We start from the raw sequence: 42,794 nt of genomic DNA, 5'->3' as shown, positions 1-42,794 counted from the left end.
ACGCCTGATGGTGACACTTGTGGCATTGGTACAGATCTCTTGATTTGAGCTCGCAAAATTTCGAACCGCCGCAATTCGGACAACTAAAACCATGCGGCCATCTAAGTCTGAATAATGAGTCTTGGCACTTATCTTCGGTCCCATATTCGGACAGGAATTCGTGAATACTCTTTCCTTTTTGAAATTGGATCATATTTTTTGCCATGCTACACCTCCATCATATCTGGATAATCTTTCACATGCCTTAAGATAAGCATGGCGGAGTAAAAATGGTAATCAAAAAATTTAATATTGCTGGCCCCGCAAAAAGTCAGATTCCCTTCATTCCGGCGGGGGCTGTCCTTGTAAAAACCGGGAGCCGGAATCCAGAAGTAACTGAAATGCAAAGATGCCGGATCAAGTCCTACATAACGCCGATGCCTTTTGGTGACTTGTGGCTTTGTCAATATTGAAAAATCTAAGTAATGATCTCCATGTGTTCCGATTGACTGCCCTGCTTTTGTTGTTATCTTAGAGTAAACAAGGCGCAGCAGACATGGAGGTGGCTTATGTATACAAACGAACAGGTTTGTCAGAAAATAAGAGAAGTTTTTCCAAATATTGGCGAATGCGGTAAAGACCTGGATGTCCACTATGTAAAGGAACTTAAAGCCTGGGAAATTGACTTTGAAAGAAACGGGCATCATGTGAGGACTTTTCTTGATCCTGATGATGCGGAAAGATGTCTTGATAAAAATGAGTGCATAGGACTTGGCTTTCAGGTTGGCCAGTTTTAGGTTCATTTGAAATAATTAGAATTAAACATGATAATAACCGCACCCTCTAAGGTTTATGAGAACCAATCTGGGCGCGGTTTTTTTATGCCGCTGATGTTGATTTTTTTGTTTGCAGTCGGTCTCTCATAAATAAATTATTTTGCATTAATTCTTTTTGAGGTCTTTTTAATATAAGGAAAAGTCATGAAAGCAAACAGGCTCATAAATCAAAAAAGTCCTTATCTGCAACAGCACGCAACTAATCCCGTTGATTGGTATCCCTGGGGCGAAGAGGCCTTTAATAAGGCTCGTGGGGAAAATAAGCCTGTTTTTCTTTCCATCGGCTATTCCGCATGCCACTGGTGCCATGTAATGGAACATGAGAGTTTTGATGATGAAGCAACGTCAGAAATACTGAATAAGGTCTTTGTCTGTATAAAGGTGGACAGGGAAGAGCATCCTGCAGTTGATGAAATGTTTATGACCGCCTGTAATATGATTTCCGGAAGCGGGGGCTGGCCCCTTTCAATTTTTTTGACACCTGACATGCTTCCTTTTTTTGCCGCAACATATATTCCAAGGGAGTCTGCGTTTGGCAGGACAGGCCTCAAGGAAATTGCAGGCCGGGTTCATAATCTTTGGAGTACAAACAGAAAAGCTGTTCTTGAGTCCGCTTATTCTGTCAGGGAAGCCCTTGCAAATTTTTACAGGATTTATCAAAGAGATCCTTTAAGTCCCGAAGATTTTTTTCAGGCAGATAAAAAATTCAAATCAAGATATGACAGAGAAAATGGCGGTTTTATGCCGCATCCAAAATTTCCCATGCCACACACTCTAATTTATCTGATGAGAAGATCCAGACTGACGGGAGAAAATGAACTTCTTGAGATGGCAACAAATACTCTCAGAAAAATGCGCTTTGGAGGTATATGGGATCACGTGGGGTTAGGATTTCATAGATATTCCACTGATACAAAATGGTTTTTGCCGCATTTTGAAAAGATGCTGTATGATCAGGCCTTAAGCGCATGCGCCTATCTTGAGGCCTATGATATTACAAAGGATAGATTCTTTTTAAAAACTGCCTGTGAAATACTTGATTATGTTCTGACTGACCTGACTTCTCCTGACGGAGGATTTTACTCTGCCCAGGACGCTGACAGTGAGGGCGAAGAGGGATTGTTTTATACATGGGAGTATAAGGAGCTTGAAAAGATTCTGGATGATAAGGATCTGATATTTCTTGAAACCTGGTTTGGGGTTTCTGCTCGTGGAAACTATAAGGATGAGGCTACAGGGAAAAATGCAGGAAGAAATATTCTGGCCATAAGTAGTTCAGAAAACGAGTCAGAAGTCTTTTTACCCGGATTTGATTCAATTAGAAAAATTTTATACGAGGCGAGGCAAAAAAGAACCATGCCTCTGCTCGATAAAAAAATACTTGTCTCATGGAATGGTCTTGCGATAATGGCCTTTGCGCTTGGATTCAGACATACAGGCAATCAGGTTTATATCGATGCCGCAGAAAAAGCTGCGGGCTTTATTAAAAATAGCATGAGGGCTTGTGACGGTCGGCTTTTCCGTGGAGGAATGGAAATCTATGATTTGATCCCTCCTGTTTCCCAGGATTATTCTCATTTGATTACCGGGCTTCTTCATCTTGCAGATGTTTCGGAAAAAAACGAATATGTTAAATGGGCTTCAGAATTACAGGAAATAATGATTGCCGATTTTTTTGATTCAGACTCCGGGGTTTTCAGGATGGCAGATAAAAAAGGGGTTTTGTGCGTGAATCCTTTTGACATGAATGATTCTGCGATACCTTCCTCAAATTCCGCAGCATTTTATAATTTGAGGGTGCTTTCAGATAAGGTGGGCCGGCCTGACTGGAAAAAAATATCTGAAAGACTTGAAAAAAATATTGCAGGCAGTGCCATAAAATGGCCTGATGGCTTCAGCTGGTTCTTTGCTTGTCATGAAAGTTTGACAAAGTCTTAAACAGTCCGGTTTCAGCTTAAACTACATCCGGATCAAGTTCGGCATGATGCCGTTGCCTTTTTTTAGTTTTTGCGAGTCCATAAATTTGAATTGATGATGCGCAAGGAATGCCCCTTCAAATACGATTATGTGTAGCGGGCTTGATAGCGCTTTTTTGGTGATTTTGAAATCGGCTGTCAAATGGATTTTAAGATTTTATACGAAGATGAAAATTATATAGGAATTTATAAGCCAAACAGTATTCCTGTACACCGCAGTTCCTTTCACAGGACAGGCCTTTTTTTGCTCCAGGAGCTAAGAAACCAGACAGGGAAAAAACTATATCCTGTTCACAGGCTCGATCAGGCCGCATCCGGCGTGATGATGTTTGCTTTTTCTCCCGTAGCTGCCTCAGGTTTTTGCTCTCTTCTCAAGGAAAGATCTGTTAAAAAAAAGTACTTCATAATGGTAAGGGGATTTGTTCCTGAATCAGGCGTAATTGACAGTCCCTTATCAGATTCGTCTGGCAGGCAGAAAGATGCGGTTACATATTTCAAGAGAATTGCGACAAAAGAGATTGATATTCCCACAGGGCGGTACAGTACTTCAAGATATTCCCTTGTGGATGTAAATATTGGTACGGGACGTAGGCATCAGATAAGACGGCATTTTTCAAGAATATCCCATCCTGTCATTGGGGATTCGACCCATGGTGATATTCGTCACAATAACAGGGTTTTTGATCTTTCAGGATTAAGAAGACTGATGCTGTTTTCATGGCTTTGCTTTTTCAAGTGTCCTGTTTCCGGGAAAGATATCAAGGTCATTTCAAAACCTGATGACGATATTATGGGTTTTTATTCTGTTCTTGGTTGGGATGTTGCTCTAAAAGTGGCTATGGAAGCTTATGATTAGAATTCTTCTTAAAGCCGATTTGTTGCTTCAGGACTGGCCACGATTTTTGCTGAAGAAATGCAATTGTCTGATCTTAACGGTCAATTATTTTGAATTCTTGGGATGTTGTTATTCTTTATCAAGATGTCTTTGAGGTTAGAATTTTAAAATCTAAGTATAATAGCTCTTTTTGATGTTCTTATGCAAGATAAATATTTGTTTTTAAACAAATATATTAAACTTTTACTATCTTTTGCGTTGCACTAAGGTGTTCTCCCGATCATCCCGGGTATCAGGTCGGGTGAAAATCCTGTCCCCCCATAAAATGAATCCCCAGACCTATGGACAACAATCCGTCCGGTAAGATACATTACTTCATAAAGATTGTATGACTTCAGAAGACTTCGCCTTCCCCAAAACCAAAAAAACAGGAGTGTTTAAAATGGAAAAAAATTACCGCATTTATTCAGATTCAGACGCCCCTTCAAAAAACAGCAAAAGTGAAAAAAAAGAAGTAATGGAAGCAGTTGATCATTCGCATAATAATTCAGGCTATCATATGGCAGGCACCAAAGATGCCATGACTTCTAACAAAGCTTATTCAATGTATTGATTCTTTTCATCCGAATGACATATCAGCGTTAATCTACTTTAGCGCAATGCAGCCACAGCATAAAAATGTTATTTGGAATATGGAACAGAGCAAATCTTTCCTGACTTGTTTTATGATCTGATCTCTCTATTTATCCCCTTGGTCCCTGCTGTTTTGTTATAACGGCAGGGATTTCTTTTTTTTATTTTTTTCAAAAAGTATAATTTCTAAAGAATTCAGTATATTTGTATCCAGGCGTCAGGGCTTGACCTATGGCACACCTTGAGTTATATTGCACGATTCCTGAACAGGGGCGTCTTGCAGTATGATTTTTTTGGGGGCTGCATTGGCAATCGGGATAATTGATGTCGTAATCCGCACCCAGGGGGTGGATTAAGGTTTTTTAGAAAGGGAGCATACTACCATGGACGAAACCGCCAAGCTCATTATTGACGGGGTATCTTATGACCTGCCTGTGCTTACCGGTACAGAAGGTGACAAGGCCATTGATATCAGAAAGCTTCTCAGCTCAACCGGATATATCACCTATGATCCGGGCTTCGGTAATACAGGAAGCTGTGCAAGTTCCATTACATATATGGATGGTGAGCGCGGAATTTTAAGATACAGAGGGATTCCTGTCGAGCAGCTGGCTGAATACGCAACATTTGTGGAAATTGCGTATCTTCTTATAAATGGGCATTTGCCAACCCAGGATGAGCTTAACAGAACTCGAATGATTCTGAATGATACGTCCATGATTCATGAGTCCATGCATGTTTTTTTTCAGGCCTTTCCAAGGGGTTCGCACCCGATGAATATTCTTTCATCAATGGTTAATGCCCTAAGAGGATTTTATCCTGAACTTTATGATCATGATGATCCTGCTAACCCTGAGTACACATATTTGAGTCTTGTTTCAAAAGTCAGGACTCTTGCGGCCATGTCCTACAAGATTTCAAAAGGCGACAAGGTTATTTATCCTAGACATGATCTTTCATATTGCGCCAATTTTTTAAATATGATGTTCGACAGCCCTGTAAAGCCTTATATAATTGATGAAGATATCGTAAAGGCGCTCAACGTATTCTGGATTCTTCATGCTGATCATGAACAGAACTGTTCCACCGCAGCTGTGAGAGTTGTCGGAAGCGGAAAGGTTAATCTCTACTCCGCAATTTCCGCAGGAGTTTCAGCTCTTTGGGGGCCTCTGCATGGAGGCGCGAATCAGGCTGTAATTGAAATGCTCACAGATATACATGAAAATGGAATTCCTTTGGAAACCATTATAGCAAAGGCAAAAAGCAAGAAAGATCCTTTCAGGCTTATGGGCTTTGGTCACAGGGTTTACAAAACCTACGACCCACGGGCAAAAATAATGAAGCGCATGGCCGATAAGATTCTTTCAAAATTCAGAAGAGAGGATCCTTTACTCGATATTGCCAAGAGACTTGAAGAGATAGCTATTACTGATCCTTATTTTGTTGATCATAATCTTTATCCAAATGTTGATTTTTACAGCGGCATAGTATTGAGGGCAATGGGAATTCCCACAAACATGTTCACGGTAATGTTTGCAATAGGGAGACTTCCCGGCTGGATTTCCCAGTGGAGAGAGAGTATTAACGATCCTCACTGGAGAATAAGCAGGCCACGCCAGATTTATACTGGAGAACAGCAAAGAAATTATGTTCCCACAAGTCAGAGAATATAAATACTGAAATATAAAACCCGGCTTTACGCCGGGTTTTTTTATCCATGTCTGATTCTTGTTCCCATTTAGCTGATAATTGACGCCGAGAATCGAGCATAGCCATCTATAGAATGACGAGACGATTTCTTTCCTATTAAATTTTCTTTGTGAAAAGTAATATTCCGTCCATTTACGAATTTTAAAATTTTAATGAACAATCAAAACTGATCTTGCTTAGCCCTGCATTTTTAGGGAATGAATTTCTGATAATTGCGGATTGCATTTCTTCGGAAATCTGTAAAATTCAAGAAGGAGAACCTTATGTTGATGCCTCTGCCTGAAAGGATGTCCTGGAGAAATCCTCCGATAGTTACAATCATTCTTATCATAATCAATATCTCCATATTTTTAGTTTTTCAGCTTAAGGATACTGAATCTTATTTAAAAGCATCCGAGTTTTACAATGAATCAGGTCTTGTTAAGATCGAGCTAAGGGCTTACGCAAAATGGGCCAAAATCAACAGAAACTACGACAGCATCTATCTTGATATTCCTGATAATACGGAAATAAGCGAAACTGTGGGGGATTACCTCTACAGCAAGATGAAGGATGATGACGAGTTTTTAAAAAAGCTCGAAGACCGCACTGCTTTATCTGCCGATGATGATGATTATGAAAAATGGAGGGAATTGAGGCAGAAGTTTGAGGCTATGAGGTCAGAAGCTGTTTTTTATTCTTTCGGCTTTATTCCTGGTGAGAAGAAACCCATAACTTTTTTGACCCACATGTTCCTTCATGGCGGAGTTTCTCATCTTGTCGGAAATATGATTTTCCTCTGGATCATTGGAATACTTCTTGAAGCTGGGACAGGGAATCTGACCTTTCTGCTTTTATATATTTTGGGCGGATTTGCTTCCGTGATTGGCTTTTCGTTCTTTTCAGAAGGAAGCATGACACCCCTTGTAGGTGCTTCAGGGGCTATTTCTGCAATAATGGGCGCTTTCACTGTTATTTATAGAATGAAACCTGTGCGGGTTTTTATAAATCTCGGAGTTTATATTGATACTGTCAAACTTCCTGCAATAATCTTTCTGCCATTCTGGCTCGGTAATGAAATATATTCATATTATTCTAACACTGGTTCGCCCGTAGCATATATGGCCCATGCCTCAGGTCTTGCGGCAGGTGCGGTGCTGGGTTTTGCCGCAAGAAGAGCCGGATTTGTAAGGCTTGATGTAATTGATGAGGATAAAGAGCCTGAAAAGGATCCTTGCTCGGATCTTCTTGTGAAAGCCATGAATCATATGGCCAGGCTTGAGATTGACTTTGCCGTGCAGTCTCTTCAGAAGATCCTTGAAATTAATCCTGAGCATGAAGAAGCCGCAAAAAAAATATTCGAAATTGAAAAAAGCAGGAGGGATGCTGAGAAACTTCACGCTGCTGCAGGGATGTATATCAGGATCATGGTAAAAAAATTGGCCGATGCTGGAAGAATTGTCGAGGTTTATGACGCCTATGTCTCCATAGTCCAGAGACCGAGACTTGACCCTGAATTATATGCTGAAATTGCTCTCCGCATGGCCATATCCGGAAAATATGACAAGGCTCTCGGACTTGCTCTTGGGGTTTCAAAACTACCTGCGGATAGCAAGTCAAGGGTTCCTTCCTTGATGCTCAAGATTGTATTTGTTTTTGAAAAGGCTGGGTTGTCAGATAAACGCAACCAGTGTCTGGAGACAATAATCAGTTCATATCCTGATTCCCAGGCGGCAAGGGACGCAAAAGGGCTGATAATGTGATTCAGAGCAACTCAGGATTGTTTTCGCAAGGCCGCTTTTTTGAAGGCTATGTTCCCCTTAGATGTTGAAAAGCGAAATAATAATCCTTTTTGGAGTTATGAATCTTGGGGAACTTTTAGTAAAAAAGTTCCTTAAGTCCCCTCAAAAGCTTTATGCTTTTATTATGATCAGACGCAAATTCCCTAAAATTGTGCACGCACTGTCTAATTACCTGAAAGTTTTTGCGGAGCTTTTTTCAAAAAGCGACCCGCCGGAGGCCATTTTTTATTAAAAGTATTAGTTAGTTATTGGAATGATAAAATATTCCACACTTAACGGGAAAAGAGCCTTTTTGAAAAGCAGGTCCACAAAAAAATATGATTTCTCGGAGCTGCTTCTTTCATTACTTTATTCTTAAACTCCATTTATATGAGCCAGGTATTTTTTAGCTCTTTCTGAAGTTTCGTGGTCAGGAAAACGTACAAGAAGTTCTTTGAGCATTGATACGGATTTTTCCTTTTGAAGCAGCCCGTCGTGGAGTACCTGGGATACTCTGAAATAAGCATGGGGGGCAGCTGGGTCGTCAGGATGAAGTCTGATGATCCTTTCAAATATTTTGGCGGCCATCTCAGATTTACCTGTTTCGGTTAGCCATCCTCCAATTTTTAAAAGTGCCTTGGGGCTGGCAGGAAAGCTTGAATCAGCCTTGATGCTTTGCGAGAATACCTCCATCCCTTTTTTTCTGTCATTCTTATCTGTCAGAATATCCAGATAGGAAATTGCATGTCTCGAAATTTCAGACTGATCAGCGCCGGTCATTTTAAGGAGTTCGTAATAGAAACCGGATATTTCGTTATCCTGGATATTCCGTGTATCCAAGCATTCCCTGATTTCACTGAGAGCATCAGAGAAATTGCCCTCCCTCAGACATAACTCTATTCTTTTCTTCAGCTCTGAATTGGGATCGTTTACTGCTGGCTGAACAGCTGACTGTGTTGATTTTGCAATCTGCTGTCTTGTTTTAGCAGAAGTTATTTCAGCCATTTTTTCCTGATCAATGTCATAACCTATTTCTTTGTTGTATTGGAGCATTACATAACCCATGAGGTGATACATGACTATCACGTAGTAAGAACCTGAAAAGGTTTCGAAAAAAGATACTGACCAGTCTGGGAAAACGCCTCTTATATTGTAGGAAATGAAAGCCGGTGCTCCTATGAGAATCGATAAAAAGAAGAGCATTATGAAATAGCCGCCACCAATCTTTATAATCAGTCCTCCAAAATAAATCGGATTTATCGCCTTGAGAAGGCTTCCGGTCGCTGCAATCAGAATAATCATGGCTGGGAATGCTATTACACTGACCGCTGCAACGAGAAGAAACAGGATTGGCCCTTTACTTGCCGCAAATATGCTGGCCCCGAATAGAATCAGATATAGCATGGTCTGATTGATAAGGGGTTTCATGTCTGAGGCAAGATCGTCAAATCTGAATCCAGGAGGTTTTGTATCGCCCATGGCTGTCTGCTGAAGAACATCAAAGCTGTATTTCACCATGATGGCAGCAAGCAGGATTTTCATATATATAGCCACAAAAGGGATATAAGCCAGAATCAGCTGTCCAATGGAAACGCATATTATGAGAATTAGAGGTATGGCACTGAATGGATAGAGGAAAAATCTGTGCATTTTTGTCCAGAAAGGTTCGACAATCGCTGTATGGCCGGTTGGAAGGGCAGGTATGATGCATTTAGGGCAAAGATGTATCATTTCTTTGGAGAAGTTGCTTTTTTCTCTTTTAAGAATGCATTCGCTGCAGAAATTACTTTCGCATTTACCGCATTCCCATGAAGCAGGGACACCAGGATGAATAGAACAGTTAGACATTTAAGATCTCCGATATTGGAATAATTTTAAATAAAATCAGTATATTCAGGTTGGTTGCTAAGAAATAAATAAGCTATGTTCCCGTTAAGTGTGGAATACTTTATTATTCCAATAACTAATTAATACTTTTAATAAAAAGCCGGCCTCCGGCGGGTCGCTTTTTGAAAAAAGCTCCGCAAAAACTTTCAGATAATTAGACAAGTAAACACAACTTTAGGGCATTTGCGTCTGATCATAATAAAAACATAAATTTTTTGAGGGGACTTAAGGAACTTTTTACAAAAAGATCCCCAAGAACCAGAATTACAAAAAGGCTTATTCTTTAGCTTTTCAACATCTAAGAGGAACATAGCCAATAATTATGGATAAAAATACTAATTATTTTTACTTAAGATATTAAAGTGTATTCTTGTTATCTATGTTTTTTCAGTAATAAAAACTCCAACAAGCACAAGCATAGCACCAGCTATGAATGAAATGGTTATCTGCTCGTTTGAGTAAAAATAAGCTATAATGCTTGTCATTGGCGGAATAGAATAAAGATATATGCCAGCTTCATTCGAATTCATGCTTTCAAGTGCCTTGAAGTATAAAAACGTAGCTGCGAAAGAGCAAGTAATTCCTAAAAATAAAATCGAAATCCATGCATTAATTGCAATATTTGAGAAACTGAATCCGGCCCTTATGACCTCTCCAGCTCCGAATGGAATCATTGCGATAGCCCCTGTTATGGTTACTGCGGCGGTCATGTTGACGGCTCCGCCCATTTTTTCAGATGTTTCCTTGCCGAAAACAGTGAAAACGCCCCACATAACTATACTTAAAAAAACAAGCGAATCTCCGATGATCGAGTTGATGGCAAAGTTTTTCAAAACACCGAAGCCCATTACTGTGATAACACCGCAAAAAGCAATAATGATGCCTGTTATTTTGCCTGTTGATAGCTTTTCTTTAAAGAAAATCAGAGAAATGAGTGCAATGGATATGGGGGCTGTGACTGCGTATAATGAAGCATTTGAAGCAGTGGTGTATGCTATTCCTATTGTCTGGGTTCCGTAATGAAGAACAGTGCCAGAGAGGCTTAGGAGAAAAAGCTTCACTCCTCCTTTTCTGATCATTTCGTATATATTTTTTTTTGCGTACGTTGCCCAGGCAAGAAAGCAGAACGCAGACACGATGAGTCTAAGTGTTACAACCGTGAGTGGCGGTGTTGATTCAAGAGCTGCCTTTGAAGCTATGAAGGAAAGCGCCCACAAAAAGCAAGCCAGAATAAGTGAAGCCCTTGACGCTAAATCACTGCCGCAGAAAACCAGAATTTTTTCTTTCATTGTCTTGTGCCAATCTAAAAACAATATATACTTTCGGCAAATGTTGACCGGCATAATTCTGAACATATCTTGAAAGATAAGATGATGCCCGTCAGCAGGCCTTTTCCGGGCCAGAATATATGCACAGACAGATTCTTATTACAAGGTTCAATATTAGAGAAATGATTTCGGGTTTTAATTATATAAATGTTGCAGTTCCACTTCCTGTCCAGGGAGCATTCACTTATTCGGTGCCTGAAAATCTGAAAGCCTCGGTTAAGGTGGGGGTAAGGGTTCTTGTTCCTTTCGGGCACAGAACTCTTACCGGCTATGTTATGGGAGCGTCTGGAGATTCACTCCGTAATTCACCAGTAAATTCGTCAGGCAATGAAATAAAGGAAATAATTGACGTAATAGACGATAATCCTGTGTTTCCTTTTGAAATGGCATCTTTTTTTGAATGGATTTCATCTTATTATGTTCATCCAATTGGCGAAGTAATAGAAACTGCTCTTCCAAAGGGTATAAACATGGAAGATCATGCTGTGGTTTCCCTTGCATGCTCATACTGCGGTGATCTTAATCCGGCAGAGCAGAATCTTGTATCTATTATTGGAGATTCACGGCTGCATAAAAAGAAGCTTCTTTCTCAAAAAGATGTGACCCAGGCTCTTCTTCTTTCCATGCAGAGAAAAGGCATAATCGAAGTATCAAGGCAACTTGCAAAAGCAAGAACCGGTCACAGGATGCAGAAGTTTATTTCTGTTTTCGAGTCTTTTCCTTTAGAAGCTGTTTCCGGACTTACCAAGACCCAGTTAAAAACATTGGAAGCATTAAAAGAAAAAGGTGAAATAAGCCTGGCAGCAGCCCGGCATTTGGAAAACATATCAGAATCAGCTTTGAAAGTTCTCAGGCAGAAAGGTTTGATTAATATAATTGAAAAACCTGAATACAGAGATCCATTTGGTGATCCTGTGTCGCCTGATTCCCCTCCTGATCTTAACGCCGAGCAGATAAACGCGCTGAATCAGATTGTTTCATCCACAGGCAATGGGTTTAAGGTATATCTTCTGAAAGGAGTCACCGGCAGCGGCAAGACCGAAGTTTATATGAATGCCGTTATGGATGTTCTGAAAAAGGGCGGCAGCGCCATTGTTCTTGTACCTGAGATAGCTCTTATTTCCCAGACAGAAAGAAGATTCAGAGCCAGATTTGGAGATAATATTGCGGTTCTTCATAGCGGACTTTCAGAAGGCGAAAGATTTGATCAGTGGACCAGAATAAGAAATGGCGAAGTCAAGGTGGTTATTGGAGCAAGGTCTGCCATTTTTGCCCCCCTTGTCTGTCCATCCCTGATAATTGTGGATGAAGAGCATGATGATTCCTATAAGCAGGATACTGGACTCAGGTATAATGCCAGAGATCTTGCGGTTGTGAGGGGAAGAATGCACGGCGCCTGCGTTGTTCTTGGCTCTGCCACTCCGTCTTTACAGACGATGTTTAATGTAAAATCCCGCAGATTCGGTCTTCTGGAAATTAATAGTAGAGTCAATGACATGCCTATGCCCAAGGTCAGGATGGTAGATCTCAGGGCATTTGGGAAAAATGACCCCAGGGCGGTGATTTCCCAGGTTCTTGAAGACGCAATCAAAGAGACTCTTACGAGGGGAGAACAGGTTCTGCTTTTTATCAACAGGCGAGGCCATTCTCCGTTTCTAATGTGCGAGGCATGCGGAGAGGCTGTAAAGTGCAGAAACTGTGATATTTCATTGACCTTTCATCAGAAAAGCAGGGCCTTCAAATGTCATTTATGCGGTTTTGTGAAATCATCTGTTTCAAGGTGTGAGTCCTGTGGATCTTCCAGGATCAGACAGCTTGGTACCGGCGCTGAAAAAATAGAGGAAATAATCAGAAAGCTTTTTCCTGATGCAAGGGTCGAGAGGATGGATCAGGACACCACAAGAGCAAAAGGATCTGTCCTTAAGATCCTGAAGCGCTTAAGGGAGCGCGAGACAGATATACTTGTCGGAACCCAGATGGTAGTCAAAGGCCATGATTTCCCGGGTATAACCTTGGTTGGAATAATCTGCGCCGATCTTTCACTGAATTTTCCTGATTTCAGGGCAGGGGAGCGCACGTTTCAGATTCTTTCCCAGGTAGCAGGAAGAGCAGGCAGGGGCGATATTCCTGGAAAGGTTATCATGCAGACCTATAATCCAGTGCATTATGCGATATCGGTCGCAAGGGATCAGGACTATGACTCATTTTACAGACAGGAAAGTTCTTTCAGGAAATCCCTGGATTATCCGCCATACACAAGAATTGCCCAGATAAGAATATGGTCTGCTGATGAAGGCGTTGCAGAAAAGCAGGCGTCTCTTGCCGGGGAGAGGTGTGTTTTTTTACAGGCAGAAAAAGAGGAATTCAGGAATACTATATCAATATTGGGGCCTGTTGAAGCATCACTATACAGAATGGGTGGTAATTACAGATGGCAGATACTGGTCAAGGCCAAAACTCCGTCCAGCCTTAATTCATTCATTAAATGCATTTCAAGCGATGCAGTGTTTGCCAAAGCTCATTCAGGCGCTAAAATGGCCGTGGATATTGATCCTTATTTTATGATGTGACTCCAGTTTGTAAATATTGATGGCTTCGCAAAAAATCCAACTTCTACAACAATCAAACTTGACGAGGTCGCAAAAAGTCAAAAAAAGTGTCATGCCGGACTTGATACGGCATCCAGTAATTTCAAATAGTTCTGGATTCCGGCCTGCGCCGGAATGACGAGAATCGGACTTTTGCGAGTCCATCAACCTTGTCATTTGGAAGCTTCTTCTTACTATTCCATTTTGCATTCAAGATGATACAAAGGCGGCGAGGAGGAAGCCCCGGAGGCGTGTGGTGTTTGTACGCCTTTGAGCTGACAACGCAGCCAACCCGATCCATTCTTTGAGGTAGCGCTTTGAATGAGAATTGGAGTTAAGTGCCTTTTATGAGATTCATAAGTTCCTCTGAGCTCATTTTGCCCGTCGCCTCTGCACCTTCAAGTATGCTTTCAGCAAGGTTCCTTTTGTGTTTGTGAAGCGCCATTATCTTTTCCTCTATACTGCCGGACATGACGAGCCTGTAGATTGTCACAGGCTGTTTCTGGCCCATTCTGTGCGCCCTCGCCGAAGCCTGGTCTTCTACCGCCGGATTCCACCACGGATCAAGGTGGATAACGTAGTTTGCCGCAGTCAGGTTAAGCCCGGTACCTCCGGCCTTCAGACTTATAAGAAAAAAATCAGCCTCGCCGGCCTGGAAAGAGGCCACGCTGGCATTCCTTTGTTTTGGGGGCGTTGAACCGTCCAGATAAAGATATTTTATTCCTTTGTTGTCGAGGGCTTTTTTCACAATCGAAAGAAAGCTTGTGAACTGACTGAAAATGAGGGCTTTATGCCTGTTCTCGAGAAGCTCTTCAACTATCTCCATGAAAGTATCTGTTTTAGCGCCTTCAATTCCGCATCCAGGGACAGCGAGTTCAGGATGGCAGCTTGCAAGTCTTAATTTTGTGATACCTGCAAGAATCTGGAGGTATTTCTGCCCGGCAGGCTTGCCTTCATCTTTTTCAATCTCTTCGAGTATATCCCTGCGCAGGGATTCATAAAATGCAGTCTGTTTAATATCTGGTTCGACCTTTATTGCTATTTCTGTTTTTTCAGGCAGATCATCCAGGACGTCTGTTCTGAGGCGTCTGAGTATGAATGGTCTTATCAGCTGTTTGAGCCTGTTATGGGCGATCTTGCTTTTTTCCCTTTCAATGGGTGCAGCATATCTTTCATTGAAACTTTCCTTAGAGCCGAGGAGGCCTGGATTAATAAAAGAAAAAAGGGTGTGGAGTTCATCCAGGCTGTTTTCCACAGGAGTTCCCGTAGTTATCAGCCTGAAATCAGCCTTTAACTTGAGTGCTGTCTGGGTTCTTTTGGCTGTTTCGTTTTTGATTGCCTGGGCTTCGTCAAGAACAACCACATTCCAGCTGATATTTTCGAAGATCTTTTCTCCCTGCTGCATCAGGCCGTAGCTGACAATGAGAATATCCATGGGCCCGAGGTCCTTCAGCATTTTTTCCCTGTCTGATCCTCCGAAAATAATAGGGTTGAGTGTCGGTGCGAATTTTAGTGTTTCAGATATCCAGTTTCCGCATACGGATGTGGGAGCCACAACCAAAGAGGGGCCTTCTGCCGCCGTTCTTAAAAGAAGGGCAAGGGTCTGGACTGTTTTGCCAAGGCCCATGTCATCCGCAAGGCAGGCCCCTGTTCCAAGTGCTGCAAGACGGCAGAGCCAGGTATATCCTTCAGCCTGATAAGGCCTCAGTTCTGCCTGAAGAGTCGAAGGTATCAAAGGCTCAAGGCCCATGGCCTCATCAATTTTTTTCTGGTATTTATCCCAGGCCTTATCTGTTTTTGCCCCTTTCATGTCAGACAGAATATCGCGAAGTATTACAGCCGCGCCTTTAGCCATCTTCAGACCTGATTTAGTCTGTTGAGACGCGCTTTCCATTGCCAGAAGTTTTTTGTGCAGGGATTTTGAAAGGGCCAGAAATTCGTTTTCACCGATTTTTATGAAGCGGGACTCCGTGGACAGATTCTCAAGGATTTTTTTGATTTCTATGACAGTTCCGTCGTCTGTTTTTACTGATCCGTCAATCTCAAACCAGTCAACGCCTGATGAAACCTTGAGATTCATTCTGTCAGTGTCTATGCTTGCTTTTATGCCGAGACTTTTGCCTTCTGGCCAGGCAACGGCAGCCAATCCTTTTTCAGCTACTTCTTTAAGTTCAGAGACAAGTTCAAGAATGTCATCAATATCTTCCGAATACCAGTGAAACGACTTTGATGCCTGTTCAAGCGAAGGGCATTTATCTATTACTGATTTTGCCCTTGCTTTTTCCTCCTTGAGATTTCTTATGGCCTGGACTTTTTTGCCTTCAAGTTCGGTCATAATGATCTCGCCGCCCTGGCCGGGTTTGAATGAGGGGCCGTTATCACCAAGCGGCTGAATAACAATGTCAGCCCTTATTCCTGCTCCTGCCGGGTAAAGAAGAACACTCGGGCCTGGATCAGTATCAACAGTATAAACATTTGAGTCTATTGCAGCCAGATCACTCTGGATTTCAAGGAATGGACTGGCTGGCGCAAGGATTTCCCTGACTGTTTCCTCAGCTTTGATGGGAGCTGAGAATCCTTTTTTACCTATGACCTTTGCAATTTTTATGAGTTCATCCGAAAAAATGTAAACCCTTATTCTGGATGGCGGCTCTTTCAGCAGAATAATCCTGTAATCATCCGGGAAAGGACTGATGCTCACTTTAATTCCGTCTTTGTTTTTCTTTACAGAGAGTCCGGGCTTGCCTTTGCATATTTCCACCCTTGAAAGAGATCCGTCCCCGTTTTTTTCAAAGACAAGCGGATGTCCTTCAAGAATCGAAACAGCCTTTTCAATTTTCAGCTCAAGTTCATAGCCTTTATAGTAGTCATAGGCCAGTTCGGCAGCGTCAATAGCCCTTGCATCCTGGTCAGTAAGAAAATAATCCTTTTCATTTTTGAGTCTTTTTATAGATGCTTTTTTACCTGAAGACCATACTCCTTTGGCGTTTAGTTTCTGTTCCATGGGGTAGATCTTTCCTTCATTTAAATCCACAACCCAGACGAGTCTTTTTTCCGAAGATGCTTTTCTGTCCTCGGAAATCGCCAGCATTTTTTTTATTGTTTCAAGTGTGGAGAGCCATTTTTCCTTTGTTGTCAAAAGAAGTGAAATAAATGGTTTGGCATGGTTTTCACCCGGTTTCCTTTTATTATTCAGGTTGAGCTTTTCAAGAAAAAAGTCCAGTTCCGAACTCAGCCATGGTGATCCTGATTTACTGGCTTTTTTTTGCACCTCAAGGCATGGAGTGCCTATACTGTCCGGCGGATCTCCAAATACGATGGTGAATGAAAGGGCAAGGAACAGAAACGAGAGAGAAGACAGATTTTTAAAATTATGAAGATCGTAAGAGCTTATGTTTATATAAGCTTCCCTGTCGACTGAAAGGCTCTTGACCAGCCATGCATTATAAAGAAAATTGCTTGATTTCAGAACCTCGGGCCCAATTTCGGGATTCTTCTGAATAAAGTTAAACCAGGATTTAATTGTCTTGTCGTCTTCTGATATATGACCGGCTAAAATCATTAAAAGGTATATCTGGCCGCATAAGCCCGGTATTATCCAGCTTTTTTTTCTTGTTGCCTTTTTGGCAAGGGAAATGTTTTCCTGGAGGTATTTTATTGCTTCTTCTTTTTTTCCTGAGATGAGCATGTCAAGACCGTAAAGGGCATAGTAGTCGTTAAGCCTGCTCAGGCCATATCCTTCAAGCGCTGGTATATCTATTTCCCCCTGGGTATAAAGCTGATCCATGGCCAGCAGGTATATTCTGCGGGATAGTTTTGGGCTGTCAGGGTCGGCAATTATGTATTTTGATGTGAAGTAATCACGGATGTTGTCTGGTATGGGCCCGGAGTCAATAAATCTGCTTGCCATCAGTCCCTCTGATATGTCGGCGGACATGGCTAACGGCATTTTCTCTATCCATTCCGATCTGAACGGGTTCATGCAGATGCTTTTAATGACGGGAAGAAAAAGACCAGCTTCTTCCAGCACCTTTTTTATCCTGAAGTATTCTTCCTGGTCTCCACCTAAAATAGCAAGTCTCAGATATCTTGACATTTTGTTGGCAGCTGTAACAGAGGGGTATCTCGCTTCATATCGCAAATAAAAATCGATATCTGTTTCCTTTAAAGCAGAGAGGGCGAGCGTTCTGGCGTCATCGTCGTTTACAAGGTTCTTTACAATGAAATCTGCCACATCTTGCTTCATGACAAAGGAAGAGTCAATCAGCCCGGCATTGATCAGCCTGTCGCAAATTGGTGTTATTCTTGCCGCCGAGGAGAGATTTTTTTCTTCGGAAGTTTTTCCGAATTCGAGCATGATCTGGGCAATCCTTTTTTTGTTGAGACTGCCCCCCACAACTGCTATCGCTTTTAGAACAGTTTTGTCTATGTCTTTAAGAGCCTCGAATTTTTCTTTGATTTTTTCTGAGTTCATTCATCTGTTTCCAATCGGTATCGTAATCCTTGATGGCTTTATATAAAGTCCAGCTTCTGCGCTTAAGCCGCATCTTTTGTCATCTTTGTCCGCCTCATTTCCAAAAAGATTTGCGCCTTGAATCTGGAAATTGCCAGCTTTTTGCTATTTTATCATCATCAGGCAGCGCCATATTCTGCAAGAGCCGGTGAAGGTTAGCAGAGCAAAAAAGCCTGTCAATACCAATGATGAGCAGAATGTTTCATGTGAGTTTTTTTTACTTGCTGCGGGCCTTTTGTGAAGGGCTATCCTTAAGAAAACTTATTTTCACTGATATATCAAAATGGGATCAATTTGCTTTAATATCTTTTATTTATGCATCAAAGGAAATTAAGCTTTCAAAGTCGCTTCTTGACAATTATGGCTTTGATAATTAGATAAACCTGAATCTGAAAAATTACAGATTCTTCAAATTCCTCTATCAAAAGAGTTCCATTGTTCAAAAAATGAAACCCACTTTAGGAGCAAAAACTGAAATGATCGAAGTCAAAAACCTCTCCAGGCATTTTGGCCATATTGCGGCTGTTGAAAATGTCTCATTCACGGTTCAGAAAGGGGACGTGCTCGGTTTTTTAGGGCCGAACGGAGCCGGAAAGTCAACGACCATGAGAATGATCACGGGCTATATTCCCCCGACTTCAGGGACTGCCATAATAGGCGGTTTCGACATTTGCGAAGAGCCTCTGAAGGCAAGGGAGAAAATAGGGTATCTCTCTGAAACCGTACCTGTTTACCATGATATGTCCGTGACAGGTTTTCTTAAATTCTGCGGCGAAATACGGGGTTTTTACGGTAAGGAAAATAAGAAAAAAGTTTCAGAGATCATTGAAAAATGCTTTTTGAAAGAGGTCGTTAATCAGAATATCGGCACTCTTTCCAAGGGTTACAGGCAGAGGGTCTGCTTTGCCCAGAGCATCATCCACGACCCTGAGTATCTTATTCTTGATGAACCAACAGACGGTCTTGATCCGAATCAGAAGCACGTTGTCCGTCAGATGATCAGGGAAATGAGCGGCACCAAGGCCATAATTCTTTCAACGCATATTCTTGAGGAAATGGATGCGGTCTGCAACAGGGCTGTCCTCATATCCAAGGGCAGGATCGTGGTTGATGAAACACCTGACGAGCTTCGCTCAAGATCAGTTCTTCATAATTCGATTACTATGGAAATTGAGGCATCAGATGTTGAAAAAGCTATGGGTGCCATGGAAAAAATTGAAGGTGTCAAGGAAGTCCAGATTCTTGAGAGAATGCCTGATTCCACAACTGTGAGGGTGCATCCCTCGGACAGATCGAAATCAATATCTGTCGATGTCAGTCACGCAATGGCGCATATGGGCGTGTCTCTTCTATCATTTCATGTAGAGCATGGAAGATTGAATGAAGTTTTCAGACAACTCACTTCTAACTGATCGAAATAATGAGGATTCATCAGACAATGAACAGAGGCTTAAGGCATATAAAATCTATTTTCATGAGGGAATTGACCGGATATTTTGGTTCAGCCCTTGCTTATGTTTTTTTAGTTATTTTTCTGGTTCTTCTCGGTTTTTTCACCTTTTATGTCAGCGGCTTTTTTGAAAACGGCCAGGCTGATCTGAGTGCTTTCTTTTCATGGCATCCATGGCTATACATGCTGCTCGCACCGGCCATAACCATGAGACTCTGGGCTGATGAAAGAAAACAGGGAACGCTTGAACTTCTCATGACATTTCCTATAACTCCTTTTGAGGCAATCATGGGGAAGTTTCTTGCGGCCTGGATTTTTGTAGGCATAGCACTTTTTCTGACATTTCCGATCGTGATTACGGTCGCTTATCTCGGATCTCCTGATTCAGGCGCAATTTTCTGCGGTTATGCAGGAAGTTTTTTAATGGCAGGCGCTTTCCTCAGCATCGGTCTAATGAGCTCATCGCTTACAAGAAGTCCTGTGGTTAGCTTTCTTGTTTCAACCTTTATCTGCCTCTTTTTTAACCTTGCCGGTTATCCTCCGGTAACACAGGCAATGAAGAGCATTACCCCTGATGTTATGGTGAATTTCGTGTCAGGTCTGAGTATGCTTACCCATGTGGCATCTATAAGCAGAGGCGTGATCTCGTTTTTTGATCTATCCTATTTTCTTTCTGTCATGGGTTTCATGCTTTTTATCAACTCTGTGTCTCTTGAGAACAGGCAGACCCTGTAATTTCAGGTAAAAGGAGATTTAATATGAGTTCAAAAGGGAATAATACCGGAAAAAGTCAGGGCATGCCGCTTCTGACAGGATTTGCCGGAATAGTGATAGTGTTTCTGATACTGATTTTTGCAAATGTCTTGATTGCAAAAATGAACATCCGCTGGGACGCAACAGGCGAAAAGCTTTACTCACTCTCTTCGGCAACCAAAGGGATTGCTTCAAAGCTAAAAAATCCAGTTACGATCAAGTTTTTTTATTCCGAGGATAATATAAATATCCCGGCAAACATCAAAGCATATGCAAAAAGGGTCAGGGATTTTCTGGGCGAATATGAAAATGCTGGCTCTGGCAAGATAATTCTTGAAACGATTAATCCAGTATACGACTCCGAAGAAGAAGATCTTGCCCAGAAATATGGTGTTAAAGGGCTGAGTCTTCCGACAGGCGAAAAGGTCTATTTTGGACTCGTGGCTCTATCTGCGGATCAGGAAGAAGTAATACAGTATCTTGATCCTACCCGTGAAGCTCAGCTCGAATATGATATCACAAGGGCCATAACCAGGGTTCAGAATCCTTCCAAGGAAAAGATCGGAATAATAACAGGGCTTCCTGTGATGGGCATGTCCATTGGAAATCCAATGCAGGCTGGAATGTCCAAACCGTGGGTTTTTGTTAATGAGCTAAAGAAAACCTATGATATCAGCCAGATCGGGAATGAAGAAGAGAAGATTCCTGCGGACATCAAGCTTCTGATGCTCATCAATCCTGATTCCATTTCAGACAAAATGCTCAAGGCCATTGACGGATATGTCGCGTCGGGCGGGAACATAATAGCTTTGTCAGATCCTGTGAATATTTCAGGGGAAGTAAATCCAATGGCAGGCCCAAAAGGCATGGACCGCAATTTTGAAAAACTCCTGGCTTCCTGGGGCGTTGAAATTGACAGCCAGAAAATAATCGCTGATTTCTTTTATCCGACCCAGCTTTATTCCCAGAGAAATCCAGGCTCTGTTGAGTCAAACCCGACATGGATTTCCGCCCAGAAAGCTCTCTTTGACCAGAATGACACAATTACGGGCAGGCTGGAAAATATGCTTTTTCCGATTGCTGGTGCGATTAAATTAAAAGAGGTAAAGGGCTTAAAAGCAACTCCTCTGATAAAAAGCAGCAAATCATCAGCTCTTGTTGAAAGCTTTAAGGCTCAGCTTGGCGGTGAACTTGGAGCCGATTTCAAACCAACCGGCGAAGTATATAATATTGCCGTTAAAATAAGCGGGAAATTTCCTTCTCTCTTTAATGAAACGCCTGCGGGAGGTGATGCTGCCAAGGCTGATTCAGAGGCCAAGACTTCAACTGTTATAGTGGTATCCGACGCAGACTTCATTTATGATGCGTACTATGTGGAAAAACAGAATTTTCTTGGATTTGAAATGGCCCAGGTTTTCAATGATAACCTGAATTTCTTCCTGAATTCCACAGAGCTTTTAACAGGCAATCCCGAACTTGCCCAGATAAGGGCCGGCGGTACATTCAGCAGGCCGTTTACAAAGGTAAGGGACATGGAGCTTAAAGCTCGCGAGAAGTGGTATGCCCAGGAAGTTATTCTTGAAAAAAGGGCAGAGGAAACAAATCAGAAGCTTCAGGCACTTAACAGCAAAAAGAGTGAAAATCAGACTTTTGTTCTAAACCCCGAGCAGGAAGCCGAAATAAAGAGATTCCAGGAAGAAAAGAGGAAGATCAATAAAGAACTCAAATCTGTAAGAAGAAATCTTAAATCAGACATTGAGTCTCTTGGTAATGTAATAAAGCTTGTAAATATTTTCCTTATGCCTCTTCTGATAATTATAGCAGGGGTTGTCTTCGCGATCCGCAGAAGGCAGAATGCCTGATAAACTGGCTGGTGTGTATTGATTTAGGGAAGGGCTTTTTTGCTCTTCCCGTCCACTCCCATGGTGAGATGTAATAAAAATAATAAATTAGGATGGGAACTATGAAATATAAAAGAATAGTGGTGCTTGCTTCGGTGTGCGCGGTTCTTGGCCTCGGAGTCTATTTCTCTGGCCAGAAAAACTCGTCGGTATCAGGCGGGAAAAATGAAAATCCTGGCATTGAAGATCCTTCTAAAATAGCCGGTATCAAAATAAAATCCAAGGATTCAGAAGCTAATCTTGTGCTAAAGGACGGAGCCTGGAAAGTTTTGGAAAAACAGGATTTCCCTGCGGATTTCAATGCTGCAAAAGAAGTCGTATCCCAGTTCCAGGAAATGAAAATTGACAGATCCTTTAATGCGGATGAAGAAACACTCAAAAGAATCGGGCTTGCTCCTGAGTCAGGTGGAGAGGTCAAAACATCATCAGTTGTTTTTTCAGATTCCCAAAACAAGCCCATCACCGAATATCTGATTGGCAGTGCACGAAAAGGCGGTGGTCAGTATTTCATGAAAAAGGATTCAAACTCTGTTTTTCTCAGTCTCAAGGAAATATCAGGAACAGGGAAGTCTCCGAAGGATCTCATGAACAGGCAGGTCATAAATGCTGACAAATCAAAAATAGTGAAAATCTTCTGTGAAAAAAGCGGTCAGATAATTTATACGCTGGAAAAACAGAAAGATTCGGATCAGTTTTCCCTGACTGAAAAAGAAGAAGGCAAGGAGATAGAAACTTCAAAAATTGTCGGGCTTGTGGGCTTTATTTCTCCATTCATGATAGAGGATCTGGCTGCCGAGAAAAGAATGGCGGCGGCAAATGCAGGAGTGCTTGTTTTTGAGTTGAAGGACGGCTCAACCTGTAAAGTCATCCCTGCTGAGAAAAAGGATGGGGATGCGGATTCTGTTATGGTTAATATCGAAGTTTCAAAGAAGGATGGTGATATTGGTCTGCAAAAGGGCCTTGATTTGGAAAAATATACATTTACAATTCCAAAATGGAAACAGGATGTAATTGTAACTGATAAAGCAGGTTTTTATAAACAGGCTCCCGTAAAACCTGCCGGTGAAGCAGCCAAGGAAGGCCCGGTCAAGGTTGATCAGCCTGTTCCAGCAGCCATTGAGGATGCTTTGAAATCTGAGGGAAAGACCAAGCCTGTTGAAAAAGAGAATAAATAAAAGAGAATGTCTGCTCAGAAGTAGCTGGGGCTTTATAGATTTATATGAATAACGATTTTTAGGATAATGGGGGACTTCACAAAGTCCCCCTTTTGTTTGATATTGAATTTCTATTTCCAGGACAGACTTTAACGGGGATAAAAAATACTTGGTTTTGAATATTATCCGCTTTTACGCGCTATTCTATCCATGGCTGCTTTAAGGCTGAATCTGAGCCTTTCCAGAACATCCGCCAGCTTACCTATCTCGTCTATGCTATCCACCTTGATTTTCTTTTCCATATTCCCGTCTGCAAGCTTGGATGCAGCATCCGTGATTTCACTGATGGGTTTTAGCGCCCTGTTTACTGAAAAGAACACGGCGAGAAATGCAGCCAGAAGAATGATTGACATGGTTATTATGGAGGAAATTATGATCTGATTTTTTTCCATATTTATTCTTTCGAGTGAAAGCCCTATTCTGAAAGCCCCCCAGTGCCTTCCCTTGACAAAGACAGGGCTTGAAACATCCCAAGCCTTTTCACCCGTATCCCTCTTGTATTCCTGGAGAAAGCCGAATTCCTTGTTTTGGGCCGCCGCTATTCCTACTGGGTCGTTGAATATTCGTTTTGTTCTGTTATCTTTGAGGTCTTTCTGTTTGTCATTTGACGGCGCGGCGTTGTATTTTGTGTTGTGTGTCGGAAGATATCCGTTGACATCCACAGCAACTGCGAACAGTACACTTTCATCCTTAAGGAACTCGTCTTCTACGCCAAGTATGGATTTATCGAGATAGAAATCATATTTGCTATGATATTTTGGAGGATCAAACCCTGGTATTTGCTCATATTCAGTATCAAACGCCTCTTTTACGCCGAACACTCCATTGTCGACGGCTTCTTCAATTACTCGGCCGATCATTTTTGCGCCCACAAGGGATTCCACACGTCCTTTTTCAAGTAGCTGTTTCTCAAGCTTTTTGCTCTGCTGAATTATTATGAAGGTTGAACCTGCTGCAAGAACAATCAAAAGCAACAGATTCACGTAAAGAGCTACTTTTACGGCTATTCTTTCTCTTATGAATTTGATCATGGCTGGCCTCCTTTGATATTTGTTTAAATGTTGGCCTGACTGCTTACGGCTGGTATCCGATTCTTATTGCTCCCCAGTGCTGTTTATGAATAAAAACAGGTACTGAAACATCAATGATATTCTCTCCAGTGTCCTGGCTGTATTGCTGAACAAGAACGGCCTCTTTGTTTCTGGCTGCTTCAAGTCCGGTTCTGTCGTTAAACAGTCTTTTTGTCCTGTTTTTAGCCGCATCTACTTCAGGGTTTCCGGTGAGCGGCTGGTTGAATTTTGAATTGTGGGTCGGGACATATCCGTTTCTGTCAACTGAAATTACATAAATGATTTTCGGATCTTTATTAAGATAATCGTCTATTATGCGCTGAATTACCTGATCACATAATGCATCATACTGGGTGTGATATTTCTGGGGAGAAGTATCTGGTATGGGAATGTAGAATGTGTCGAAAAGCTGCCCTGTTGTAAGTTTGCCTGATGATACGAGAAGCTCGAACTGTGTTATTACCTCTGCCCGGCATTCCTCGGCCAAGGCTTTGATTTTTTGATCATAATCCCCAGGTGAGGCCGCCTGGGCAGTGACGATGGAAAAAAACAGCACGCATGTAATTATAAGCAGGCTTGGTCTCCCGGGATACTTTTTTTTGATGGTTTGCATGGGTCACTCCTTATTGTTGAAATTTCGCTTTTCATTCATCTCGATAATGAATCTGGTGATGTCTTTTATCAGCGAGGATGTAAATGTGGATGCCAATTGAAAACAGGAGCCTGCCCCCCCCCAAAAAAAAAAATTGCCTTTTTGCCAAAGCTTAATAAGGCTGGATCAGTTTTTTAATCGAATCCTGATTTATGACCGCATAAAACCTGTTCTTTGACTTTGAATTAAGCACATAATAGCTTGAAATTACAATATTTACTGCATTGCTGTATAAAAGCGCTTTTTTTTACCCCGCTGATTTCGGATACTTCCGTCAAATCAAGTGCTGTGGGCATGATAATGTTCTCTGATTGGTTTCAGGTGAGGATCAATCATAGCCTTGTATATAACAATTTTTTCCGGATCATTGATTTCTTCGAATAAAAGACAGGCAAGTTTGTCAATTGAAAAGCTGTCCTGCTCCCTGGAATCTTTTATCCATGTCTGAAGGGTGTCATTGAATACAATGGAAGCCATCGGTCCCATGACTTTGTTCAGCATTTTTTCCATGGCGCAGAGGGTCTGCGTTACAGGTTCCGCTTTGATTGCCGTTTCAATTGACAGTTGATTGCCTGATTTTGGGGGACTCCTGTCTGAATGCGCTGGATGGGCAACTATTTTTGTCCCGTCATTTTTTGAGATATGCGCTTTCAGAGATTTTACGTTTTCCGATATGGTCAATCCTAAAAGATCCGTGTTGACCTCTTCATCATGAATAATGATCAGGAAAATTTTTTCTGTGATCATGGTAATAATGAAATTCATTTCATTGAATTTCAGGGAGATCTTCTCCACGTTGCCATATGATTCCATTCCGCCTGTATACATTTTGGCCAGGATTTTTGCCACGCTGCCAATGCTTTGCTTAGCTTTTTCATGTGAAATCTTCTGTGAAATGATCCCTTTCTGCGTACTGTAAAAGCAGGCCCCTGAAACCCCCGGAATGCATTCAATGTCTTCAAGTACTCGGTTCATAATGTTCCTTAGAGCTTAATGATTCTTGGAAAAGAATAAAAGAAATTGTTGTTGCTATATTGGCAAGAGTAATTAAAAAACTGCCGTTCAGTAAAAAAATCTAAATTTTAGAGGCAACCTTAAAATATTGAGGGCAGATCGCAAGATTCCATTTGGAGTTCAGCATTCAGGGTCTTTGTGAAAATATATGGTCAGTAATTTACCTGAAATGAATTTTGATGGTCTCGCAAAAACTTAAAAAAGGCAACGGCGTCATACGGGACTTGATCCGCCATCCATTATTTTTAGACACTTCTGGATTCCGGCCTGAGCAGGAATGACGGAAATTGAAATCTTGATTAAGCGTGGTTTTTTATATTGAATTAGTGCGACTATATATTAAATAAAAAAACCAGTCAAATACAGTTTGCTGATAAATTTTGACGAGATCGCAACAAACCCAACTTGATCCGGTATCCAGCGTTTTTATATACTACTGGATTCCGGTCTGCGCCGGAATGACGGTAATCGGGCTTTTTGCGACTTTGTTATTATGATAAAAAATCAGTAAATATCTTTTTTGTTGTTTTCTTGCAGATGTTTTTAATTTTGCATTACGGCAGGTTACAATAATCCCTTTTCTTGCCTATAATTGTTCAAAGTGCTACATGAAATAAGGATTTGCTTATTATGCAGGCACTGGACTCGGCGCTTTTTGGTCCCTTAATGCAGTGAATCCATAAGTTTTGCTCTGTTTTTTAATCTTCAATCATGATTCTGAAAGAAAAAGCCATTAAATTATGACATCTGATTCTGTCCGTATACTTGTTGTCGATGATGAACTTGGCATGAGGGAATTTCTTGATTTTATCCTTTCAAAAAAAGGGTATAGAGTCTCGCTCGCCGAGAGTGGAAAGTCGGCAAAGAAGTTTCTTAAAAATGAAATGTATGATCTTGTGCTCTGTGACATCAAGCTTGGGGATATGACAGGAATCGATGTGCTTAAGGAAGCAAAATCCATAAATTCACATCTTCCTGTTGTAATGATTTCTGCCTTTGCAAGTGCAGAGACTGCTGTTGAGGCTATGAATTCCGGTGCATACGACTATCTTCCCAAACCGTTTGATAATAAAGAACTCCTCTCGTCCATAGAAAAAGCCCTCAAACTCAGAACTCCTGACCTTGAAAAAAGAGCCATTGAGGATGAAAGTAAACAGAATCTTCATTTTGGATCAATTGTTGGTAACTGTCCTGAAATGATGAGGATTTATGATGTAATCAGAGAGATTGCTCCAACCAGAACAAATGTCCTGATCTCAGGCGAAAGCGGAACAGGCAAGGAAAAGATTGCGGAGTCAATTCATAGTTTAAGCGGCAGGCAGGAAAAACCATTTGTTGTTATAAATTGCGGCGGAATCCCTGAAAATCTCATGGAAAGTGAGTTTTTCGGATACAAGAGAGGCGCTTTTACAGGAGCAAGCTCTGACAAAAAAGGTCTTCTTGAATCAGCAAACGGAGGCACTGTCTTTCTTGATGAAATAGGCGAACTTCCTCTGTCTCTTCAGGTAAAGCTTCTGAGGGCTGTTCAGGAGAGAAAATTCAAGGCTGTTGGCAGCACTGAAGATATAAAGGTTGATATAAGATTTGTTGCAGCCACTAACAAGAGTCTTGAAAAGGAAGTCATTGAGGGCAAGTTCAGGGAGGATCTTTACTACCGCCTTAATGTAATTGAAATCAAGATGCCGCCTCTGAGGGAAAGAAAATCGGATATTAAGGCTCTTGCCCAGCATTTTTTAGAGAAATATTCAAAGGAAATGGGCAAGGAAATAAGAAAACTGTCTTCTTATGCACTTGATCTCCTTTGTAAATATGATTTCCCAGGGAATATAAGGGAGCTTGAAAATATAATTGAAAGAAGCGTCGCTCTTTCCGCCACAAATATAATTCTTCCTGAGAGTCTTTCCCTGTCCCTTCACAAAAGAAGAAGATGGATAGAAGGAACCGGTGCAGGGAGACGTTACGACCTTAACGATGTTGAGAAAGGCGTTGAGATAGATAGGATTCTTGCAGAGATTGAGGAAGAATATGTTAAAAGAGCCATGGCCGCCTCAAACGGAAACAAGACAAAAGCGGCCGAACTTCTTGGGATCAACCTAAGGTCTCTCAGGTACAGATTAAGTAAGTTCGGTGAAGATGCTGGCTCTGATGAATGACGGTATTTTAAGTTGAACATAAACTCATAGATATGGGTATAATGATAAAATTTTCTTGCAAACAAAAAGCAGACGCCTTCTTTTTTATATTGGTACTTCTGCTTTACATTACCTTTTTTCAGTCAGTTTTTGCCTCAGAGCCTGAACGGGATCAGTCATCTTTATCAGTCCCTTCAAAATTGATCATAGCAGGTGATTCTGATTACGCGCCCATGGAATTTCTCGCAAACGATGGCAAGGCGCGGGGGATATTTGTCGATATATGGCGGCTTTGGTCATCAAAGACAGGAATTCCCATAGAATACAGATGCATGTCCATGAAGGACGCAGCTTCCCTTGTCCAGTCAGGTAAGGCCGATGTACTTTCGGGCGTTCTTTATACAGATGAAAGGGCCGCAGAATACGTATTCACCAAACCGTATTTTAGTCTGAATACCAGTATCTTTTTTCACAAAAGCGTTTATGGCGTAAAAGAATTAAAAGATCTGGCAGGTTTCAGGGTCGGTTTTGTGAAGGGTGATGATTTCGCACAGTATCTTTCGGATAATTCCCCGTCTCTGATTACCGTCATGTTTGACTCATATGAAGGCATGATCAGGGCTGCCGTATCCGGAGAGATAAGGGCATTTGTCTGTGACCTGCCTGTCGGTCTTTATTTCCTCTCAAAATTGGATGGTGACAATAATTTTAGGTTTTCAAAGGAGCCTGTTTATAAGAGTTCCGTAATGGCAGCGGTGAGAAAAGACAAAGCAGGATTGGCCTATTTAATTGAAAAGGGATTTTCCCAGATATCGGACAAGGAAATCCAGTCCATTGTAAACAGGTGGACCGGCGGGGATGCTTCATCTTTTTATTACTGGAGATATATTGCAGCCATTGCCGTGATTCTGGTTATTATGGCTTTGCTGGCTTATTTATTGACCATCCAGGTCAGGGGCAGAATAAGGAAGGCTGTTAAGACATTTGAGCTTAGAAATAAGGAGTTATGCGACTCAGAGAAAAAATCGAGGGAGAGCGAGGAAAGGTACAGAACTCTTGCCGAGAATTCTACGGATTTCATAATCAGATTCGATTCATCCCTTAAAATTGTTTATGCCAACCCAGGTGCCTCTCTCATTACTGAATGCGATGAAAACAGACTGTTCGGGAAAACAGTATATGAAATAGGCCTCCCGTCATCCTTGTCCATGCTTTTTGCAAACGCAATAAATTCAGCCTTGAATATCAGGGAAAGACAGCGCATGGATTTTCAGACAGGTTCTGGGCTCTGGCTTGATTGTCTTTTTATTCCTGAAGTTGACGGCGACAATGACTCTGTGACCGTGCTTGTAACAGGAAGAGATATTACTGAAATAAAGAGAATTGAGGAAGAACTCAGGGAAAATGAGGCAAAGTTCAGAAGCCTTGTGGAGAACACTCCCGGAGCTGTTTACAGATGCAGGAAAGATAATGGCTGGAATATTGAATTTGTAAGTGAGGCGATTGAGGAGATAACTGGCTATCCCTCTTCAGTGTTTCTTGGTAAAGGCATCTCCGCATACAGGGAGATTATTCATGCCGATGACCAGTCAATGATCAGAAATACTATTTTGGAGGCTTTTTTCAGCGGACGCGGATTTGTGGCCGAGTATCGGATAAGGCACTCGACAGGGCTTTACAGGTGGGTTTATGAGAGCGGTCAGGGTGCTGCGGACAATGATGGCGAAATCAGCCTCATAGACGGAGTTATAATAGATATAACCGAGCAGCGTCAGGCCGAGGAACAAATGTGGCAGCTCAGGAAATTTCTTAAAAACATTATCGATTCAATGCCATCTGCAATCATAGGTGTCGATCCTGCCGGAAGAATAACCCAGTGGAACAAGGAGGCAGAAAAGCTATCCAAGTATTCTGCTGATTTTGTGATAGGAAAAAGATTTTTTGATATTTTCCCTGACCTTGGATTCGGGATGGATAATGTGAGGCAGGCTATCCTGAACCGGGCTCCTGGCAAATACAGCAAAATAAGCCTTGAAACCGATACAATGAAATTTCTTGCTGATATTACTGTCTATCCGTTGGTTTCAAACGGTGCTGAAGGTGCTGTCATAAGGGTTGACGATGTTACTGACAAGGTCAGAATGGAAGAAATCATGATCCAATCAGAAAAGATGCTTTCCATCGGAGGCCTTGCAGCAGGAATGGCTCATGAAATAAATAACCCGCTTGCAGCCATTATTCAGAATATGCAGGTGATAAAATCAAGGCTGGTCGAAAAAAATAAAAATAATGAGGATGTTGCTCTTGCCTGCGGAACAGATATCGCAAAAATAGCGGATTATTCCGAAAGGCGCAACCTGATCAAGATGATTGATCTATCCCTTTCATCCGGCCAGAGGGCAGCCTCAATAGTTGAGAACATGCTTAGTTTCAGCAGGAAGGAATCCGCAAGGACTGAGCCTGCTGATATCTCCGATATTATTGAAAAGACCCTTGAACTTGCAGCAAGCGATTATGATTTAAAGAAATCCTATGATTTCAGGAAAATCAATATTGTTAGGGACTACCAGCAGAATATGCCAATGGTGCCTTGTGAGAGAAACAAGATGCAGCAGGTCTTTCTTAATATTTTCAGGAATGGCGCCCAAGCAATGTTCGAATCCGGTGGAATCCTTGATGGCAATGAGCCTGAGTTTCTTGTGAGGCTTTATGTCAAAAGAAAAATGGCCTGCATAGAGATTAAGGACAATGGGCCTGGGATGGATGAGGAAACGAGGAAGAAAGTGTTTGAGCCTTTTTTTACAACCAAGCAGGTCGGCCAGGGTACAGGCCTTGGACTATCCCTTGCTTATTTTATCGTGACTGAAAACCACGGCGGCTTCATGGAGGCTGAGTCAGAGCCGGGCAGGGGATGCAAGATAATAGTCAGACTTCCTATGCCTAAATAGGCTGTTATTGGCTATGTACCTCTTATTCAGGTTTTAAATATGGCAAAGTCGCAAAAAGTCCTATTGCCATCATTCAGCACAGGCCGGAATCCAGAAGTACCTGAAAATACAAAAATGCCGGATCAAGTCCGGCATGACTTCAATGCCCTTTTTTTGATTTTTTGCAAGACCATCAAATATAGAATGCATCTATTTTGGATGGCCTCAGGCGGATCGCTTTTTGCAAAAAGCGATCCGCCTGAGGCGCACCTTGTCAAAGCCCTGTTTTTGCAAGTTCATCAACTATTTTTGACTGTTCGGTTGTGAGGCTCTTGGGCATTCTGATATTTATGAGGACAAACATATCACCTTTTTGATTGTCCTTCATATGGGGTATGCCAAGACCTGGAATGCGCATTTTTGTTTTATGCTGTGTTCCCGGAGGGATTTTTACGCATATTTCGCGGCCGTCCAGTGTGCTGACATTCACTTTTGTGCCTATTATTGCTTCTGTAAGTTTTATTTCGTGGGTTGATATTACATCTTGTCCCTCAACTTCAAATTGGGAGTCAGGAACAACTTTTGAGACTATATAGAGGTCGCCTGGCTGTCCTCCAAAAGGGCTTCTTTCGCCTTTTCCTGTCAGTCTGATTTTTTTCCCGGTAACCATTCCTTTGGGTATTTTTACGTTTACCTGTTCATTTGATCCTCCGGAACTAAGTGTTACGGTCTTTTCAGTACCATGAAAAACTTCATATGGAGTCAGGCTTATTTCGTAGCTGAGATCTGTCCCCTTTGTGTTGCCGCCATGCTGACTGAATCTCTGATGCGCTGATCTGTGTCCGTGCCGGCCTTTCCCAAAATTGAAACCTCCTCCGCCACCGCCAAAGTCAAATCCGAACTCACTGAATATGTTGCTGAAATCGAAATTTTTGAAAATATCTTCCTGACTGTATCTCTGGTGGAAATCAGTTGATCCGTATGTGTCATACTGTTTTCTTTTTTCAGGATCGCTCAGAACGGCATAGGCCTCGCTGATTTTTTTAAATTTTTCCTCTGCCGCCTTGTCGCCCTTGTTTTTGTCAGGGTGATATTTTACCGCAAGTTTCCTGTAAGACTTTTTGATTTCTTCGGCAGTGGCTGTTTTTGCCACTCCCAATTCCTTATAATAATCTTCGGCTGCCATAGTATATTATATCCTCGTAGTATAGATTCTCTCTCAGAGATAATTTAATTTTGTAGTAAGTGCTGTCAAGCCCGTAATTTCAGTATCTGTGAAGATTTATGAATACGGAAGTTTGGCAAAACAGGCCTGTGTTTTAAAGTTTTGCTTTATCTGTCTGTTTTCAGTCTGTCCAGTCTCAGTCTCTGGCGTACATCAAAAAGCCTTGCAGAAGAAGCATGTACCGCAATTATTACCCCGAATCCTGACGCACATGCGATGAGAAATATTATCAGGATCTGATATTTTACTGCTTCCATGGGAGGATTGCCGCCGAGAATCTGGCCCGTCATCATTCCGGGAAGGCTTACGAGTCCTGCCACTGACATGGAGTTTATTATCGGAGTCATGGCACTTCGGATGCTGTCCTTTTTGATTTCTGATATGGCATCCTGGGCCTTGTGTCCCAGCATGAGCCTTGCCTCGATCTCATCTTTTCTGTCCCATGCTCCCTGACTCAGCCTGTCAAGGCCGAGGGCTATGCCTGTCATTGTATTGCCAAGAAGCATTCCAAGTAAGGGTATGGCGTATTGAGGGGTGTACCAGGGCTTGATTTTAATTATTATCGTCAAGGCCAGAATTGTTATCGTAAATGATGAAACCATAAGAGGGAGCGCACCCATCATAAAACCCGAGGCTCCGCTGTGTTTTCTCTTCTGTCTTCCGTAAACTTCTCTGGCTGCTGAAAGAAGCATGATTACTGATATTAAGCTTATCCATAAAGGGTTCGACTTCTCGAATATAAATTTGAGAGCTATGCCGACAAGGGAAAGCTGTATAAAGGCCCTTGCCGCGCTTGAAATAAGGATTCTCGATATTCCAAGACGCATTCTGTAGGCGATGGCCGCAAGCACGGCAATGAATACCGCCGAAACCGAAAGGTCAAGAACTGACAGTTTGATTATTGGTTCCATTTATCCCTCTGTCAGCTTGCCATTATTCATTATAAAAAGCCTTGAAGCGATCCTGTCAGCCTGGGCAGTATCATGGCTTACCCATATTACCGGGCATCCCGTACTTTTTGAAAAATCTGATATGATGTTTTCGACTCTTTCTGTATTTCCTGGATCAAGATTGGCTGTGGGTTCATCGAGAAGAAGAGCCTCTGGTCTGTTCTCGAGCAGCCGCAATATTGAAAGTCTCTGCTTTTCTCCACTTGAGAGCCTTTTTATTTCCCATTCAAGGATATCATTTTCAAAGCCCATAATGCCGAAATCAGTCTGTTCCGGAAATATGAAATGATCCCTTACCCTGTCTTCCCACCATGAACTACTTGCTGGAAGAAGCCCCACCTTTTTTCTCCATTCAGGCCCTGAGACCATGTTCATGGAGGTTGTCCCAAGGAAGACATCCCCATCATGGGGAATTATATCCACAATTGCCTTGAGCATAATGCTTTTCCCTGATCCTGAATCACCTTTTATGCAAACGGTTTCACCAGGATTTATTTCCAGGTTCACAGGGCCGATATCAAGGGCCTTAAGCCCGGAAACGATAAGCTTTCCAGGCATTTATCCGGCATCCTTATTTTTCTTCCACGCTTTTATGGCTATCATTACAGCAGATATGGCCGCAGGGGTTATTCCCTCAATTCTGGATGCCTGCCCCACTGAAGAAGGTTTTATTTTTTCCAGCTTGCCCTTAAGCTCTGTTGAAAGTCCCTGTATGATGCTGTAGTCGAATCCGTCGGGAATCCTTATTTTTTCAATGTCCCTGAATCGCTCAATTTCCTGCATCTGCCTGCTTATGTAACCCTCATACTTGATTTCGATTTCAACCTGGCGGCTGGCTTTTTCAGGGATTTTGTTTTCCGGGGGCGCAAGGGCTTCGACCGCAGAATAATCAAGCTCGGCTCTTTTAAGAAGCTGATCCATGTGAGCGCCTGTGGTGATTGGCGAAGATCCCTTGGATTCAAGCCACTCGTTGTTTTCTGGAGTTGGTCTGACAGTTGCAGCCTTGACCCTTTTAAATTCAGAATCAATTATAGCCCTTGTGTCTTCAAGTTCCTGAAAACGATCCTTTGATATCAGGCCATATTCAAATGCTTTTGCCGCAAGCCTTAGATCTGAATTATCTTCCCTCAGAATCAGCCTGTATTCAGCCCTTGATGTGAACATTCTGTATGGTTCTTTGGTTCCCCGTGTCACAAGGTCGTCAACAAGAACGGCCATATATGCTTCGGATCTGTCGAGGATGAATTCCGGCCTTTTTTGAATTTTGCATGCAGCGTTTATTCCTGCCCATATTCCCTGGGCTCCTGCTTCTTCATATCCTGATGTTCCGTTTATCTGGCCTGCCGTGAAAAGACCTGAAATGAGCTTGGTCTCAAGGGTGGGCTTCAGCTGCAAAGGATTGATGTAATCATATTCTATGGCATAGGCCGGGCGCATTATTTCTGCTTCTTCGAGTCCTTCGACGGATCTCACGAACTGAATCTGAACCTCGACTGGAAGACTGTTACCAAGACCGCTTGCATAGATTTCGTCTGTCTCAAGGCCTTCTGGTTCTAAGATTACGTTATGGGTCTCCTTTTCAGGAAAGCGCATTGTCTTGTCTTCAAATGAAGGGCAATACCTGGCTGAAACGCCTTTTATGGTTCCATTATAAAGCGGTGAAAGATGTATGTGATCCTGAACTATTTGTCTGCTTCTCGTATTTGTTCTGCCCATGAAGCTTGGGTATTGAACCGGCATTTCGCCTGAAGTTCTGTATGAAAAAGGGACAGGCACATCATCAGGCATATGAACTGAAAATTTGGAAAAATCGATGCTGCGCCTGTGGAGTCTCGGAGGAGTTCCTGTTTTCATTCTCCCAAGCTCAAAACCGAGTTCCCTGAGATGCTCGGGAAGGCTGTAAGATGCGAACTCTCCTGCTCTTCCTGCCTTTATGGAGCTTGTTCCGATGTGAACGAGGCCGCTGAAAAATGTTCCTCCTGCGAGAATGACTGCGCCTGCCATGAATCCGAAACCTGTGTGATCTATGACGCCGACTATTTTCCCGTCTTCAACTACAAGGCGTTCAACTATTCCCTGTTTGAGATCAAGATTTTCACATGATTCCATTACCGTTTTCATGGTCATGTGGTATTTTTTCTTGTCGTTTCTGGTTCTTGTGGAATGAACAGCCGGCCCTTTTTTGGTATTAAGGGTCCTGTACTGAAGGGCTGTAATGTCAGCCGCCCTCGCCATCGCGCCGCCGAGGGCATCGATTTCCCTTACAAGTGCGCCTTTTGCAGTACCGCCAATTGAAGGGCTGCAAGGCATGGCCGCAACCTTGTCAAGATCTATGGTCAAAACAAGAACCGAGCAGCCCATTCTCGCCGCTGCAAGTGCTGCTTCGCATCCTGCGTGGCCTGCTCCGGTAACAATAACGTCGTATTTTTTATTATAAAAAGCCATTTTATCTTTTTTTAGGATTCCTTAAGTTGGGCCGTTTGTGTTATCCGTGTTTCAGAAAAAAACAAAAACGAAGTATATCACCAGTTTGAACAAGGTCAAGCAAATGCAGGCAAGATATAATGATTTGAATAACTATCTTCGCTCTCTTTTTGGGGAAAGAGTGCAGAAGATAACGGTCGATGCGGGTCTTACATGCCCTAACAGGGATGGAAGCCGAGGAACCGGCGGGTGCATTTATTGCAATCCCCAGGGGTCAGGAACCGGCCTGAGCGTCCAGGGTATTCCCATAGCAAGGCAGATAGAATCTGCGAAAAAAGGAGTGGGCCAGAGGTATAAGGCCAAGAAGTTTCTTGCTTATTTCCAGTCATTCACAAACACATACGCACCTGTGGAACGCCTTAAGGAAATGTATGACGAGGCTTTTTCAGTCGAGGGCGTTGTCGGGCTTTCAATTGGAACAAGGCCTGACTGCGTGGATCAGGAAAAGATTGATCTTATTGCTGGCTATGCTGAAAAACATCTTATCTGGATGGAATACGGGCTTCAGTCAGTTCATGATTCAACCCTTGATATAATAAACCGCGGCCATGATTATGAGACATTTGTTAAGGCCGTGGAAATGACAAAAAACCGGGGCATAAAAATCTGCTGCCATATTATTCTCGGACTTCCAGGCGAAACACGCGGGATGATGCTCGCGTCAGCAAGAAAAATAGCCTCTCTTGGAATAGACGGCGTCAAGCTTCATCTTTTATATGTTGTCAAGGGAACAGCTCTCGATGAAATGTACAAAAAGGGGGATTACACATGCATGTCAAGGGATGAGTATTCTGAACTTGCCTGCGACTTTCTGGAGCTTCTTCCTCCTGAAATGATAATTCACCGGATAACAGCTGACCCCCATCCTGACGAGCTTGTTGCTCCTATGTGGGCACTTGACAAGACACCTAACCGTCAGGCTGTAATAAAGCTCCTTGAAAAAAGGGACACCTGGCAGGGGAGACTCTACGAACCATGCTCTGGTTAATATTTGCAATCATTATTCTTTCTGTTCTTTATGGACCAGCTTTGTGGGCCGGTTCGGTTCTGGCAAGAAACAGCAAGTCCGAGTATTTTTCAGGAGATGGATTTGAGTTCGCCCGCCTTTTGCTGAAAGAGCTTGGCATGGATGATGTGAAAGTGGAAGAGAGCCTTGCAGGCGATCATTATGACCCTTTATTGAATATTGTCCGTCTGACAAGATTCAATTGCGGCAAAAGATCGCTGACCTCAGTTGTAGTTGCTGCCCATGAGATTGGCCACGCAATCCAGAGACGGGAAGGATATCTTCCCCTGGTTTTAAGAACAAGACTCGCCCATGCTGGTTTTTATGCTGAAAAGGCCGGCGCTTTTCTTATTCTGGGCGTCCCCATAATAATCTCTGTTCTCAGAGTCCCTGCCGCAGGACTTCTGGTCGCAGCCGGAGGATTTCTGGCTCTTGGATTCCCAATTGTGGTTCATCTTATTACTCTCCCAGTGGAGTTTGACGCAAGCTTCAGAAGGGCCCTTCCCATACTTGCCGAAGGTAAATGGATTCCGGCTGAAGATTTAAAAGAGGCGAGAAAGATTCTTCTTGCCTGCGCCCTGACCTATGTAGCCTCTGCCCTTGCAGGCATACTCAATTTCTGGAGATGGATAAGATTCATAAGATAACAATTAGCTTTCCCGGGTTGAAAAAGTCGCAAAAACTCTGATTCCAGTCATTCTGGCGCAGGCCGGAATCCAGAAGTCTCTGAAATACTGGATACCGGATTAAGTCAGGTATGAAGCGGACGCCTTTTTTTGATTTTTTGTGAGGCTATCAGGGCTAACTTCTATAAATATAATCTATGCATATATAAAAACCGATTAGAATTATCGATTTGACTTCGTTTTCTTCTATAGCCTAATTATCCTTAAAAAACTCAAGAGGATATCAATGGCAGAGACAACAACAAGCAGATTATTCACCGCAAGCCTCCCTGATTTAATTTATATCTCCTTCCGCCTTATTATAGGAGGCGTATTTATATGGGCCGGAGCAGTAAAACTAATGGATCCCAAGAGCTTCGGCCAGATCATATCCCAGTACAGAATCGTCCCTGAAATGTTTCTTCCTGTCATTGCAATCGGACTCCCTCTGATTGAAGTGCTGGCCGGGCTTGGTCTGATTGCGGACAAACCCTATTGCCTGAGCCTAATTACCTCCATGATAATCATGTTCATCATTATACTCTGGTTTGGAATTCTGAAAAATCTCGATATAGACTGCGGATGCTTTTCAGCTTCTGAGCAGAATTACCATGATGGACTTAAAACAGCTTTCAAAAGGGACTGGGGGCTTCTTGCCATGTCCTTTTATCTGTTTTTTCACAGGGTTCGTTTTAAACAGTTATTTGTTTTCTAATTTTTTTTAAGGAGGTTTATTGATGAAACGTTTTTCAAGAATTATCACAATAATTGCTGCTACTGCTTGCGTATTCATTGCAACAGGGGCGGTCTATGCTAACGAGTTCAGCAAGCAGGAACTGACAAATGAAGAAATAGCCGTGAATTTTTATAATGAAGTTAAAAGGGGCGGCTATGAGGTTGTAAATACCGCCGAGCTTAAGAAATGGATCGATGAGAAAAAGGATATCATACTCGTTGACACCATGCCTCTTGAAAGCAGCTACAAGAAAAACCATCTTCCCAAGGCTCTCCAGATGGAGTTTCCAATTCCTGAAATGACAGAAATTAAGCCTGATGTTCAGGATGCCCTTGTTAAGCTTCTCGGCGTTGAGAAGAACAAAACAATCGTTTTTTACTGTGGATTCCCGAAATGCACCAGAAGTCACAATGCCGCAATGTGGGCCAAGAAACTCGGATACACAAATGTTTACAGATATCCGGGCGGAATCAAGGCTTGGATGGAGTCAGGTTTTCCTGTTGAGCCATAAGATCATCGAATAATAAGAATTATAATTTTATGTAGGGTGTGTGCCGTCCTTGCACGCACCATGCTTTTGAACAAAACGGTGCGTGGAAAAGCGCCACGCACCCTACATTTTGTCTTATTTCAACATCATTGCCTTTCGGGGCTAAATGGTATCTGCATATCCAAATTGTTTAGATACCTACGCCCATAAAAAGGAGATGGACTTAAAAGCCGGTTTACGTCCGTTTCCAGCACTCTCAGATGCTTTTTTCTGATTGACAATATCGTGAATCATTCATTTAAACCTTGACAACACCCCTGTTTGCAACGTTTTATAAAAAACTGTTTTCCAAATCTTCTTTTATTGATTCGATTAATCCCACATCCTTAAGAAAGTGATCTTATGCCTGATATGGATCTAAACACATTTTTTGTAAAAACAACGGCATTGGTGTCGGCCCTTCCTCTACAGGTTCAGATAGTTGGCTGTTTCATAATTGTTCTGTCCCTGGCATTTTTATGGAAATATCTTATTAAAGGTCTTTATCTGTCCTTTAAGCTTCGGAATCTTCTAAAGGATCTCAGGAATTTCAAAAAGACCAAAGGAATAGATCCTTCGGAACTTTTTTCTGCCAAGCGGGGCAGGGAAATGTTCCATCTCTGGACTGAATATAAAGATACCCTTCATCCCCAAAAAAGAATCAATCCTGAAACAGGTGAAGAAGAAATCCATGCACTGAGGGCAACTGTCCCTGCCGAGGCTTTTTTCAGTACCCAGGCTCTTGTGGACAGTCGTCTGAGCGCTGATTTTTTCAGGCATCTTCCAGGTATTTTTACGGGCCTTGGCATAATCGGGACTTTTTCTGGTCTGATAAAAGGTTTGAAAGCCTTCAACGTTTCTGAAAATACCGAAATTGTGCGTAAAAGCCTTGAAAGCCTGCTTGCCGGAGTATCAGAGGCTTTTGTCGTATCTGCCATAGCAATTGGCCTTGCAATGCTCGTCACTCTCATAGAAAAAAGTCTGCTTTCTTCACTTCACCGTAAAATTGAGCAGCTCTGTTATATAATAGACAGTTTTTTTGAAACAGGAGCCGGAGAGGAATACCTTGAAAGACTTGTTAAAGCGTCTGAGGATTCGAGCGTTCAGTCAAGGAATCTGAAGGATTCCTTTATCATGGAGCTTAAACAGACCATGTTCGAGCTCAATCAGAAACAGATCACCGCATTTAACGAGCAGATGTCAGTTTTTGCCCATGCAACGCTTACTAGTCAGAAGGATCTTGGAGACCAGATTGTCAAAAGCATAGAGGCCGGAATTTCCAAACCCCTCGAGTCCATTGCCGAAGTGTTCCGCGGACAGAGGGAGAGGGCAGGGGATGAAATAAGTTCGGCCCTTGGCGACGTGCTTTCTTCCTTTTCCAAAGATCAGAACGAGCTTCTTGGCGGCCAGATAACAGGAATGAATGATATTCAGCAGAAAACCTTGACGGCTCTTGAATCAGCGGTCAATCAGCTTAATAAAATGATGTCTGATCTTAATGATGCAGGACGCGGCGCTACCGATGCTATGGCCGAAAAAATGACGGACGCGGTTTCTTCCATGGAAGTCCGCCAGAGAATGATGAATGCAACGATGTCTGAATTTGTTGAGCAGATAAGGAATCTGGTCAGCCAGTCCCAGTCAGAAACATCCAGAAAACTGCAGGAGATTATTTCTGAACTTGGCAGCCAGGTTTCTCTGATGGTTTCGGAACTGAGAAACCAGGCCAATGATATGACTGTAATGAATAAAACCACACATAGTGATCTCTCCCTTGCCACTGTTAACGCGATCAGCTCGGTTTCAACCGAACTGAAAAATTCCATGCAGACCATGCAGAACCAGATTCTTCAGCTTCTGAACGTTATAGAAAAACAGCAGGAACGCTTTGTTGACAGAACAGAGAAGGCTGTTATTGATTTTTCCAAAAATGTCGAAAATACGGTTTCTCTTTCAACAGGCAAAACAACAGAGATGATCAGCAGTCTCTCCCGCATGGTTGAGACGAGCAACGACAACACAACAACTGCAGTCAGATCCATTCACCTTGCTGTCACTGACCTTACTGAAATAACAGGAACCTCTGCCAGGGACATGAACGAAGGCTCTAAAAATCTTCTCATGTCTTCCGAGGAATTTGGCAAGGCATCAAGGGGATTGACCGGAATACTTGATAAACTCTCGCTTATTGGCAAGGATATGTCTTCGTCATCATCATCCGTTGCAGGAGCTGCGAGGATGCTGGAAGGAATATCGAGCGATTTCAGGGATTCGAAGCAAAGCCTCTCTGCTATGCTTGATAATGTCAGCATCATTGTTGAATCAGCCAGAAGGGAAGCGAGTCTCACAGAAGATGTCCTGAGCAGGATAGACGGTTCTGCCAAGAAGCTTTTTGCAGCCCAGCAGCAGGCGGATGGTTATCTTTCATCTGTTTCAGAAGTTCTGACTACAACGCATAAGGAGTTTTCATCAAATATGCGTTCCACACTTAAAGATGTTAATACCCAGTTTTTTGATCATCTTACTACGGCTGTTTCAAAGCTTCGTGAGGGGATTGAGGAGCTTGAAGCCACCATCGGCAGAATTGGCGGAAGTGTTTCCCGGGAGGTATAGAAAATATGCTGGGCGGACGTATAGTTATAAAGCGAGGGTCAGAGGATGAAGCTGAAAAGCCGTTCTGGATTTCTTTTGCCGATCTCATGACAGCGCTCATGGTTCTTTTTCTTGTTGTAATGAGCGTAGCACTTCTTGCTGTAACCAAGACAGTTACGGAAGTTGAAAGGGCAAAAACTTCAAGGGAGTCTGACATTGACAGCCTTATAGACAAAATGAAGGAAATTACAGTTAATTTTCCGGGCGTGACCGTGGATCAGGAACGCAAGGTAATAGATTTTGGGGAAAGGGCCAGATTCGAGACCGGAAGTTACAAACTTACTCCTGATCAGGCAAAACTTCTGAGATCCTTTATTCCTGATATTCTTGCGGTCGCAAATGACGATCTTGGTAAAAAATGGCTGAAGAGAGTTGTTGTCGAGGGTTTTGCTGATTCAAGGGGGACATATCTGTATAATCTTAATCTTTCACTTCAGAGGAGTCAGATGGTTCTTTGCGCACTTCTTGCAAATCCTCTTCCAGGAGAGATTCCGCTTGCTCCTGAAATTCGTGAGCAGATCCGGGAGCTTTTCATGGTGGGCGGATATTCCTTCAATTCTGCTAAATCCTCTTTGGAAGCCAGTCGGCGAATTGAAATGAGACTCGAATTTCTTGGCATAGGAGAAAATCGTCCTTCCACAGAGGGCATTGTCAGGGGTGATTTTGGTAACTGCGTACTTGGAATGTAGCATGAACCCGCTTAATACCCTCATAAGCGATCTGAACGCCATCAATATTAAAGTCGCGGGAGAAATGCGCTTTGGTGACGATTCCATAAAAAAAATACAGACAGAGGCAAAAAAAATCCACTCATGGCTCAGCCATGTCTCAAATACAAAACCGCCGGATAAAATGATACGTGATGCGGTTTTATCTTTCAGGTCTTCATTCAGATTAAAAGGTTCAAGGGAGACCAGGTTTGTTTGCTGGGGAGCTGCAACGAGATTAGAAGATGGTAAATACCTTCTGATAGAGGATGACAGGCTTTTTCAGAGGCTTATGACGTCAGTCGATGGCTATTTGCTTGAGCCAAAGGAATTCCGCAGATGCTTCAGGGGGCTTCTTGCCGCTTATTTCGGATATGATCCTGATGATAAGGCTTCGACTGAAACTGGCAAAAAGAACTGGGAGTTTTTAAGATTCTATCTTGAAAAGAAAATCAGTCAGTTAAGCATTTCAGGACTTTCTATGCATGACTGGATGAATGCCATACTCGAACACAGAAATCTCCTTTCAAATAACCCCTGCGAAAGATATGGCAAGGGCTTTTTAACCGGCGAACAAGCGGAACTTGACATATCTGCTTCTACCTGGGTTTCAAGGGCAATTTTCAAGGCGAGATTTTCAGCTGCCATTGAGTGCGGTGATGACGAGTTCATAAGTTATCTT

The 42,794-nt window shown here is 42.4% G+C and carries 31 protein-coding genes (1 of these 31 cut by a window edge); 20 read left to right on the top strand and 11 right to left on the bottom strand.

From position 1 onward, the window contains the following. On the bottom strand, nt 1-205 hold a 205-nt coding region (locus K245_RS27155), incomplete at its 3' end, for a transposase (protein ID WP_027358177.1). Nucleotides 206-548: 343 nt separating this feature from the next. Here K245_RS27155 and K245_RS0103400 point away from each other — a divergent pair. From K245_RS0103400 to K245_RS0103375, 6 genes are all read left to right on the top strand, one after another. Next, on the top strand, nt 549-776 hold the full coding sequence (locus K245_RS0103400) for a hypothetical protein (protein ID WP_027358175.1): 228 nt from the start codon (nt 549-551) through the stop codon (nt 774-776). Nucleotides 777-959: 183 nt separating this feature from the next. Then, nucleotides 960-2,753, top strand: a complete 1,794-nt coding sequence (locus K245_RS22900; protein ID WP_051283831.1) for a thioredoxin domain-containing protein — start codon at nt 960-962, stop codon at nt 2,751-2,753. 180 nt (nt 2,754-2,933) lie between these two features. Then, nucleotides 2,934-3,647: a pseudouridine synthase gene (locus tag K245_RS22895; RefSeq protein WP_035276387.1), complete on the top strand. Its 714-nt coding sequence runs from the start codon at nt 2,934-2,936 to the stop codon at nt 3,645-3,647. A 421-nt stretch (nt 3,648-4,068) separates the two neighbouring features. Further along, complete coding sequence (locus tag K245_RS27595) at nt 4,069-4,239, top strand: hypothetical protein (RefSeq protein ID WP_156906684.1); 171 nt, start codon at nt 4,069-4,071, stop codon at nt 4,237-4,239. 403 nt (nt 4,240-4,642) lie between these two features. Further along, nucleotides 4,643-5,932: a citrate synthase gene (locus tag K245_RS0103380; protein WP_027358174.1), complete on the top strand. Its 1,290-nt coding sequence runs from the start codon at nt 4,643-4,645 to the stop codon at nt 5,930-5,932. Between the two features lie 300 nt (nt 5,933-6,232). Further along, nucleotides 6,233-7,711 (top strand): rhomboid family intramembrane serine protease, encoded by a 1,479-nt coding sequence (locus K245_RS0103375; protein ID WP_027358173.1) that lies wholly within the window; start codon nt 6,233-6,235, stop codon nt 7,709-7,711. A 393-nt stretch (nt 7,712-8,104) separates the two neighbouring features. Here K245_RS0103375 and K245_RS0103360 read toward each other — a convergent pair whose 3' ends face one another. Continuing rightward, on the bottom strand, nt 8,105-9,577 hold the full coding sequence (locus K245_RS0103360) for a hypothetical protein (protein WP_027358171.1): 1,473 nt from the start codon (nt 9,575-9,577) through the stop codon (nt 8,105-8,107). A 416-nt stretch (nt 9,578-9,993) separates the two neighbouring features. Further along, complete coding sequence (locus K245_RS0103355; RefSeq protein ID WP_027358170.1) at nt 9,994-10,905, bottom strand: DMT family transporter; 912 nt, start codon at nt 10,903-10,905, stop codon at nt 9,994-9,996. 119 nt (nt 10,906-11,024) lie between these two features. Between K245_RS0103355 and priA the strand changes: the two genes are divergently transcribed. Next, nucleotides 11,025-13,514 (top strand): primosomal protein N', encoded by a 2,490-nt coding sequence (gene priA, locus K245_RS0103350; RefSeq protein ID WP_051283830.1) that lies wholly within the window; start codon nt 11,025-11,027, stop codon nt 13,512-13,514. A 352-nt stretch (nt 13,515-13,866) separates the two neighbouring features. Here the strand turns inward: priA and K245_RS22890 are convergent, their stop codons facing one another. Beyond that, nucleotides 13,867-18,006 (bottom strand): DEAD/DEAH box helicase, encoded by a 4,140-nt coding sequence (locus tag K245_RS22890; protein ID WP_051283829.1) that lies wholly within the window; start codon nt 18,004-18,006, stop codon nt 13,867-13,869. Nucleotides 18,007-18,521: 515 nt separating this feature from the next. On the opposite strand from K245_RS22890, the gene K245_RS0103335 reads away from it, so the two are divergent. The 4 genes from K245_RS0103335 to K245_RS0103320 all read left to right on the top strand — a co-directional run bounded on the left by K245_RS0103335 (nt 18,522) and on the right by K245_RS0103320 (nt 23,324). After that, a complete protein-coding gene (locus tag K245_RS0103335; RefSeq protein WP_027358167.1) occupies nt 18,522-19,457 on the top strand; it encodes an ABC transporter ATP-binding protein in 936 nt (311 codons plus the stop codon). Nucleotides 19,458-19,483: 26 nt separating this feature from the next. Beyond that, nucleotides 19,484-20,230, top strand: a complete 747-nt coding sequence (locus tag K245_RS0103330; RefSeq protein WP_035276386.1) for an ABC transporter permease subunit — start codon at nt 19,484-19,486, stop codon at nt 20,228-20,230. Nucleotides 20,231-20,253: 23 nt separating this feature from the next. After that, complete coding sequence (locus K245_RS0103325; RefSeq protein WP_027358165.1) at nt 20,254-22,110, top strand: GldG family protein; 1,857 nt, start codon at nt 20,254-20,256, stop codon at nt 22,108-22,110. Between the two features lie 101 nt (nt 22,111-22,211). After that, on the top strand, nt 22,212-23,324 hold the full coding sequence (locus K245_RS0103320) for a DUF4340 domain-containing protein (protein ID WP_027358164.1): 1,113 nt from the start codon (nt 22,212-22,214) through the stop codon (nt 23,322-23,324). 161 nt (nt 23,325-23,485) lie between these two features. On the opposite strand, the gene K245_RS0103315 is transcribed toward K245_RS0103320, so the two are convergent. The 3 genes from K245_RS0103315 to K245_RS0103300 all read right to left on the bottom strand — a co-directional run bounded on the left by K245_RS0103315 (nt 23,486) and on the right by K245_RS0103300 (nt 26,060). Next, the gene (locus tag K245_RS0103315; protein ID WP_198013817.1) at nt 23,486-24,394 is read right to left on the bottom strand and encodes a HAMP domain-containing protein; all 909 of its coding nucleotides are present in this window, start codon (nt 24,392-24,394) and stop codon (nt 23,486-23,488) included. 43 nt (nt 24,395-24,437) lie between these two features. After that, nucleotides 24,438-25,046, bottom strand: a complete 609-nt coding sequence (locus tag K245_RS0103310; protein WP_027358162.1) for a hypothetical protein — start codon at nt 25,044-25,046, stop codon at nt 24,438-24,440. 318 nt (nt 25,047-25,364) lie between these two features. Next, a complete protein-coding gene (locus K245_RS0103300) occupies nt 25,365-26,060 on the bottom strand; it encodes a hypothetical protein (protein ID WP_027358160.1) in 696 nt (231 codons plus the stop codon). A 779-nt stretch (nt 26,061-26,839) separates the two neighbouring features. Here K245_RS0103300 and K245_RS0103295 point away from each other — a divergent pair. Both K245_RS0103295 and K245_RS26280 read left to right on the top strand, forming a co-directional pair. Then, the gene (locus K245_RS0103295; RefSeq protein ID WP_027358159.1) at nt 26,840-28,252 is read left to right on the top strand and encodes a sigma-54-dependent transcriptional regulator; all 1,413 of its coding nucleotides are present in this window, start codon (nt 26,840-26,842) and stop codon (nt 28,250-28,252) included. 41 nt (nt 28,253-28,293) lie between these two features. Next, on the top strand, nt 28,294-31,179 hold the full coding sequence (locus K245_RS26280) for a PAS domain S-box protein (protein WP_198013816.1): 2,886 nt from the start codon (nt 28,294-28,296) through the stop codon (nt 31,177-31,179). 253 nt (nt 31,180-31,432) lie between these two features. Here K245_RS26280 and K245_RS0103285 read toward each other — a convergent pair whose 3' ends face one another. From K245_RS0103285 to mnmG, 4 genes are all read right to left on the bottom strand, one after another. Then, on the bottom strand, nt 31,433-32,344 hold the full coding sequence (locus tag K245_RS0103285) for a DnaJ C-terminal domain-containing protein (protein ID WP_027358158.1): 912 nt from the start codon (nt 32,342-32,344) through the stop codon (nt 31,433-31,435). A gap of 146 nt (nt 32,345-32,490) precedes the next feature. Continuing rightward, the gene (locus K245_RS0103280) at nt 32,491-33,294 is read right to left on the bottom strand and encodes an ABC transporter permease (RefSeq protein ID WP_027358157.1); all 804 of its coding nucleotides are present in this window, start codon (nt 33,292-33,294) and stop codon (nt 32,491-32,493) included. Then, complete coding sequence (locus K245_RS0103275) at nt 33,295-33,891, bottom strand: ABC transporter ATP-binding protein (protein ID WP_027358156.1); 597 nt, start codon at nt 33,889-33,891, stop codon at nt 33,295-33,297. It lies immediately after the preceding gene. Next, nucleotides 33,892-35,778 carry a tRNA uridine-5-carboxymethylaminomethyl(34) synthesis enzyme MnmG gene (gene mnmG, locus K245_RS0103270; RefSeq protein WP_027358155.1) on the bottom strand — a complete coding sequence of 629 codons (1,887 nt, stop codon included), beginning with the start codon at nt 35,776-35,778 and terminating at the stop codon, nt 33,892-33,894. It abuts the gene before it with no gap. Nucleotides 35,779-35,881: 103 nt separating this feature from the next. Between mnmG and K245_RS0103265 the strand changes: the two genes are divergently transcribed. The 7 genes from K245_RS0103265 to K245_RS0103235 all read left to right on the top strand — a co-directional run. After that, complete coding sequence (locus tag K245_RS0103265) at nt 35,882-36,805, top strand: TIGR01212 family radical SAM protein (RefSeq protein WP_035276385.1); 924 nt, start codon at nt 35,882-35,884, stop codon at nt 36,803-36,805. Next, a complete protein-coding gene (locus tag K245_RS0103260) occupies nt 36,793-37,470 on the top strand; it encodes a zinc metallopeptidase (protein WP_027358153.1) in 678 nt (225 codons plus the stop codon). The genes K245_RS0103265 and K245_RS0103260 overlap by 13 nt, the downstream gene beginning before the upstream one ends. A gap of 265 nt (nt 37,471-37,735) precedes the next feature. Continuing rightward, nucleotides 37,736-38,203 carry a MauE/DoxX family redox-associated membrane protein gene (locus K245_RS22880; RefSeq protein ID WP_051283827.1) on the top strand — a complete coding sequence of 156 codons (468 nt, stop codon included), beginning with the start codon at nt 37,736-37,738 and terminating at the stop codon, nt 38,201-38,203. Between the two features lie 22 nt (nt 38,204-38,225). After that, a complete protein-coding gene (locus K245_RS0103250) occupies nt 38,226-38,735 on the top strand; it encodes a rhodanese-like domain-containing protein (RefSeq protein ID WP_027358152.1) in 510 nt (169 codons plus the stop codon). 381 nt (nt 38,736-39,116) lie between these two features. Beyond that, a complete protein-coding gene (gene zorA / locus K245_RS26275) occupies nt 39,117-41,366 on the top strand; it encodes an anti-phage ZorAB system protein ZorA (RefSeq protein ID WP_051283826.1) in 2,250 nt (749 codons plus the stop codon). Nucleotides 41,367-41,371: 5 nt separating this feature from the next. After that, the gene (locus tag K245_RS0103240) at nt 41,372-42,094 is read left to right on the top strand and encodes an OmpA/MotB family protein (protein ID WP_027358151.1); all 723 of its coding nucleotides are present in this window, start codon (nt 41,372-41,374) and stop codon (nt 42,092-42,094) included. Nucleotide 42,095: 1 nt separating this feature from the next. After that, nucleotides 42,096-42,794, top strand: the 5' portion of a protein-coding gene (locus K245_RS0103235; protein WP_027358150.1) for an EH signature domain-containing protein. 693 nt of this gene lie beyond the right edge of the window; 699 of the gene's 1,392 nt are visible here — the first part of the coding sequence; its start codon is at nt 42,096-42,098; its stop codon lies off the right edge, out of view.

The organism is Desulforegula conservatrix Mb1Pa (assembly GCF_000426225.1).
GTDB classification, from domain to species: domain Bacteria; phylum Desulfobacterota; class Desulfobacteria; order Desulfobacterales; family Desulforegulaceae; genus Desulforegula; species Desulforegula conservatrix.
This window is presented reverse-complemented; position numbering and strand designations above follow the sequence as displayed.

What these genes read in the sequence shown, in the direction of transcription:
- K245_RS0103355 (WP_027358170.1), bottom strand. Translation starts at nt 10,905, where the DNA reads ATGAAAGAAAAAATTCTGGTTTTCTGCGGCAGTGATTTAGCGTCAAGG.
- K245_RS0103310 (WP_027358162.1), bottom strand. Translation starts at nt 25,046, where the DNA reads ATGCAAACCATCAAAAAAAAGTATCCCGGGAGACCAAGCCTGCTTATA.
- K245_RS22880 (WP_051283827.1), top strand. Translation starts at nt 37,736, where the DNA reads ATGGCAGAGACAACAACAAGCAGATTATTCACCGCAAGCCTCCCTGAT.
- K245_RS0103380 (WP_027358174.1), top strand. Translation starts at nt 4,643, where the DNA reads ATGGACGAAACCGCCAAGCTCATTATTGACGGGGTATCTTATGACCTG.
- K245_RS0103250 (WP_027358152.1), top strand. Translation starts at nt 38,226, where the DNA reads ATGAAACGTTTTTCAAGAATTATCACAATAATTGCTGCTACTGCTTGC.
- K245_RS0103320 (WP_027358164.1), top strand. Translation starts at nt 22,212, where the DNA reads ATGAAATATAAAAGAATAGTGGTGCTTGCTTCGGTGTGCGCGGTTCTT.
- priA (WP_051283830.1), top strand. Translation starts at nt 11,025, where the DNA reads ATGCACAGACAGATTCTTATTACAAGGTTCAATATTAGAGAAATGATT.
- K245_RS0103240 (WP_027358151.1), top strand. Translation starts at nt 41,372, where the DNA reads ATGCTGGGCGGACGTATAGTTATAAAGCGAGGGTCAGAGGATGAAGCT.
- mnmG (WP_027358155.1), bottom strand. Translation starts at nt 35,778, where the DNA reads ATGGCTTTTTATAATAAAAAATACGACGTTATTGTTACCGGAGCAGGC.
- K245_RS0103325 (WP_027358165.1), top strand. Translation starts at nt 20,254, where the DNA reads ATGAGTTCAAAAGGGAATAATACCGGAAAAAGTCAGGGCATGCCGCTT.
- K245_RS22895 (WP_035276387.1), top strand. Translation starts at nt 2,934, where the DNA reads ATGGATTTTAAGATTTTATACGAAGATGAAAATTATATAGGAATTTAT.
- K245_RS0103400 (WP_027358175.1), top strand. Translation starts at nt 549, where the DNA reads ATGTATACAAACGAACAGGTTTGTCAGAAAATAAGAGAAGTTTTTCCA.
- K245_RS0103295 (WP_027358159.1), top strand. Translation starts at nt 26,840, where the DNA reads ATGACATCTGATTCTGTCCGTATACTTGTTGTCGATGATGAACTTGGC.
- K245_RS0103260 (WP_027358153.1), top strand. Translation starts at nt 36,793, where the DNA reads ATGCTCTGGTTAATATTTGCAATCATTATTCTTTCTGTTCTTTATGGA.
- K245_RS0103275 (WP_027358156.1), bottom strand. Translation starts at nt 33,891, where the DNA reads ATGCCTGGAAAGCTTATCGTTTCCGGGCTTAAGGCCCTTGATATCGGC.
- K245_RS26280 (WP_198013816.1), top strand. Translation starts at nt 28,294, where the DNA reads ATGATAAAATTTTCTTGCAAACAAAAAGCAGACGCCTTCTTTTTTATA.
- K245_RS0103330 (WP_035276386.1), top strand. Translation starts at nt 19,484, where the DNA reads ATGAACAGAGGCTTAAGGCATATAAAATCTATTTTCATGAGGGAATTG.
- K245_RS22890 (WP_051283829.1), bottom strand. Translation starts at nt 18,006, where the DNA reads ATGAACTCAGAAAAAATCAAAGAAAAATTCGAGGCTCTTAAAGACATA.
- K245_RS0103315 (WP_198013817.1), bottom strand. Translation starts at nt 24,394, where the DNA reads ATGATCAAATTCATAAGAGAAAGAATAGCCGTAAAAGTAGCTCTTTAC.
- K245_RS0103335 (WP_027358167.1), top strand. Translation starts at nt 18,522, where the DNA reads ATGATCGAAGTCAAAAACCTCTCCAGGCATTTTGGCCATATTGCGGCT.
- K245_RS27595 (WP_156906684.1), top strand. Translation starts at nt 4,069, where the DNA reads ATGGAAAAAAATTACCGCATTTATTCAGATTCAGACGCCCCTTCAAAA.
- K245_RS0103285 (WP_027358158.1), bottom strand. Translation starts at nt 32,344, where the DNA reads ATGGCAGCCGAAGATTATTATAAGGAATTGGGAGTGGCAAAAACAGCC.
- K245_RS22900 (WP_051283831.1), top strand. Translation starts at nt 960, where the DNA reads ATGAAAGCAAACAGGCTCATAAATCAAAAAAGTCCTTATCTGCAACAG.
- K245_RS0103375 (WP_027358173.1), top strand. Translation starts at nt 6,233, where the DNA reads ATGTTGATGCCTCTGCCTGAAAGGATGTCCTGGAGAAATCCTCCGATA.
- K245_RS0103265 (WP_035276385.1), top strand. Translation starts at nt 35,882, where the DNA reads ATGCAGGCAAGATATAATGATTTGAATAACTATCTTCGCTCTCTTTTT.
- K245_RS0103300 (WP_027358160.1), bottom strand. Translation starts at nt 26,060, where the DNA reads ATGAACCGAGTACTTGAAGACATTGAATGCATTCCGGGGGTTTCAGGG.
- K245_RS0103360 (WP_027358171.1), bottom strand. Translation starts at nt 9,577, where the DNA reads ATGTCTAACTGTTCTATTCATCCTGGTGTCCCTGCTTCATGGGAATGC.
- K245_RS0103280 (WP_027358157.1), bottom strand. Translation starts at nt 33,294, where the DNA reads ATGGAACCAATAATCAAACTGTCAGTTCTTGACCTTTCGGTTTCGGCG.
- zorA (WP_051283826.1), top strand. Translation starts at nt 39,117, where the DNA reads ATGCCTGATATGGATCTAAACACATTTTTTGTAAAAACAACGGCATTG.